This is a genomic window from Paenirhodobacter hankyongi, assembly GCF_003664585.1.
GTDB classification, from domain to species: Bacteria; Pseudomonadota; Alphaproteobacteria; order Rhodobacterales; family Rhodobacteraceae; genus Rhodobacter; species Rhodobacter hankyongi.
Window position 1 is genome coordinate 336,834 of sequence record NZ_RCHI01000001.1, and the last position, 55,343, is coordinate 392,176.

A 55,343-nucleotide genomic window follows, 5' to 3' on the forward strand; every position below is an offset into this window, starting at 1 on the left:
GCCGAGGACTGGGCCGCGGCGCTCACCGATCTCGCGGCGCAGGACCCGGCGCAGGCCTGCGCGCGCCGGCTGGCCGGCCGTGCCGCGGTCGTGGGGGCCGAGGCCGAGTTCCGCGCGGGCTATGACCGGCTGGTGCGCGACCTGAGCGCGGCGCCCGAGCTGGCGCGGGCGGTCTGAGCGCTCAGGGCAGGATCGCGAGCCAGGCCCAGATCGTCAGCACCGACATCGCGGTGGCGACCAGCACCGAGGAGGCGGCGACGCGTTTCGCCGCGCCATACATGTTGGCGAAGATGTAGGTGTTGACGCCCGGCGCCATCGCCGCGCTCATCACCACCGAGCGCAGCCCCGCCGTCGGCAGGTGGAACACCCATTGCGCCAGCGCATATGCCACCGCCGGATGTACGATCAGCGACAGCGTGGTGACCATGGCAATTGCCCGACCGTCGCCCGCGGGCCGGTAGCGCAGCAGCACGCCGCCAAGTGCGAAGAGGGCGGCGGGCAGTGCGGCATCGGCCACCATGTCGATCGCCGCCCAGCCCGGTTCGGGCATCTCGAGCCCGGTGAGCGCGGTGAAGACGCGGATCGCAAAGCCGCACAGGATGCCGATCACCATCGGCGTGGTCAGCACGCCGCGCAGTGCATTGAGCGCCACCGTGCCCAGCCCCGCGCCCCGCGAGCGCGTGGCCTCCATCGTCAGGATGCCGGCGGTGAACAGCAGCGGCGAATGGATCGAGATGATCGCGAAATTGCCGTCGAGCGCGTCGTGGCCATAGGCGCGCTCGGTGATCGGGATGCCGAGCAGCAGCGCGTTCGAGAACAGGCAGCAAAAGCCGATCGCCGCGGCATCGACGGGGGTGCGGTCGAGCCAGAGCCGCGACAGCGCGATGCCGAGGCCGAAGGCGACGAAGGCCCCGACATAGAACGAGATCATCAGCCCCGCGTCATAGCTGGCGCCGAGGTCGAGCTTGGCGATCGAGCGGGCCAGAAGCACCGGGATCGCGAAGGTCTGCGCAAAGCGCATCACCCCGTCGATCGCCGCCTCCGAGATCAGCCGGCGCCAGGCGGCGAGATAGCCGAAGCCAAGCACCAGGAAGACGGGCAGGACGACATTGAAGAGGCCGCTCATTCGGCGGCGAACTCCAGCACCATGCCGTCATAGGCGGCGCGGATGTTCTCGGGCGTTTCGGCCTCGACCGCGTCGTGGTCGAGGTCGATGTGCATGTTGGTCAGCACCCCCGAGGCCGCGCCGGAGCGTTCGATCCATTCGAGCGCGAGGGCCAGGTGGGCATGGGTCGGGTGCGGCGTGCGGCGCAGCGCGTCAAGCACCCAGCAATCGAGCCCGCCGAGATGGCGCCAGGCCTCTTCGGGAATGTCGCTGACGTCGGGCAGATAGGCGAGCCCGCCGATGCGGAAGCCGAGCGCGTCGATATTGCCGTGTTCGACCCGGAACGGGGTGAAGCGGATCGGACCGCCGGCGCCGTCGATCTCGAACGGGCCGTGGATCGCGCGCAAATCGCAGATCGGGTGATAATTGCTGTCCGGCGGCTGCACGAAGGCATAGCCGAAGCGGTTGATCAGCGCCTCCTGCGTGTCGCTGTCGGCCCAGACCGGCAGGCGGCGGCGCATGTTGAAGGTGATCTGGCGCAGGTCATCGAGGCCGTGCACGTGATCGGCGTGGCTGTGGGTATAGACCACCGCATCGAGCTCGCCGACCTCGGCGCGCAGCAGTTGCTCGCGCATGTCGGGCGAGGTGTCGATCAGCACCCGGGTGATGCCGGTGGGCGCCACCCGCTCGACCAGCATCGAGCAGCGGGTGCGGCGGTTCTTCGGGTTCTCCGGGTTGCACTCGCCCCAGATGCCCCCGAGGCGCGGCACGCCGCCGGAGGAGCCGCAGCCGAGGATGGTGAAACGCATGCGGGTCATCGGGCGGCCTTCGTGAAGAGACGGTCGAAATTGGCGGAGGTGGCGGCGGCGAAGGCGGCATAGTCGAGGCCGAAGACCTCGGCGCCGACGGCCGCGGTCATCGCGGTATAGGCGGGTTCGTTGCGCTTGCCGCGCTTGGGCTTGGGCGCAAGATAGGGGCTGTCGGTCTCGACCAGGATCCGGTCGAGCGGCGCGGCGGCGAAGATGTCGCGCACCTCCTGCGATTTCGGGAAGGTCGCGATGCCCGACATCGACAGGTAGAAGCCGAGGTCGATCGCGGTGCGGGCCAGCTCCGGGCCGGACGAGAAGCAATGCATGACGCAGCTGAAGGGTTTCTCCTTCATCCCCGCGGTCAGGATCGCGGCGGTGTCCGCGTCGGCGTCGCGGGTGTGGATGATGAGCGGCAGGCCGGTCTCCTGCGCCGCGGTGATGTGGACGCGCAGCGAGACCTTCTGCACCTCGGCGCTGTCCGGGGTGTAGTGATAATCAAGCCCGGTCTCGCCCAGGCCGACGAATTTCGGGTGGCGGGCAAGGGCGATCAGCTCGTCCACCGTCGCCATCGGTTCCTCGGCCGCGCTCATCGGATGGGTGCCGGCGGCATAGAAGACGCCGTCATAGGCCTCGGCGATCGCCCGCACCGCGGGTTCCGAGCGCAGTCGGGTGCAGATCGTCACCATCCGGGTGACGCCGGCGGCGCGCGCCCGCGCGATCACCTCGGGCAGTTCCTCGGCGAAATCGGGGAAATCGAGGTGGCAGTGGCTGTCGACGATTTCGGAAATGGGGGGGATTTCGGAAATGAGGGTATTGTCAGCCACGGGCCTTGTCCTTTCGGCGCGGTGCCGTCAGGCGGCGGCCGCGGTCATCTCCAGAACCATATCCATCACGAGGGCGGCAGGGTCAAGGTTGACCCCCTTGCCGTGACGGGCGCGGGCGCCGAGGCTTTGGTGAAGTGACGCCCATTTCATCGCCGCCGCCCCGTCGGGGGCAAGGCGCGCCATCAGCTCGGCCTCGCCCGGCGCGCCCTCGGGCATGGGCGGGCCGACCAGCCCGGCGCGGGCAAGGCGGGCAAGGAAGAGCTCGATCAGCCCCAGAAGCAGGTCATAGCGCGGTTCGTTCGCCTTGCCGGTGATGCTGTCGGCCAGCGCAATCGCCCTTGGCCGGTCGAGCCGGGGCAGGGTGGCGAAGAGCGCGACGAGCGCCGAATAGGTTTCCAGCCCGCCGAGGTTCAGAAGCCGGATCGCCTCGCCGACCGAGCCGGAGGCGAGCGCCGCGAGTGCCTCTTCCTCGCCTTCGGTCTCGGCGCCGGCGGCGGCAAGCGCGCGCGCCATGTCGGCAGGGGCAAGGGTGGCGAGCCGCAGCTCGCGGCAGCGCGAACGGATCGTCGGCAGCAGCCGCGCCGGCTGATGCGTGACGAGGAGGAAGGTCACCCGCTCGGGCGGTTCCTCAAGGAGCTTCAGCAGCGCGTTCGCGGCCTGGGTGTTCATCTCGTCGGCGGCATCGACGATCACCACGCGCCGCCCGCCCTCGGCAGCCGAGAGCTGCAGGAAGTTCTTCAGCTTGCGCACCTCGTCGACGCGGATGTCGAGCGAGAGCGCGCTTTCGGTGGCGTTCGGGCCGCGTTTCAGCACGAAGACCCCGGCCTCGGAGCCCGCATGGATGCGCCGGCACACCGGGTCGTCGGGATCGGTGTCAAGGCTCGTGGGTGGTTCGGGCGTGCCGAAAAGGCCCGCGGGCTCGGCCGCGCCGCGGGTCAGCAGGAAGCGGGTGATGCGCCAGGCAAGCGTCGCCTTGCCGGTGCCGCGCGGGCCGGTCAGCATCCAGGCGTGGTGCAGCCGGCCGGTGGTGAAGGCGGTCAGGAAATCGGCCTCGGCGCGCTCCTGCCCGAACAGGGCCAGGGTGTCGCGCGGGTGGGGGGCGCCTTCGACCTGTGTCGGGTCGGGCAGGTCCTCGGCGCTCATGCCCGCGCCTCAAGCGCCGCACGCGCGGTCGCAAGGATCGCGGCCGAGACCTCTTCCTTCGGCGCGGCGCCGTCGAAGATGCGGAAGCGCGGTGCGAATTCGCGGGCAAGCGCCAGGAAGCCCGCGCGCATCCGCACCTGCAGATCGAGACCGAAATCCTCGAAGCGTTCCTCCTTGCCCTGCCGGCCCTTGGCGCGGGCAAGGCCGACTTCGGGCGGCAGGTCGATGAGGAAGGTCAGGTCCGGCTCGCGGCCGATCATCAGGCCGTGCAGCTGATCGACGAGGCCGCGCAGGTCGCCGCGGCTGAGGCCCTGATACATCCGCGTGGAATCGGCGAAGCGGTCGCAGATCACGATCCGGCCGGCAGCGAGCGCGGGGGCGATGGTGCGCTCGAGATGGTCGCGGCGGGCGGCGGTGAAGAGCAGGATCTCGGTCTCGGCCGACCAGCGGTCCGGGTCGCCTTCAAGGACAAGGCGGCGGATCTCCTCGGCGCCGGGCGAGCCGCCGGGCTCGCGCGTCAGCACGACGTCATGGCCCTCGGCCCTCAGCGCCTCGGCCAGCAGCCGCGCCTGCGTGGATTTCCCCGATCCGTCGATGCCTTCGAAGGTGATGAACATCCGGCCTCAGCTGTTCGCGCCGGAGGCGGCCTGGAAGGCGCGGGCCGAAAGCCGGCCGATCGCCGTCTTCATCCGCACGAGAAAGCCGCCCTCGGCGACATCGGCGGTGGCGACAAGCGGCACCGTCGTCGGCTCGTCAAGGCCCGGGATGTGGATCACCAGCTGGCCGAGCGTGTCGCCGGCCTTCACCGGCGCCTGCACCGGGCCGTTGAACACCGCCTCGGCCTTCACGCCTTCCTTGGCGCCCGCGGGCAGCAGCAGCGTCACGTCCTCGGCCGGCGCCAGGCCCACCGTCGGCGCGGCGCCGAGCCAGACCGGCGCCTCGGCGAGCTGCGTGCCCTTCGTCGCCATGGTGTTCAGCACGAACTGACGGAACGCCCAGTTCGCCACCGCCTCGGCCTCCTGCGCGCGCTCGGTGTCCGAGGCCATGCCGGACAGCACGAAGACGATGCGCCGTTCGCCCATCACCGCCGAGCCGACAAGGCCGAAGCCCGCCTCTTCGGTGTGGCCGGTCTTCAGCCCGTCGGCGTGCCAGTCGGCGGCCGAGATCTTCAGCAGCGGGTTGCGGTTATGCGCGTTCGCCGGGGCGCGGTCCTTGTAATTGTAGGTCGTTTCCGAGAACAGCGGGTAGTATTCCGGGAAGGTGGTGATGATGTGGGCGGCGAGCACGCCGAGGTCATGCATCGACATGCGCTGGCCCGGGTCCGGCCAGCCCGAGGCATTGGCGAAGGTCGAGTCGGTCATGCCGAGTGCGCGGGCGCGTTCGGTCATCAGCCGCGCGAAGGCCTCTTCCGAGCCGGCGAGCCCCTCGGCCACCACGACGCAGGCGTCATTGCCCGAGTTGATCGCGATGCCCTGCATCAGCTCGCGCACCGAGGGGCGGTCGAGCTCGTTGAGGAACATCGTCGAGCCGCCCATCTGCTTGGCCCGGGTCGAGACGGCGAAGGTGGTGTCCGGTGTCACCCGGCCGTCGCGCAGCGCGTCGAACAGCAGCTCGAGCGTCATCAGCTTCGACATCGAGGCGGGGGGCAGCGGCACGTCCGCGTTCTTCTCGAGCAGCACTGTGCGGGTCGTCATGTCGTAGACCCAGGCGGAATTGGCCCGGGTCTCGAAGGCGCGCGCGGGAAGCGCTGCAAGCAGCGCGAGGGTCAGGACGGCGGCGAGGCGGAGAAACGGCATCGGGACGGGACTTCCTTATTTCGTGACGGCGTAGGCGTCGGGATAGCCGAGGCCCTGGATCTTCTTGAGCAACGCATCGCGCTCGCCCGCGCCCGAGGCGGGGCCGGCGACGACGCGCCAGAAGGTCTTGCCCTGGCTCTGTTCGGTGCGCACGGCGGCGGGCACGCCCGCCTTCTTGATCTGCTCGGCAGCGCGCTTGGCGTTCGCCTCGACCGAGAAGATGCCGATCTGCACATAGACCTTTCCGGCCGGCGCCTTGGCGGCCGGCGCGGCGGGTTTTGCCGGCGCGGCGGGGGCCGCGGCGGCGGGTTTGCCTGCGGCGGCGGGCGTGGCCGGGGCAGGGGCGGGCTTTTCGCCCGGTTTCGGCGGCTTCGCGCCCTTGTCGGCAAGCGGCTGTGCCGCGATCGGTTCCGGGGCGGCGATCACCGGGTCGGTGACGATCGGGGCGGTGCCCTCGGCCGGGGCCTCCTCGCGGCGCAGCGCGACGACCGAAAGCTTCGCCGGCGCGCCGGCAAGCAGGCCAAGCGCCGCCGCGGCGTCCGAGGACACCTGCAGCTTGGGGCCGGGGTTGTCGCGCTCGCGCCGGAACAGCGCACCGATCACGAACTTGCCGTTCGCGGTGTTGCGGATGATCACCCGTTCGGGGTCCTTCACCGTCGGATGGGCGACCCAGACGCCACCGAGCGAGGGGCGGCCATCCCACAGGCCTTCCTCCTCGACGGAGAAGGCCTGCGGCGCCTCGACGTCACGCTCGACCAGCCGGGCCGAGGTGGCGGGGGCGACGTCGGAGCCGGTGGCGGTGCCATCCGCGGCGGCCTTCGGAGCGGATTTCAGGAAGCCGAAGGGCTGCGTGCCCTCCTGGCAGCCCGCCAGCGCGAGCGCCGCCCCCAGCATCAGACCAAATCGCTTGCCCGGGTGTTTGCCCTGCGTCGTGTCGCCCATCATGCCCCTCTTCGCGCGGGCTGTTCCCGCGTCCGTTGCGGGCCCTTCGGCCCTTGTCCCACCGGCGCGGCCCCCCGCGCAGTCGCGCCGACTGTAGCGTTTCGGGCGTAGCAAGGAAAGCATCCGGGAGCCTCCGGGGCGGAAATCGGCGGCGGGTGGCTTTCAGAATCGCGTGAAGCCCGCTAGGCGGGGCGGGCCGGAAGCGTGGCCGAGTGGTTTAAGGCTCTGGTCTTGAAAACCAGCGTGGGGGAGACCCCACCGTGGGTTCGAATCCCACCGCTTCCGCCAATTAGCATTGAAAACATGTGTAAATATCCGTTTATTAGATAGATACCCGCCCATCAACCCGCCTTCCTGAAAACGCTTGGATGCAACGCGATCCGACGGGTTCTTCGGGCTTGTCGAGAAGATTGACCTAGATGCCGGGTATTCCCTTCCACTGCAGAGGCATGATGAAGATGCGATCTCGGATAGCTATGGCCGGGCAGTTGGAAAGGGTGAAAAGCTGGAAGCAAGACAGGTTCAGGCCACGGGTGTCACTCGAACCGATATTCGCCCTTCGCGTCAGGGGGGGGGCAGGGGGTGCCATCGCGGGCGAAGGTTTCTGCCATTGCTTCGTCCACCGGGTCACCGCCGGACGCAAATGAGGTTTCCTGTGCGACGAGGCGTTGCAGCTCGCCCGCGTCCGATCCGGTATCGCCCATCGGCCAGAGCGCCGAGCTTGCCAGATGGCGCTTGCGCTGCATCAACGATTGCAGCAGGCAGTCGAAGCTCTGGGCGCGGTAGCCCGGGTGGATCGCCATCGGGACATGGATCGTGACCGGACGGGTCTGGCCGATACGGTGCACGCGGTCGTTGCACTGTTCCTCGACTGCCGGGTTCCACCAGCGCGACAGGTGGATCACGTGGGTGGCTGCGGTCAGCGTCAAGCCGGTGCCCGCAGCCTTGGGCCCCAGTACCAGCAGGTCGAATCCCTCGTCATGCTCCAGGTGCCGTTGGAATCGATTGACGATTTCCTGCCGTTGCTTGATCGCCGTGTCTCCGTTGATCAGGTCAATACGGTCGAGGCCGAACTCGGCGCGTGCCAGTTCGATGAAACGGTACTGCATCTGCCGGTGCTCGATGAAGACCAGCGCCCGCTGGCCTGCTGCGCGGATGTCGCGCAGCAGGTCGAAGGTGGCGTTCAGTCGGGCCGAGGCGGCGATGAAATCCTCGTCGCCGGCGGCATCGTGCAACGCCGGATGCACGGAAACTGTCCGGATGTGGTGCAGAAGCTTGAGCGCCGCGCCCTTTGCCCCGGCGGCCAGCTGGATCCGCGCCTGGTCATAGGTTTCGGCCTGAAAGCGTGGCATGGTCCGGGGGGCCAGAAGCCGTGTCTTGCTGGGCAGATCACGGGCGACCGTGTCCTTGATCCGGCGCAACCCGAGCGGCGGCAGGTCCCCCTGGGGCTTGAAGACCCGCGCGTGCAGATCGGCCATGTTGTCGGTGTCGGGGAGCGCGTAACGCTGGCGGAAGTCCTTCAGGGATCCGAGTGCCCCCGGCGCCAACTGGTCCATGATCGCCCAAAGGTCCACTGTCGAGTTTTCGATCGGCGTGCCGGTCAGGCCGATCCGGAAGTCGGCCTTCATTGCCCGGGCAGCGACGGCGCTCAGCGTGGTCGGGTTCTTGATCGCCTGGATTTCGTCGAACACGGCGGCGGAGAAGGGAATGCGGGCCAGCGAATGTTGATAGTTTGTCAACGTGCTGTAGGTCGTAAGAATCCAGGTCAGATGCCCGGCACCGACCTCGGCTGCGCGTTCCAGGTCGGAAAAGTCCAGCTTCGACGCACCGCTTTCGATGTCCCTGCCTTGAGTTGCCGCTTTTTTGCGGTTCCCGATCCCGCTGCCATACAGCCGGATCAGATGACCGAGCCCGGGCGAGGCGACGTGGCGTGCGACCTCCTGTTCCCAGTTCACCAGAAGCGAGGTCGGAGCGACGACCAGGATCGGTCCGCGTTTCGTGCCCTCGTGTTTCATGTGCTCGTTGAGCCAGACCAGGAAGGAGATGGTTTGCAGGGTTTTGCCCAGCCCCTGTTCGTCGGCATTCAGCACGCCGGGCAGACCGGCCTGCCAGGCCTTGACCTGCCAGTCGAAACTTTCGACCTGGTGATCCTTGAGGGGGGTGGTGATGGTCCGCGGCAGGCGCAGCGGGGCCGCTGCCGTGCGGGGCGGAGTGGCGGGGCGCCAGTGCACCTCTTCGAAATTGTCTTCTGTCCGCAGGACGACCGGTCCCGAGGGCGAGTCTTCCGGGGCGGTGTCGTCGTCTGCGGGCTCTTCCTGGGGGGGCGCTGAGCGTTCTTTCAGCCTCAGTTCCACCGCTTGTAGAACTTCGGGGTGCGCCGGAAGCTGAAGATCGCCCTGGGTGACGTGCTCCTGTCCCGTGTCGATCGCCTGGCGTAGGCGCTCACCCAGCTGCGCGAGCGCCTCGTTCGGCAGAGCTTCCAGGCGGCTGCGCACTTCGGCGGAGAACAGTTCCGGCAGCCAGGTGGTGCCGCTGGATTCGACCAGCGAGAGGTCGGGGCGTTCGTAGATCTCGATCCCGGTGACGCGGGCCGAAAACGCCTCGTATTCAGAGGTTTCGACGAAAGCCGGGCCGGCGGCGGCCTCGATGCTTTCCTCGCGCCCGGCGTCATCCAGCCCGGCCAGCGCGCCACGGGCCTCCAGCGCGGTTTCCAGCGCCTCCGTGATCCGTGGGCGCGGGTTGCGGATGAATTCCCGGCGTTCTTCGCGTGGCGCGCGTTGCATCCGGGTCATGACTTCCAGCACCGGCGCGGCGGCCCGGTCGATCACCAGGAATTTTCCGGGGCCCAGCCGGAAGGCGTTCAATGCGCCGCGCTGGCGCAGCTTGCGCTGGAAATCCCCAAGGCTGGCGCCGGCCAGTTCGGCCATCGATTCCGTCACTTCGAGGGCTTCGCCGATTGCGTGGCCGGAGAACGGTACGACCTCGAAATCCGTGCCTTGCGCATCCGGGGTGATCGAGAAACGGTCGGCAAGCCTGACCTCCAGGCCGGACAGGAAATCGGTCATCGAGAACCGCGCGGCCTGACTGTCGCCGCTGTCCACGATCCCCGGGTCCAGGGCACGGCGGAATCGGGCGAGCGCTTCCCAATCGGCGGCATCTCCCTGACCCGAACGGTAGCTCTCCGCGAGCTCCAGCGCATCGAGCATCCAGAGGGGCACCCGTTGTGATCCGCGGTCGGACTGCAGCAACGCGCCCGTTCGAGCCGGCAGCTTGCGTTGGCCGTTACGTCGCCATTCGGTGTGCAGCCGGAAGCTCGGCTCGCCGACAACGCCCTCGACATTGGTGTGCAGGACGAGATCGGTCAGGGGCGGCAATCCCAGCTCGGCGCCGGTCGTTCCATCCAGCGCCGCAGCAAGGCGATGCGACAGGCGGATCGTATCGGACTCGATGGTCAGCGGCTCGCCGGTTTCCGCCGCGGCGCTGCGCAGGTCGGCCAGTGCCAGCGCCAGCTTGCGGTCCTGCGGTGCGAGATGGGTCAAATCTGTGCCCGGTTTCGCGCGCAGCCGGTCCAGCAGACCGCGCTTTTGCGCGAGGAGAGTCAGGGTGATTGCATCGGGGGTATGGGCAAGGGTGAAAGTCATGGTGTCAAAGGCTCATGGATACCCGGCTTTGCCAGTCGCCGAGATGGGGAATCGTTTTGGCTCCATGCCTGCCGCGGGCGCGGATGTGGTCGACGTCGTATTGACGCTGGTACAGCTTCGGCGAGAGCTCGGCATCGGCTGGGAAGATGTGGACCTTGAAGTTGTAGGTGCCCTCGACGACGATCTTGTTGCCGATCCGCATGAACAGAAGGGATTTGTCCTTTTCGCCGGTCTGATGCGCAAAACGATAGGCAGAATGTCGGGTGTCGGGCGGCAGTTTGGACGTCGCTGCGCGGTAGCCCTCGGAGTTGAAGGCGATCCAGACCTCATCCAGCAGCCCCTGCTCGTATTTGGTCCACCAGAAGTCCTCGCGGTCGCGCCACATATGGCCGCGTTCGACCTCGGTCAGGACGCGGAACAGGAAGCGGATATCTGAGCCCATCAGCCAGCGCAGAAGCTGTTTCTCCAGCGAGGGGTCGATGAGGTTCCAGATCGCATTGCGTGAAACCCGTGGGTGGCCGTAAAGCTCGGTCAGCCGGTCGGTCAGCAGGGTCATCGTGTCGGGAGGCGGGGCTTGTTCAGCCCAGGGACGCAGCAGCGCCTCGATCGCTTCCGCGGCGCCGTTGACGCGGGCGGTCTGGCCGGCGGGGCGCAACCAGTCGAGCAATCTCTCGATCTCGGGCCGCTGGTCAAGCCGGGGGGCGATCTGCCGCACGAAGGCAAGGTGTGCGGCATCCATCAGCCCCGGAGCATGGGGGTGGCGCAGCCCGATCCGGCGCAGCCCGGTCCAGGGATCCTCCATCTGCGCCATCCGGGTCGCGATCGCTTCCGGGGCGTGTTGCGGATCCAGAAGCTCGGGGACATGGTCCAGAAGCTGGCGCCATTGCGCGCCGAGGCGGGACTGTGCGCCTTTCAGGTGGCGGGCCAGGTCTGCGCTGTGGACGGCGCCCGGGGCGAAGGTCTCGATGTAGATCCGCAGCATCGGGTTCAGGAAACCTGCACGGGTCGAGGCGGCGATCTCGGCGAGCAGGAAGGCGCGAATGCGGTCATGGGCGGGATCGTCGCGCCAAGGGGCGGAAAACGCCAGCCGCGCCGCGCGTGTCGCGAAGCTCATCGGCACCTTGTGCCAGTCGCGTCGCGCGATCCGGTCTGCCATTTCGGCCAGCAGCCGTTCCGGATCGCGTTCGGGTTTCTCGGGCCTGTCCCAACGATCCAGAACGCGCTTGACCGTCCGGTTCAAGGCGGTGAAATCCGGTGGAACTGGCAGCTGAAGCGGGGTGGCGCGTTCCAGCAGTTCCGACAAGGGGCGGGGGGGGCTCATGGTTCTCCCCCGCGCAGTTTCAGCTCGGCCGAGATCCGTTCTATATCCTCGACCCGGTGCGGGATCAGGTCCTTGCCCGGTGGCACATACATGATGAAGCGCAGATCGATGCGGCGGTTGGCGGCCTTGCCCTGCAGCGTGTCGTTGTCGGTGATCGGCCGCATCTCGCCATAGCCTGCCAGCGCCAGGACCGGTTGATCCAGCAGGTTCTCGAATCCCAGCATCGGCGGATGGTCGTCACGCGCGCTGTCGGGGGCGATCTCGTTGAAGGCGGAAAGCGCCCGCGTCATCGACAGTTGCAGGTTGTAGGCCTGTGAGGCGTCGGCATCGGTATGCCCCTCGACCTGCACGGTCTCGATCAGGACGAGGTCGGGGTTGCAAGACAGGTCTACCTTGCCGCTCGGGCCGGTGCTGAAGCAGGGTAATTGCCGGGCCAGGTGATCCCCCAGGAGCCGGATGATCCGAAGGCTCTGGCCGCTCAACCCGCCCTGGCCCGAGGCGAAAAGCCCCGCCCCCTGGAACCGCAGCGCATCGCCCTGCGCGCTGACGTCAAGCCCCTCGATCTTCTCGCGCAGGATATCGGCCTTGACCGCCTTGGCCAGGGCATCGACGATCGCGGTGCGGCTACGTACGGCTTCGGCGTTGTAAACCTCGAGCGGGTCTTTCTTGGCCAGCTGTCGGCGCAGTTCGGCGATCTCTTTCTCGAGCTCGGCGATGCGGGTGGCTTGATCTCTGTTTTCCTGCTGCAGCCGAGTGACTTCGGCCTCCAGTCTTGCGATTTCGGCTCGCGCATTGTCGCGTTCCTGCACCACGGTGTCGTAGACCGGACGCGAGACGGTGTCGGTGTCATTGTATCGGCTGGCGAAGAAGGCCAGCAGGATCATCAGGATGAACAGGAAGCTGATCGTCATGTCGGTCATCGACACGAAGGCGGATTCGGCCTCTTCTTCCTCGCGGTGACGACGGGGCGCGAACCGCATCAGGCACCTCTTTGCTGCGGCTGGAAGTCTTGCAGGTTGTCGACGACAGTTTGCAGGACCGACACAGCGTCGTTGAGTCCCTTGGACATGTCGACCACATGGCCGCGCACGGATTGCATCGCCGTCTCGGTCTGCGATGCGTAGATGTCGAAGGCATGGCCGAGCTTGTTGTCGATGTCATCAAGCTTGTCTCCCTGGCCCTGCATCCTGCGGACCAGTTCTTCGACGCCCCGCATGGCCGCTTCGATGGCCTGGCGTTGCGTACCAAGGATTTCTTGCGCGCTCTTCAGCGCCTGAGCGGCGGATTGCGCCGTGATTTCGGCGCTGCGGGTGACGGTGGTCGCGACGTTTCGGGTGCTTTCGTTGAGATTGCGCAGGCCGGCCTCGACCTGCTCGGTGCTGGCGCGGATCGGCTGCGCGGCGGCGGTCATGTCCTGAGAGGCTGTGCGGAATCTGCCGGCCGCCTCGGAGGTCGCTTGCGCCCCATCCCGGAGGCTGGTTGCGGTCGCGCGTGCAGCCTCCGTGCTGTCTTCGAGAGAAGAAACCAGGTCGTCCAGCTGTTCACCCAGCGTCGTGAGCGGTGACATCAGTTCCTGTCCGGCCTTGGCAAAGACCTCGTGCGACATCTCGGTGATTTTCTGGCTGCTGGCTTCGAACGCGCTCAGCATCGAGCGGCCTGCACCGTCGATGGCGGCGCCCGCAGCCGTTCCGGCCTCCTGCATCCGTGCCTGCGCCGCCTCCGCGCCGCTTTTCGCCGCGCCTTCCATTTCCTCGCGCATCGCCTGCGCGGCCTTGCTCATGTCCGAGGCTGCCTCGGACATTGCCCGCGCCCCGGCACCGGTATTATCGCGGATCCCTTCCAGCGTGGTGTTCATGACGCCCAGCAACTGTTCCGCGCCGGCCGTGAAAGCACCGCTGGCGGATTGTGCCGTCTGGGTCATCGAGTTGCGAAGGTCTTCGACCGCCTGTGCGACGCGCGCGACGGCCTGGTCCATCTCACTCCCCATCCGGCCCGAGGATTCGTCCATCCGCGAGGCCAGCTGGGCGATCCGGTCACCGGCCTGGGCGATTCGCTCGCTGGCGATGGTCAGCGCCTGCTCGACCCCCGAACTGACCTGTTGCGACAGGTCGGCGGCCATGGTCTGGACGCTGTCCGTCCCCTGTTGTCCGACCCTGTCGAGGATCGGCTGCATACTGTCCGAGATCGATTGCGCGATCGCCTGCGGCACCTCTTCCCGCAGCGGTCGGCCCAGCTCGGCGACCAGCTCGAAACCAAGCTTGCGCTGGGCTTCCTGCGCTTCGACCTGCGCCTTGAGCTGGTTCAGCGCGATCTGTTCGAGACTGGCGAATGTCAATTTCTCTTCGATCAGCCGCACCAGTTGATGCAAGGCTTTCTCGACCTTTCCGCGTTGGCGATGCAGCACTATGGTGAAGACGATCGAGCAGGCCAGGCCGGTCAGTGACATGATGAACTTGGCCGAGGCAATCCGCAGCAGGGTTTGCATCGTTGCCGAGGTGATCTCTTCGCCGGACATAGAGTGCAGCGCCGCGATCAGCCCCAGGAAGGTCAACGCAAGGCCGATCGAGACGAACAACCCGGGCAGCAAGCGCAGAAATCCCGGGCCGTATCCGAGATCGTCGAGGTTGAAAAAGGTCGCCGGGCGCACCGTGTTGCGCAGCACCGGGGGCTCGGTGAGGTCGTCGACAATCGTCGTTTCGCTGAATTCGTCCCAGGCCTCGCGAAGCGTGGCGCCCGTGTTCCCCTTGGCGATCTCGTGCAGTTCGGCGGAGAATCTCTCGCGGCCGCCTTGGGCAAATTCCTCGGGTGAAATACCGACCAGAGCCTTGTTCACGCGCTGCAACAGCTTTGCGCGGTGGCGCATGATACGCCAGGTGAAAAAGCTGAAGCCGAGCAAGCCGAGCACGAGAAGGATGACGACGAGGCCCGGGGCGCTTTCGTTCTTCAGAGCCGCGGCAATGAAAAGCACGGCGTGCACGACGGGAAGGCCAATTGAATCGAAAATCGTCTGAAAAGCCGTCGGCATTGCTGTCTCTGCTCTCGTTTGTACAGTTACAGGGCCGACAAATCCGCTTTCCACGCAGGGCAAAAAAGACGATACGGCTCCAAATCAAATACTACCTATGGGTAATTGGCGGGCAAATACAGCCCGTTTGGGGTGAGGTTTGGGAATTTTGGAGGCGACCTTTGCGGTGGCGCAAGGTCTGCCGGTTGATCTTGTGCATATCCGGGAGGGAGAGCATTGAAAACGCTCGGAGCATGCCTCGGTTGGGGCAAGGTTGGGGCAAGGACGTGAATCTGTTCAGATGGCTTTCGCCCATCAACCCGCCCTCCTGGAAACGCCTGGATGCAACGTGATCCGACCGGGGGGAGCCTCGGTTTGTGGCGGGGGCGTAAACACTGCCGCGTCGGAAACGGTCGCATCGCGTTGCCAAGGCTTGCTGCGGGTGGTCTAGTCCGCCGCGAAACGACCCCGGAGACCCATCGTGAACCAGCAAGCCCTGTCCGCCTTCCTTTGGTCGGTCGCCGACCTTCTGCGCGGTGACTACAAGCAGTCGGATTACGGCAAGGTCATCCTTCCTTTCACGGTGCTGCGCCGGATCGATTGCGTCCTCGCCCCGACCAAGGACGCCGTGCTGCAGGAGCGCAAGCGGCGCGAGGCGCAGGGGATGCCGCCGGACGCCTTCCTGCGTCGGGCCTCGGGGGCGGGGTTCTACAACGCGTCGGACCTGGATCTGAAGAAGCTCCTGGGCGACCAGGACAATGTCGCGGTGAACCTGCGGGCCTACCTTCTGGGCTTCTCGCCCGAGGTGCGCGACATCTTCGAGCATTTCGATTTCGACATCCAGATCGATCGCCTCGGTAAGGCCGGGCTGCTCTACCAGGTGGCGGAGAAATTCGCCCAGGTGGACCTGCACCCGGATGTGGTCAGCAACTACCAGATGGGGCTGGTGTTCGAGGAACTGATCCGCCGCTTCTCGGAACTGTCGAACGAGACCGCCGGCGAACATTTCACCCCGCGCGAGGTGATCCGCCTGATGGTCGCCCTGATCTTCGCCGAGGACGGCGACGCGCTGAGCAAACCGGGCGTGGTACGCGCGATCTATGATCCGACCGCAGGCACGGGCGGCATGCTCTCGGTCGCGGAAGAGGCGTTGACCGCGATGAACCCGGCCGCCTCGGTCTCGCTGTTCGGGCAGGAGCTGAACCCCGAATCCTACGCGATCTGCAAGGCCGACATGCTGATCAAGGGGCAGGACGTCGGCAATATCGTCTTCGGCAACACGCTTTCCGACGACGGCCACCCGGAGCGCAAGTTCGACTACATGCTGTCGAACCCGCCGTTCGGCGTCGAATGGAAGAAGGTCGAGAAATTCGTGCGCGCCGAGGCCGAGCAGAAGGGCTTCGCCGGCCGGTTCGGCCCCGGCCTGCCGCGGGTCTCGGACGGCTCGCTCCTGTTCCTGCTGCACCTGCTGTCGAAGATGCGCCCGGCATCGCAGGGCGGCGCGCGCTTCGGCATCGTGCTCAACGGCTCGCCGCTCTTCACCGGCGGCGCCGGTTCGGGCGAAAGCGAGATCCGGCGCCACCTGCTCGAATCCGACCTCGTCGAGGCAATCGTCGCCCTGCCGACCGACATGTTCTACAACACCGGCATCGCGACCTATGTCTGGATCGTCTCGAACCACAAGCCCGCCGCGCGCAAGGGCCGGGTGCAGCTGATCGACGGCTCGCATTTCTGGCGCAAGATGCGCAAGAGCCTCGGCTCCAAGCGCAAGGAGCTCGGTGAGGACGACATCGCCACCATCACCCGGCTTTACGCCGCGGGGCAGGAGGCGCGGCTGGCGCGGATCACCGACGCCGCGGGCCGTGTCGAAACCCGCGTGCTGATCGGCGACGCGCCCGAACCGGCCGTGCCCGAGGGCGGCAAGATCGGCTTCGTGCCGCTCTCGCGCATCCTGCCCAATGCCGCTTTCGGCTATCATTCGATCACCGTCGAGCGGCCCCTGCGCGACGCGGAGGGCGCGATCGTGCTTGGCCAGCGCGGCAAGGCGAAGGGCCAGCCGCAACCCGACGCAAGCCTGCGCGACACCGAGACCGTGCCGCTCTCCGAGGAGATCGCGGCGTATTTCGCCCGCGAGGTGCTGCCCCACGCCCCCGACGCCTGGATCGACGCGACGAAGACGAAAGTGGGCTACGAGATCCCCTTCAACCGGCAGTTCTACATCTTCGAGCCGCCCCGGCCGCTGGCCGAGATCGACGCCGAGCTGGCCGAGGTAACGGCGCGGATCGAGGCGATGCTGAAGGGCTTGAGCGCATGAAACCCTATCCGGTGTATAAGCATAGCGGGGTGGACTGGCTTGGAGAGGTGCCCGAGGGGTGGGAGGTGGTGCGGCTGAAATTTGTTGTTGAACGCAACGATGGAGGCATATGGGGTGATGATCCTACAGAAGAAAATAACACCATCGTACTTCGATCAACCGAGCAGACAGAGGATGGTGAATGGTGCATCGAAGATCCAGCGTTTCGAAATATCCAGAGTGATGATGCGGTGCGCTACTGCTTGGAAGAGGGGGACATCCTGATCACCAAATCCAGTGGAAGCGCAAGACACATCGGGAAAGCGACTCTCGTTGACGAAACAATTGCGGCGCTTAACGCGTGCTACTCTAATTTTATGCAGCGAATCCGCACTGGCGAGAGCTATTTGCCAAAGCTTGCATGGTATCTTTTCAACAATCCGCTTGCACGCCGCCAGTTCGATCTAATGTCGAGTAGTTCCACTGGGCTAGCCAATCTAACCGCTGGTATGATCGGACAAATTGTTATCCCTCTCCCCCCTCTGCCCGAGCAGCGGGCGATTGCGGGGTTTCTGGATCGGGAGGTGGGCAAGATCGACGCGCTGGTGGCGGAGAGCCGGCGGCTTGTCGCGCTGCTGGCCGAGAAGCGCCAGGCCACCATCAGCCACGCCGTCACCCGCGGCCTGAACCCCGCCGCCCCCCTGCGCCCCTCCGGCATCGACTGGTTGGGCGACATCCCCGAGGGGTGGGAGGTTGTGCAGTTGAAGCGCTACGCTAAACTGCAAGGTGGATACGCATTCTCGTCAGCTCTTTTTAACCCGGATGGGGTGCCAGTTGTTCGTATGACCAATCTTGATCGAGGCGAACTCGATTTTTCGTCGCTGATTTGTGTTCCAGAATGCGCGGTCAATGAGCGCGTTGCGCTTCGCGAGGGTGACTTAATTTGGGGCATGTCCGGTAGTGTCGGTGAAACTGGTAGCCTTGGCAACTATGCGCGCGTCCGAGAGAAAGATTTACCTTGCCAGTTGAACCAGCGGGTCGGCCGTTTCTTGGCGCAGCCAGATCGGCTTGATTTGTCATTTCTGGAACTCATAATTCAGACCCGTTATTTCTACGAGCAGATCCTTCTTTGGGTAACTGGGACCGCTCAATACAATATTAGCTCAGAACAGGTGGAATCCTGCTCGATCGCTGTCCCTCCAATCAGTGAGCAAGCCGAGATCGTTGCTGAAGTTCGATTGGTGCTAGCGCGGTTCGACGCCCTCACCGCCGAGGCCAATTCCGCCATTGCCCTGCTGCTCGAACGGCGCGCCGCGTTGATCTCGGCCGCCGTCACCGGCAAGATCGACGTGCGGGGCGAGGCCCCGGCGGAAGCGGCGGCGGGGGGCGGCTGAGATGGCGACGCACAGGGAAATCGGCTTCGAGGAACAGATCTGCGCCGATCTGGCCGCGCAGGGCTGGCTTTACGCCGAACCGGGGCAGGCGGGCGACGCCCGCTCCTATGACCGCGTGCTTGCGCTTTACCCCGAGGACCTGATCGCCTGGGCCGAGGCGACGCAGCCCAGGGCTTGGGCCGAGGCGCTGGCCCGCCATGGTCTGCCCGCGATCCTTGCCCGGATCCGCAAGCAGCTCGACGCGCGCGGCACGCTCGATCTGTTGCGCCAGGGCGTCGAGATCGTCGGCTTGCGCGCGCCCCTGATGCTGGCGCAGTTCCGCCCGGCGAGCGGCATGAACCCCGAGATCACCGCGCGCTATGACGCCAACCGGCTGCGGGTGCTGCGGCAGGTGCATTACTCGGAGGCCGCGCCCAACCGCAGCATCGACCTCGTGCTGTTCCTGAACGGCATCCCGGTGGCCACGACCGAGCTGAAGACCGATTTCACCCAGAGCGTTCAGGATGCGGTCGATCAATACCGCTTCGACCGCAAGCCGCAGGAAAAGGGCGGCAAGCCCGAGCCGCTGCTGTCCTTCCCCGGCGGTGCGCTGGTGCATTTCGCGGTCTCGGACCGGCTGGTGCGGATGACGACGCAGCTTGCGGGCCCAGCGACCCGGTTCCTGCCCTTCGACCGGGGCGATCACGGCGCGGCCGGCAACCCGGTGAACCCGGACGGCCACCGCACCGCCTATCTGTGGCAGGAGATCTGGGCGCGCGACAGCTGGCTCGAGATCCTCGGGCGCTACATGGTCGGAGTGAAGGACGCCAGGAAGAAGCTCGTGGGGGCGATCTTCCCGCGCTATCACCAGCTTGACGCGACGCGGTGCATCCGGGCCGCGGTGCTGAAGGAAGGGCCGGGCGGCAAATACCTGATCCAGCACTCGGCGGGGTCGGGCAAGACCAACTCGATCGCCTGGACCGCGCATCAGCTAGCCGACCTGCACGACGCCGGGGACCGCAAGATGTTCTCGACGGTGATCGTGGTCTCGGACCGCAACGTGATCGACACCCAGCTGCAGGAGGCCGTCTTCGCCTTCGAGCGCACCACCGGCGTGGTCGAGACGATCACCCGCGAGCACGGCGCCAAGCGCAAGCAGCTGACCGAGGCGCTGAACGGCGAGAAGAAGATCGTGGTCTGCACGATCCAGACCTTCCCGGCGCTGATGGATGCGGCGGAGAAACTGGCCTCGACCGCCGGCAAGAGCTTTGCGGTGATCGCCGACGAGGCGCATTCGAGCCAGACCGGCGGCGCGGCCTCGGCGCTGAAACAGGTGCTGTCCGCCGAGGAGAAGGCCGAGCTGGAAGATGGCGGCGGGTTCTCCAGCGAAGACGTCATGAACGCGACCATGTCGGCCAGGGCCGCGCCCCGGGGCATCAGCTTCGTCGCCTTCACCGCGACGCCCAAGGGCAAGACGCTGGAACTGTTCGGCCGGCGCCCCGATCCGGACGCGCCCGCCGGCCCCGGCAATCTGCCCGCGCCGTTTCACGTCTATTCGATGCGGCAGGCGATCGAGGAGGGCTTCATCCTCGACGTGCTGCAGAACTACACACCTTATGACCTGGCGTTCCGCCTGTCCGCGAACGGCCGCGAGATCGACGACAGGGAGGTCGAGCGCAGCAAGGGCACCAAGGCGCTGATGCAATGGGTGCAGCTGCACCCGACCAACATCGCGCAGAAGGTGGCGATCGTGGTCGAGCATTTCCGCACCACGGTGATGCCGCTGCTGAACGGCCACGCCAAGGCGATGGTGGTCACCGCAAGCCGCAAGGAGGCGGTGCGCTGGCAGATCGCGATGCGCAAGTACATCGAGGAGAGGGGATACGGGCTTGGCACGCTGGTGGCCTTCTCGGGCGAGGTCAGCGATCCCGAAAGCGGTCCCGACCCGTTCTCGGAGACCAGCAAGACGTTGAACCCGGGGTTGCGCGGCGACATCCGCGAGACATTCAAGGGCCCGGCCTTCCACCTGTTGATCGTCGCCAACAAGTTCCAGACCGGCTTCGACCAGCCGCTTCTGTGCGGCATGTATGTCGATCGCCGGCTCGCGGGGATCCAGGCGGTGCAGACGCTGTCGCGGCTCAACCGGGCCTACGAGAAGGACGGGGTGAAGAAGGACACGACCTATATCCTCGATTTCGCCAACAGTGCCGAGGATATCCTGTCGGCCTTCCGCACCTATTACGAAACCGCCGAGCTGGAGGATGTCACCGACCCGAACCAGGTGCTCGACCTGCGCGCGCAGCTGGACGGGCTGGGCTATTACGACGACGGAGAGGTCGACCGGGTGGTGCGAGCCGCGCTCGATCCGAAGGCGTCGCACGGGGCGCTGTCGGCGGCGCTGGAGCCGGTGGCGGATCGGCTGCTGAAGCAGTTCGCCGCGGCGCGCCAGGCCGAGCGCGAGGCCCGCGCCCGGGGGGGCGAGGACGCCGTTCTGGCCGCGAAACAGGTGCAGGAGGCGCTGATCCTGTTTCGTTCGAACATGGGGGCCTATGTGCGGCTCTACGCATTCCTGTCGCAGATCTTCGATTACGGCTCGACCGACATCGAGGCCCGCAGCATCTTCTATCGCCACCTGATCCCGGTGCTGGAGTTCGGGCGCGAACGCGAGGGAGTCGACCTGAGCAAGATCGAGCTGAGCTTCGTCAAATCGAACCGCAAGGACAGCGCGAGGCTGCAGCTGTCCGGCCCGGCCGAGAAGCTGAAACCGATGACCGAGACCGGCTCGGCCTCGGTGCAGGACAAGGAAAAGGCGCGGCTCTCCGAGATCGTCGCCCGGCTCAACGACCTGTTCTCGGGGCTGACCGAGGGCGATGAGGTGTCGGGGCTGAACACCATCCACACCAAGGTCATGGAAAACGAGCAGCTGCGCCAGCAGGCCGCGAGCAACAACAAGGAGCAGTTCGCCAACTCGCCCCTGCTCAAGGCCGCGGTGATGGATGCGATCATCTCCTCCGCCGACGCACAGGACGAGATGACCCGGCAGCTCCTGAGTTCCGACGCAACGCTGGAGGGTTTCCTGGCCGTCATGACCGGGCCCGGCCAGCTTTACGAGGCGCTCAGGGGGCAGGGGTGAGAGGGGGCGAGAGGTCCGGCCAAACCCGAGGGAATGAGGGAACACCATGGTAAACGTGCCGTGATCTTCGGACATGCAGGATCTACCAACGTCCGTGGTGTTCCCGGAGCGGCTGATGACCAGTAAGGAATACGCCGATCGGCAGGTAGGACCGATCAACAGGACGTATCAGGAAGTCCCTCACGCCGGCCGTTGGTCAGCAACGTATCAGGGCGGGACGGTCTGCACTGCGACGGGATAATCCCGGGGCGGGAATGCTTCGGACGGGGGAGAGCGAGACGCGGCAATCGCTGTGATCCGTGCCACTGCTGGAAATATCTGGGATGGCGTTTCGTTTTATCTTGGGAACTAACACCCCATGACGCGCGAGGGGCTCCGATGAACAATTCTAAACAGGCATTTTGAGATCTGACGCCTCGTCCGGATGCGGAAGGCGGGATGGAGCCTTCGTTTCGCTGGGCTCAGTGCCCCCTGTCATGCTCCTCATGATGCTTGGCCCCGCGCCTCTTCTGTGCCGCGCGGATGCGCTCGATGCCCTCGGTGGTCTTGGGACCGGTGGAGAGGCCGCCATGAAGCCTGCAGCGGCGCTTGCCCGGCTCGGGCCACATCTTGCAGGGCGTGCCCTTTCGCGTCCGGGCGCCGCACTTCATCCGGCGGCGTTGGTTGTAAAGCGCGATGATCGCGGCGATGTCGCTGGGGGTCATTGTTCGTTTCTCCGATCTGAATGAGCGGACGTCGGCGAGGCGGCATGCTTCGCCGGCGTGTTTTAGCTGCCACAAGTGCCACAAGTGCCAAGGCTTCCGATCTGCGGTGTTTTGGACGCGTGGCACTTGTGGTGGATGTGGTGATTTGTCAGGGCTTGGAGAGATAGCGCCCAAAGGCATCCTCGAAGTCACGACGCAGGTAGTAGCTCCCGGAGTTGTCCTGCCGCGGCGCGATCTCGTAGGGCTTGAGCAGCTTGACGATACCTTTGCCCGAAATAGGCTTGTCACCCCGCCATTCGCTCCAGGGCGCCTTTTCCAGCGCGCAGAGCGCGTCGACAAGTTCTTGGCTGCCGATCCGCGGTTCCGGTTTGCGGGTGAAGACCTCCTCGATGTCTTCCAGCAGCTTGATGCCGTCAGACTGCGCCTCGTTGCGGTCGCGGTCGGCGTAGGCCTTGATCAGGGCCGAGTGCAGCTTTTCCGGCCACTCCCCCCCGATCACGTCGGCGATCGCGCAAAGGCAGCGAGCGTTGTCCTGGGCGCGATCGTCCAAGGCTGCGGGAATGTCATCGGGATCTGCGCCACGAAGGGTCGGGAGATGATCGGCGGCCCAACGGGCGCAACGGGACTGAAGCGGCCGGAACTGGTCGATGCGGTCGGCACGGAACCGGCAGACCGTCTCGGTCTTGAGCTTCCGACGCAGGCGCACTGGAATCGCACGGTCCTCCAGCGTGTCCGGCAGGCGCCCGATCATGGCGATGCCCTTAGGCCCCCATACATCGAAGACGATCGGTTCGAAATTGTCGCCGGTGCAACGGAGCACGCTGGAACTCAGGCGATTGTGACCACCGTTCAGCATGCCCAGAAGCTCGCCGTTCTTGTCCTTGCTCAGGAAGGTGTCCCCCTCGTCGATCAGCAAGGTTGGGCGCCATTTTTGGATCACGCGGAACATGGCCGCGGGGCTCAGGTTGGCGGTATGAAGCGGGCGCGGGACGAGCACGCTAAGGAGCGACATCAGCGTGGTCTTGCCGCAGCGTTTTTCCGGCGACGTGATGCCGAGCACCGGCGAGATGGTGGCGGCCTCGTGGCACCACGCATGAAGGATCCAGAACGCGATCAGGGTCGCGCTCTCCGGGGGAAGAACACAGTAGCGCAGGATCGTTTCGTACAACTCGCGCGCAAGCTCGGCCCCGTTCACCGGTTCGACCGCGGGAGCGATGTCTCCGAACTTCAAAGCGACGGTGCCCGAGGCTTTGGCGCGCTCCTCTTCGACTAATGCATCGAAAACACTGACGCGCAGGCCCAGCTTTTCGGCCAATTCATTGCGTTCGCATTCGTATTCGACCGTGCTCTTGGCGGCGGAGGCCTCGATGATTTTCTTGGCCCTCTCGGTCTTGGAGGGATGCACCACGAGAGTGGTATCGTTGGTCATTACACGCCCCCCTTCATGCGCAGGAGTTCGTCGTTCCAGTCACGCCCGTCGGCGGCGGGGAACATTTCGACCGTCCAGTCCAGCGCGCTGGCGCGCATGGCCAGCGCGTCGCCGGCTTTGCGCCCAGGGAGGTCGCCATCCGTCGCGATGATGATGTGGCCGGGGCTGGCTGGGAGGTGGAGGGAGGAGAGGCCAGGGGCCGAGAGCGCGCTCCAGAGCGTCATGGAACGCGGCAGGAGTCCGCAGGCGAGGCTCAGGGCCGTTTCAATCCCCTCGGCCACCACCAGGGGGCCGGGGCCGCGGGAGAGCTTCACGGCGCCCCCACGCGTCGGTCCGAGCATGGTTTTCGTCGGGGTCACCGCCGCCTTGGCCGAACCGTCCGGCTTGAGGTAGGTGCGATGCACGGCGAAGCCCCGGGGGGCATCAATGCAGGCGATCATCGCCGGCAGGCGCTGCGCCGTCTGGGCGTGCCAGGCGGCGGGGTGAAAGCGGAGGTTCGCGGGCAGGGCGCAGGTGATGCCGCGCCTGCGCAGGTAGCGTTCGGCCGGGGTGTTGGCGATGGCCTGCGCCTCGTCCCAGCAGATGCGGGCGAGGGCGGAGCGCTTGCGCATCGCTTTTTCGCGCTCGGCTTTCTGACGCGTCCGCTCGTGCTCGGGGAACTGCAGCGTGTCACCGGTCCCGTCGAGGAGACCGCGGTGGCGCAGCACCCCGCAGATTGCGGGGAAGCTGCAGCCGGCATAGCAATACATCAGGAGGCGCCCGTCATCGCCCTGGGCGATCGAGAGGCTGGGGTGGTGGTCGTCATGGGCGGGGCAGATGGCAATGCCTTGGCACCCGGTCCATTTCCCTCCCAGAGCGCGGGTGATGCACTCGGCATCGCTCGTCGTGCCTTGGGCATGCGGATGCCGCGCATGATGGTGCTGGTGATCATAGAGGGAGAATTTCATTTCTCGCTTATCTCCTCGATTGAGGATCGGGGCGCGAAACTGTATCTTCGGAGTTGCTGAGGACCGAAGAAAAGCCGCCGCCCCCGGATCCGAGGGTGGCGGTCTTAGCCGCGGGTAGCGCAGGTCTTTTCCCACGCCTCGATTTCGGACAGCTTCCAGCGCGCGCATTGCGGCCCCAGCTTCACCGGGTGCGGGAAGGCGGGGTCGGTCTTCGCCCAACGCCAGGGCGTCGAGCGGTGGACGTTGTAGCGTTCCGCCAGCTGCAGATCGGAAATATAGGACTCGGCCATTTCAGGGCACTCCATCGTGTTGCGATGGGGTGCAAACTGTCGCCGGCTTATCGGCTTAAATAGGGGGGAGGTTGCAGAAAACCCCACCCCCCATTCGGGCTTTTCCTACCCCCAGTTCCTGCTCTTCGGTTTTGGCTGGGTGGCAGATTTAAGTGAGGAAATCGTCCTCTTTCAATCCGTTAAATGGGGGGTGGGTTGTTCAAGAAGCCGGTCAGGGTTAGCCGGGGGTGGAGCTGGCTCCACCTTTCTTGTTCCAGTTCACAACCATAGAAATCCGCTCCATTGCGTTGTTAGTTTGAGGTCCTAGCCACTCGTCCTTCCAATTGGTCTCCAGCCACGCTTCGATCTCTTTCCGAGTGCCCGTGTTCAATTCCAAGTTCGGGGCGAGTGCACACCATGTTTCCACAGCCATTGCCAATTCGGGAGAGAAATGGGGGTGGGACGGATCCATGTACGGTAGTGTCCTTTCCTGCTTCACCGAGGTAACGAAGAAGCTGTCCGGTATTCCTTTGGATCTGATCCACGCCTTCATGCTCGTGACGTCGAGCTGGGTCTTGTCCCAGTCTGGTTCGCGATCTTTCGTCTGAGATGTATTGGCGCCGGAGGGCGTCGTCGTGTCCTGACCATTGGAGGGGCTTGGCCATGTGCCCAAGGTGTCGTCGGAATAGGACAGCGTTGCTTCTATGTCCCTTCTCATGACGGCTTGCTGCAAGGCGCTGAAAGCCGCATCGAAGCCCAGCCGGTCTGCGCCATTTCCATAAGGTGAAGGGTCGCCGCCGCACATCAATATCGCAGCGTTCTTCACGCTCATCTGGTCGTGCATCCGCCAGAACCTGAGAGGGTCTTCCTCGATCATTTTATCCTCAACACTTTCGTCCCGACCCGGTTCCTTCCGGTCAGGTAATCTGCCCATGCCGCCATCATCTCGCGGCGCTTATCCACCATGTCGCCGCGCCGGTAAGACGCTTCGACGGCGCTCGAAATCTTGTGCGCCAGCGCGACCTCGGCCATCTCGCCCGGATATTTCGTGCGCTCTGCGATCCAGTCTCGGAAGGTCGAGCGGAGGCCGTGCGGCACTGCAGGGCGCTTGCTGGCCCGGTCGACGAAGCCCGGCCCGCCCACGTCTACATCGGCCTTGTGCAGGCGCTTCATGGCGGCGCTCAGGGTCATATCGGACATCTCGCCGCCACGGGGCGCGGGGAACACGAGCGGGTTGTTCTCGAAGCGCGGGAGAACCCGCAACAGCGTTAATGCAGCGTCGGAAAGTGGAACGCGGTGTTCGCGGTCCATCTTCATCCGTTCCGCGGGGATGATCCAAAGCCCTTGCTCGAGGTCGATCTCTTCCCAGAGTGCGCCACGAACCTCTTGCGAACGGGATGCACAGAGGGCGGCGAACTCGAGGGCGCGGCTTCCCATACCGTCACGGGCGCGCAGGGCGGCGAACCAGCGCGGGGCGTCGTCGATCTGCACCGCAGGCTGGTTGTCGCCTTTCTTCACCTTGGAGGCGGCCGGCAGCAGCTCCTTGAGGTTGCCGCGCCAGCGGGCAGGGTTGTCGCCGTTGCGATGCCCGGCGACGGTGGCCCAGGACAGGACGGCTTCGATCCGCCCGCGAAGGCGCGAGGCGGTCTCGGTCTTGTCGCGCCAGATCGGTTCCAGGACGCGCAGCACGTCTTGTACGGTGATGTCCTGAACCATCATGGGCCCTAGCTCGGGCAGGGCGTATTGGGTCAAGGTGTTGCGCCATTGCTGGCGGTGCTTCGGGTTCTTGTGCGCATCGAGCTTCGCGGCGAGGTAGCGATCGACGGCATCATCGAAGCTGAGCCCGCGGCGTTGCGCGGTAACGAGCGCCGCCCGGGCCGCTTTGCGCTCTTCTACCGGATCGATTCCGTTGCGGATCTTGTCCTTGGTTTCGCGGGCGCGGTCCCGGGCCTGTGCCAAGGTTACATCCGGGTAGCCGCCTAGGCCGATCTCGCGGCGCTTGTTGCCGATGCGCACCCGCAGGAGCCACGAACGCGCGCCTGAAGGGGTGATCTGCAGCGAAAGCCCCGAGACCCCGCCGACAGGGAAGGTCACGTTGCGCCCACGTCCCGGGTGGGTGAGACGCTTCACATCTAGCGCTGAAAGCTCCTTGGCGATGAGAGGCACAATACCCTCCTAAGTACCCGCCCAAGAATATGCGACAAGTTGCGACTTGTGGCAATGCCTTGCAAACTGGTTTCTTAGAAAGTTCTGTGAAGTCATAGCATTGCGACGAGTTGCGAAAAGTTCTCCGCCAAAAATGGCGGCCACCGCTTCCGCCAGCCAAGCGTCCGTGCCGATCGCCTTGCCCCGTCCGGGGCGGGTGTGCCGGCTGTTGCCGGTGCTCGGTGCCCAGCCCGGGGCCGTCTCAGCGTGGATCGAGCCGCGCCTTCAGGTCGGCAACCAGCGCATCGGCCACCGCCCGCACCCGCGGTGCGCGGCGCATGTCGGCGTGCAGGATCAGATAGAGCGGCCGGCTGAAGGCGGGCTGGCGCGCCGGATAGGCGCAGAGCGCCGGGTCCGTCGCGCCCAGGAAATGCGGCAGCAGGGCCAGCCCCAGCCCGGCGCGTGCCGCCTGTGCCATCGTCGCCATGTCGTTGCTGCGGATCGCGGGCTCGGCGCCCGCCATCTCGGCCTCGAGCCAGCGTTTCTGCGCCAGCCCCGGCAGGCTGTCGTCAAAGCCGATCCAGCGGCGCGGTGCCGGCCCCTCGGGCAGTCCGGGTGCGCCGTAAAGCCCGTATCCGATCTCGGCGATGCGCCGAGCGATCAGGTCGCCGGTTTCCGGCAGGCCGATGCGCAAGGCAATATCCGCCTCGGCGCGCATCATGTCGGCCTCGCGCCGGCTGCCCTCGAGGTCGATCGTCAGCCCCGGATGCGCCGCGCTCAGCGCCGCGACGGTTGGCATCAGAAGTTCGGCAAGCAGCACCGGCGGCGCCGAGATCCGCACCCGCCCCGCCATCGGGTCCTGCTCGCGCGCGATGCGGGCAAGGCCGAGGATCTGCGCCTCGACCGCGCCGGCCTTCGCCAGCAGCTCCTCGCCCTCGGCGGTCAGGCTCCAGCCGCTCGCGAGCCGGTCGAAAAGCCGCAGCGCCAGTGCCGTTTCAAGGCTGGTGACGCGGCGCGCGACGGTCGAATGCTCGACCCGCAGCGCGCGCGCCGCCCGCGACAGGCTGCCCGCACGCGCGAGCGCCAGAAAGAAGCGGATGTCATCCCATTGCAGCGCGGCAAGCTCGTCCATGTGCCCCTCGGTCGGTGTCGTGGATGACAGAAAGCAGGGATCGGCCGCAAGGCCAACCCCTGCCGGCCCCGTCAGGTGCGGGCCCGGGTCAGCGCGTCGCTGTCCTCGTAGAAGTGATAGAGCGTCAGCTTGCCGCCCTCGACCCGGGTGATGAGCGCCCAGTCACTTGCGAACGGCTTGCCGGTCGCGCGCACGGTGTGGCGGAACTGGCCGTAAAGGGCGGCGTGGTGGTCATCGCCGAAGGCCGCCTCGACGGTGAACTCGCCGGGCTCCAGCAGCGCGCCGAAGCCGCCGAAGAAGGCCTTCGCGCCCTCGGGGCCGACGAAGGTGCCGTGCAGCGGGTTCGCCGCGTTGTCGCGCGGGCTGACCGAGATGAAGCGCGCCTCGGGGGCGGTCAGGGCGAGGGCCTCCTCGAGCTGGCCGGAAAACACCGCGCCGAGGAAGGATTGGGTCAGGTCGACGGCAGACATTCGTATCTCCTTGTCTTGTCGGGAATTTCAGAAACCGGAAAGGACGATCTTGCCGATCGTGCGGCCGCTCTCGATGCGGCGGTGGGCCTCGCGCAGGGTGTCGGCCGAGATCGGCGACAGCGTCTCGGTGCCGGTCGGGCGCAGCCGCCCCTCGGCCGCCATCTGCGCGACACGGGTCAGGATCTCGCCCTGCCGGGCGCGGTCCGGGGTGGCGAACATCGGCCGGGTGAACATGAATTCCCACACCAGCCCCGCGCTCTTGCGCATCAGCGCGCCGATGTCGGGGGGGCTTGTGAAGGGCACGATGCAGCAGATCCGGCCGCCGGGCGCGATCAGCCGGGCGAGGGCGGGGAAATGCCGGTCGGGGTCGTTCGCCAGCAAGACGAGAGCGGGCGGCGCCAGGCCGAGGTCGGCGATCTGCGCCTCGAGGTCGGCGAGATGGTCGATCACCGCATCGGCACCAAACGACAGGCACCAGGCGCGCGATTGCGGCCGCGAGGCGGTGGCGATCACGGTCAGGCCGGGGACCAGCCGCGCGAGCTGGATCGCCATCGACCCGACGCCGCCCGCACCGCCGACGATCAGCAGGCTGCGCGGCTCGGGCGCCGCGCCGGGTGTCAGGCCGAGCCGGTCGAAGAGCGCCTCCCAGGCGGTGAGCGCGGTGAGCGGCAGGGCGGCCGCCGCGGCGGGGGCGAGCGTCTCGGGGCGGCGCCCGACGATCGCGCGTTCGACCAGGTGGTATTCGCTGTTCGCGCCGGGGCGGGACAGGTCGCCCGCATAGAGCACGGGGTCTCCCGGGGCGAAATCGCGCACGCTCGCGCCGGTTGCCACCACCTCGCCCGCCACGTCCCAGCCGAGCACCGCAAAATGGCCGTCGTCGGTCTTGCGCAGCCGGGTGCGGATGTCGGCCGGGTTGACCGAGATCGCCGCGACCCGCACCAGAAGGTCATCGGGGCCGGGCACCGGCACCGGGATCTCGCGCTCGACGAGCGCCTCGGGGTCGTCGGCGGGCAGGGCCTTCCAGATGCCGATCGCTTTCATCTTGCGCCTCCGTTGCTGCGGTGGGGCACAGATACGGCGGGCCGGCGCGCGCGGGCAGGCGCAGAAAATCGCCGGGGGCCGGGCGAAAACGCCCGGGGGCGGCGTGGGGCGCCGGTCATTGCCCCCGCCGGCGCGAGGCGCGATGATGGCCCGGCATCGACGGAAGGACATCATGGACAGGTTGCGCGACTTCTACCCCGAGATCGAGCCCTACGAGACCGGCTTTCTCGACACCGGCGACGGGCATCGGGTCTATTACGAGCGGGTCGGCACGCCCGGGGCAAAGCCCGCGGTCTTCCTGCATGGCGGACCGGGCGGCGGCATCCATCCCGATCACCGGCGCTTTTTCGACCCCGCGCGCTATGACGTGCTGCTTTTCGATCAGCGCGGCTGCGGCCGCTCGACGCCGCATGCTTCGCTCGAGGCGAACACCACCTGGCATCTGGTCGCCGACATTGAGCGGCTACGCGCGCGCGTCGGTTGCGAGCGCTGGCTGGTCTTCGGCGGCTCCTGGGGCTCGACCCTGGCGCTTGCCTATGCGCAGACCCATCCCGAGCGGGTCAGCGCGCTGATCCTGCGCGGCGTCTATACCGTCAGCCGGGCCGAGATCGACTGGTATTACCGTTTCGGCGTCTCCGAGATGTTCCCCGACGCCTGGGAGAACTTCGTCGCGCCGATCCCCGAGGCGGAGCGCGGCGACCTGATCGCCGCCTTCCGCAAGCGGCTGACCTCGGAGGACGAGGCCGAACGGCTTGCGGCGGCGCGGGCCTGGGCGATCTGGGAGGGCACGACGATCACCTTGCTGCCGCAGGGCGAGGTCGAGGCGCACTATGGCGATGCGCAGTTCGCGCTGGCCTTCGCGCGGCTGGAAAACCACTATTTCCTGCATGATTGCTGGCTGCGGCCGGGGCAGTTGCTGGACGACGCGCCGAAGCTGGCCGGCATTCCGGGCGAGATCGTCCATGGCCGCTATGACATGCCCTGTCCCTTGCGCACGGCGTGGGAGCTGAACCGGCGCTGGCCGGGATCCCGGCTGCATATCGTCGAGGGGGCGGGCCATGCCGCGACCGAGCCCGGCATCCGCGACCGGCTGATCCGCGCGACCGACCGCTTCGCCGCCGGCCTCTAGGCGCCGTCCCGGTCGGCGCGGACGAGGGCGCGATACTCGGCGGGCGTGCGGCCGGTCCGGGTGCGGAAGGTGCGGGTCAGGTGGCTCTGGCTCGAAAAGCCACAGGCCGCCGCCACCGTCGCGATCGGCATCGGCCCGCCAAGCAGCGCCTGCGCCCGGGCGATGCGGCGCGCGGTGACCCAGGCATGCGGGGCGCTGCCGCGCGAGAGCTGGAACATGCGGTGGAAGTGATAGCCCGAAAGGCCCGTCAGCGCCGCCAGATCGTCGAGGTGGATCGCCTCCTCGAGATGCGCCTCGATCCAGTCGTCGACCCGGTGCAGCTGCGCCGCGGTCAGCCCGCCGCGCAGCTGCGGGTGCTGGCGCGCAAGCCCGCCGATCAGCCCCGCGACCGCCGTCTCGGCCAGGAGCACATCGCCCGCCGTCGCCGCGGTGGCGAGCGTGCGCAGCCCTGCGGCCAGCCGGGCGTCCTCGGCGAAGGTGCTCTCGCGCAGATCCAGCAGCCGCGCGTCACAGTCGTGGATCGCCGAGAACCCCGCGCGCAGCCGCGCGTCCGACAGGTAGAGATGCACGAAGCGGAAGGGCGCGGTGATCTCCCATTCCGAGCCGCAGCCCTCGGGCATCACGCAGATCGCGCCCGGATGCCCGGAAATGCCCCCGGCATCGAGCCGCCGGGTGCCGGTGCCGCCCTCGAGATAGAGGCTGAAGGTGTGGTTCTGCGGCGTCTCGTACCGAATCCGGTCGTCGTGGTTGTGCCAGATCGCCACCGCGCAGCCCGCCCCGAGATCGAGGCGCGCTGTGCTCTGCGCAACGGCGGAGCGGCCGAGGAAATCATGGACCGTGGGGCGCATGAGACATCGGTAGCGCCGCGCCCCGCGCCGCGAAAGCCCCGCGCGCGATTTCACCGCAAGAACGTGCAAAACAACTCGGGCGCGGATGCGCTAGAGGCAGGGCATGAACACGCTTTTCCTCTTCGCCGCCACCGTCCTGATCTGGGGCACCACATGGATCGCCATCGCCGCGCAGGTCGGGCCGGTGCCGCTGATCGAGTCGATCTTCCTGCGCTTTGCCGTCGCGGGGCTTGTCATGCTGGCCGGGCTGGCGGCGCTTGGCCGGCTGCGGCGGCCGGCGCACTGGCGCTTTGTCGTGGTGCAGGCGCTGTGCCTGTTCTGCTTCAACTTCATCGGGCTCTACAATGCCGCGGCGCTGATCCCCTCGGGGCTGGTGTCGGTGGTGTTCTCGCTTGCCTCGATCTTCAACGCGGTGAACGCGCGGATCTTCTTCGGCGAGCGGATCACCGGGCGCACGCTGCTGGCCGGGGCGATCGGGGCGGCGGGGCTGGGGCTGCTGTTTCGCGACGACCTTGGCGGCGCGGCCATGGGCGACACCCTGCGCGGCATCGGCTGGGCCTGTTTCGGCACGCTGATGTTCTCCTTCGGCAACATGGCCTCGCGCAAGAACGGACAGCTTGGGGTGACGCCGGTGACGGCGAATGCCTGGGGGATGGGGATCGGGGCCCTGGTGCTCGTCGTGCTGATGATGGCGAGCGGGCAGGGCGTGGTCTGGCCCACGGGGGTGCGCTATTGGGCGGCGCTGGCCTATCTGTCGCTGATCGGCTCGGTCGTCGGCTTCACCACCTATCTGCTTCTGGTGGCGCGGATCGGCTCGGCGCGGGCGGGCTATGCGACGGTGGTCTTCCCGGTGGTGGCGTTGCTGCTCTCCACCCTTTACGAGGGCTTCCACTGGACGCCCGGGGCGTTCGCCGGCCTGGCCCTGACGCTGATCGGCAACGTGGTGATGTTCGCGCGGCGCTGAGGCCGCGCGATCTCGTTCAGTCCGTGACCTTCTTCACGAATTGCGACTTCAGGCCGATCTGGCCGATGCCGGGGATCTTGCAGTCGATGTCGTGATCGCCGTCGACCAGACGGATGCCGCGCACCTTGGTGCCGACCTTGATGACGGTCGACGAGCCCTTGAGCTTGAGATCCTTGATCACCGTCACGCTGTCGCCATCGGCGAGCGGGTTGCCGACGCTGTCGCGCACCTGCAGCGCGCCTTCGGGCGCGGCGTCAGGCGACCATTCGTGCCCGCATTCGGGGCAGACCAGCAGGGAATCCGCCTCGTAGGTATAGGCAGAGCGGCATTCGGGGCACGGAGGCAGGGTGTTTGTCATGCCCCGCTATAACCGGGCGCAGGGCGCGCAGGCAAGCGCAACGCCTGCGGCCCGCTTGGGGCCGCAGGCGCGGGGGTCAGGCCAGATCGGCGGGCAGGATCGCCTCGGGCAGGTTCTGGTAGCACACCGGCCGCAGGAAGCGGCGGATCGACAGCGTGCCGACCGAGGTCGCGCCGAAGTTGGTCGAGGCCGGGTAGGGCCCGCCGTGGACCATCGCATCGCAGACCTCGACGCCGGTCGGGAAGCCGTTCGCCAGCACCCGGCCCGCCATCCGCTCGAGCACCGGCAGCAGCCGGCGGGCGAGGGGGGCGTCGTCGTCATCCATGTGCAGCGTGGTGGTCAGCTGCCCCACGAAGCTGCGCGCCACGCGGTCCATCTCGTCGGCATCGCGCGCCACGACGACAAGGCCGAGCGGCCCGAACACCTCTTCGGACAGCGCGTGATTGCCCAGCCAGTCCTCTGCCTCGACGCGGAACAGGAAGGGTTTCGCCTCGCGCCGGTCGCACATCGAGGTGATCAGCGTCTGCACCCCGGCCTGTTCGCCGATCACCGCCGCGCCCTTGATATAGGCCTGCGCGATGCCGTCGGTCAGCATCACCTGCGCGCCGGTCTCGGACAGCGCCGCGCGGGCGGCCTCGACGAAGGCATCGGCCTCGGGTCCGGCGATCACCACCGCGATGCCCGGGTTGGTGCAGAACTGGCCCGCGCCCATGGCAAGCGAACCCGCCCAGCCCCGGCCGAGTTCGGCCCCGCGCCGCGCGATCGCCTGCGGCAGCATGAACATCGGGTTCACCGCGCCGAGCTCGCCGAAGAAGGGGATCGGCTCGGGGCGCTGTGCGCAGAGGTCGAAGAGGGCGCGGCCGCCGCCGAGCGAGCCGGTGAAGCCCACCGCCTTGATGCGGGGATGCTGCACCAGCGCCTCGCCGACGCGACGGTTGCCGCCCTGCACGAGCGAGAACACGCCCTTCGGCATGCCGCATTTCTCCACCGCGGCATGGATCGCCTCGGCGATGATCTCGCCGGTGCCGGGGTGGGCGCCATGGCCCTTCACCACCACCGGGCAACCGGCGGCAAGCGCGGCCGCGGTATCGCCGCCCGCGGTCGAGAAGGCGAGCGGGAAGTTCGAGGCGCCGAAGACCGCGACCGGGCCGATCGGGCGCTGCATCATGCGCAGGTCCGGGCGGGGCAGGGGGGCGCGGTCAGGGAGTGCCACGTCGTGGCGACGGTCGAGATAGGCGCCGTTCTGGATGTGCTCGGCAAACAGCCGCAGCTGGCCGGTGGTGCGGCCGCGCTCGCCCTGAAGGCGGGCGACGGGCAGGCCGGTTTCCGAGGTGCCGATCTCGGTGATCGCCTCGGCGCGGGCCTCGATCTCGTCGGCGATTGCGTTCAGGAAGGCGGCGCGCTCGGCGCGGGTGGTATAGCCATAGCTCCAGAACGCCTCTTCCGCGGCGCGGGCGGCGGCGTCGACCAGCTCGGGCGAGCCGACCGAGAAGGCATGCGCGGTGCCATGGGCGGGGGCCGAGAGGAAGGTCTCCTCGGTGCCGATCCACTCTCCGGCGATCAGGTGCTTGCCATGGGGCGTGAAGGTCATTGCGTGTCCTTTCAGGTGGGCCGTCGGGCGGGGCGGGCCCGCGACGGGGGCGTCACGGCGACAGGTCGGCGCGGAAAACGCCGCAAGCGTCGGGTTCCAAGCGCATGAATTCAGGCGATTACGCTTTGGCCTGCTCATAGCCAGAATTTTCCCGTTACACCAGTATTTTTCTTATATGAAAATTTCTTGCAAGAAAGGGAAAAACGCTTCATCTTGACTCCAGAATCAACAGAGGGGTTTCCAACCAATGAAAATGATCACCCTTGCCGCCGCCCTGGTCGCCGCGACGGGCTTTGCCGGTGTCGCCCAGGCCGACAAGCTCGACGACATCATCGCCTCGGGCACGCTGCGCTGCGCGGTCGTGCTCGACTTCCCGCCGATGGGCATGCGCGACGCCAACAACGAGCCGATCGGCTTCGACGTCGACTATTGCAACGACCTCGCCAAGGCGCTCGGCGTGAAGGCCGAGATCGTCGAGACGCCGTTCCCCGAGCGCATCCCCGCGCTGATGTCGGGCCGCGTCGACGTCGGCGTCGCCTCGACCTCGGACACGCTCGAGCGTGCGAAGACCGTCGGCTTCTCGGTCCCCTACTTCGCCTTCGAGATGGCGGTGACCGCGAATGAAAAGTCGGGCATCAAGTCGTTCGACGACATGAAGGGCCACACCGTCGGCGCCACCGCCGGCACCTTCGAGGCGATCGCGCTCGAGAAGCAGGTGCAGGAATGGGGCACGGGCGAATTCCGTCCCTACCAGACCCAGGCCGACGTCTTCCTCGCGCTGAGCCAGGGCCAGATCGACGCGACCGTCTCGACCTCGACCGTGGCGATGGCGAACGTGAAGACCGGCAACTTCCCGGGGATCTCGGTCGTCGGCAAGGCGCCGTTCGACACCGACTATGTCGCGCTGTTCACCAACCGCGACGAATACGGCCTGATCAACTATCTGAACCTCTTCGTGAACCAGCAGGTCCGCACCGGCCGCTATGCGGAACTCTACGAGAAGTGGGTCGGCGGCGATCTGCCCTCGCTGACCGTTCCGAACGCCTACCGCTGAGCGGACACGGGAAATACCGGCGGCGCGGGCCTTCCGCGCCGTCTTTCCTTTCGCTCCCCAACAGGCAGGACCCTGCAATGTTCGGTTACACCTTCCAATGGAACCAGGCGCTTGCCCGGCTTCCGAAGATGCTGGATGGTGCGGCGGTGACGATGGAAGTGGCGGTGCTGTCGATGCTGATCGGCATCGCGCTCGCCGTCCTTCTCACGCTGCTGCGCCTGTCCGGCTCGCGCCCGCTCAAGGCCATCGCGACCACCTGGGTCGAGATCGCCCGCAACACGCCGGCGCTCTTCCAGATCTACATGGCGCATTTCGGCGTGGCGAGCTTCGGCATCCACTTCAGCCCCTTCACCTCGCTGCTGATCGGCATCACCTTCAACAATGCGGGCTACCTGGCCGAGAACTTCCGCGGCGCGCTCAAGGCCATTCCCGACACGCAGACCCGCGCCGGCCGCTCGCTCGGCATGTCGCAGCTGCAGGCCTTCCGCTACATCATCCTGCCGCAGATGCTGCGCATCGCCTTCCTGCCGATGACCAACCAGATGGTCTGGGCGGTGCTGATGACCTCGCTCGGCGTCACCGTGGGGATGAACACCGACCTCTACGGCGTCACCCAGGATCTGAACGCGCTGACCTTCCGCACCTTCGAGCTCTTCGCGATCGCGGCGGTGATCTTCTACATCATCACCAAGATCATCACGCTCGGCGCGCGCCTGATCGCGTCGCGCCTGTTCCGGTACTGAGGGAGGACCGACCATGTTTCATACCGCCCTCACCTCGGCCGATCTGATCTTCCTCGCCAAGGGCGCGGGGATGACCATCCTCGTCACCGCGATCTCGGTCTTCATCGGCACCCTCCTCGGCATCGTCTTCGGCGTGCTGCGCGGCCAGCTCGGCCCGATCTGGTTCGCGCCGGTGACCTTCGTGCTCGACATCTTCCGTTCGGTGCCGCTGCTGATCCAGCTGGTGCTGGCCAATGCCTTCGTCGGCATGGTGCTGCGGCTGCATATCTCGGGGCTGACCGTCGCCTGCATGGTGCTGTCGCTCTATACCGCGGCCTATTGCACCGAGATCGTGCGCGGCGGCATCCATGCGGTGCCCGCCACCACCCGCCGCGCGGCGCGCTCGCTCGGCATGAGCTGGCTGCAGGACATGCGCTATATCGTGCTGCCGCTTGCCACGCGGATCGCGCTGCCGTCCTGGATCGGCCTCGCGCTCGGGGTGATGAAGGACTCGGCGCTCGTCTATGTCGTGCAGGTCACCGAACTGCTGAAATCGACCCAGATCCTCATCACGCGCCTGCAGGAGCCGCTGTTCCTGCTCCTGATCTGCGGCGCCTTCTACTTCATCATCAGCTTCCCGCTTGCGCGGTTCGGCGGATATCTCGAAAAAAGGTGGTCCAATGATTGAGATCCAGAACGTCCACAAGTCCTTTGGCCAGCTCGAGGTTCTCAAGGGCATCGACCTGACCGTGCAGAAGGGCGAGGTGGTCACCGTGATCGGCGGCTCGGGCTCGGGGAAGTCGACGCTGCTGACCTGCATCAACGGGCTCGAGCCGATCGACAAGGGCCGGATCCTCGTCGACGGCACCGAGGTCCACGCGAAGTCGACCAACCTCAACAAGCTGCGCCAGAAGATCGGCATCGTGTTCCAGCAGTGGAACGCCTTCCCGCATCTGACCGTGCTGGAAAACGTCACCCTCGCGCCGCGCAAGGTGCTGGGCATGGGCAAGGCCGAGGCCGAGGCGATCGCCGAGAAGCAGCTCAAGCACGTCGGTCTGGGCGAGAAGCTCTCGACCTATCCGACGCGGCTGTCGGGTGGCCAGCAGCAGCGCATGGCGATTGCTCGCGCGCTCGCCATGTCGCCCGATTACATGCTGTTCGACGAGGTGACCTCGGCGCTTGACCCGCAGCTGGTGGGCGAGGTGCTCGAGACGCTGAAGATGCTGGCCGAGGAAGGCATGACGATGATCTGCGTCACCCACGAGATGGCCTTCGCGCGCGACGTGTCGGACCGGGTCGCCTATTTCCACAAGGGGATCATGGCCGAGATCGGCGTGCCGGAGCAGCTGTTCAACGACCCGCAGCACCCCGAGACACGCAAGTTCCTGGCGAGCGTGCGCTGAGATCCTGCTCCGGTGGCCTTGGGCCGCCGGGCATCCCGGAATCACAAAAGGCGCGGGCCGAAACCCGCGCCTTTTTCCTGTCTGTCGAACGCCTCAGGCGTCGAGGGCGGCGAGGCCGAGACGCTCGAACCGCTCGAGCTGTGCAAGTTCCGCCGCGCTCAGCGGGATGCCGTCGCGCAACGCCTTCGCGCGGGCGGCAAAGCGGCGCTCGGAGGGCAGGCGGGCGCCCTGTGCGCCGATCGCGGTGAGCAGCTTCTCGCCCTCGGCGATCGGGTCGCGGCCGCTGCGCGCGGCGAAGACCTGCGGATCGAGCGCCAGCACCAGCGCGCCGTGGCGCGGCAGCAGCGCCGCCGAACCGCCCATGAAATCCAGCGCCTCGCGGCTCATGAACTCGCCCAGCATCGCGCCCGAGAGCAGCTCGACCATGGTCGAGATCGCCGAGCCCTTGTGCGCGCCGAAGGTCAGCATCGCACCCGCAAGCGCCGCCTCGGGGTCGGTCGTGGGCTTGCCCTCGCGGTCGACGGCCCAGCCCTCGGGGATCGGCGTGCCGGCGCGGCGGTGCAGCTCGATCTCGCCGCGTGCGGCGACGCTCGTCGCGAAGTCGAAGACATAGGGCGTCGCGCCCGCCCGCGGCCAGCCGAAGGCGATCGGGTTGGTGCCCAGAAGCGGCTCGCGCCCGCCCGCGGGCGCCACGAAGGCATAGCTCGGGCACATCGAGAGCGCGGCAAGCCCGTCGGCGGCCAGCGCCTCGACATCGTGCCACAGCGCCGAGAAATGCAGGCAGTCGCGGATCACCAGCGCCGCAAGGCCCATCTCCTTCGCCCGGGCGGCAAGCAGGTCCTTGGCGGCATAGAAGGCCGGGTTCGAGAAGCCGCCGCCGGCGTCGACCTCGATCACCGCGCGGCCCGCGTCATGGATCTGCGGCACCGCCTGCGGATCGACCTTGCCCGCGGCGAGCACGCGCAGGCAGCCCTCGAGCCGGTAGATGCCGTGCGACTTGCACGCATCGCGCTCGCCCGCGACGATCACCTGCGCGACCGCCGCGGCGCTTTCGGGGCGCACGCCGCAGGTCTCGAGGATGCCCTGCACGCGCGCCAGCAGCGCGTCGAAGGAAATCGGGGTCGGGTCGGTCATCGGGGCAGTCTCCTTGCAGGTCTGGGCAGTCTGGGGCCGGGGGCCGCAGGCTCCCGGGGGCATCAGGGGGGGCCTACTTGTCGACGTCGACGTAGGTGCAGGCCCAGAAGATCTTGGCTTCCTCGTCGGCGACCGAGCGCAGGCCATGCTTCAGCGTGCTGTCGAAATAGGCGCAGTCGCCGGGTTCGAGGATGACGGGCTCGTAATGCTCGACCACCAGCTCGATGCGGCCCGAGATGACGTAGAGCGTCTCCTCGCCGTCATGCGATTCGAGTTCCTCGGGGCGCAGCGGTGCGCGCTGCTCGACGATGGTCACGAGCGGGATGATCTTCTTCTCGGCCAGCGCGTTGCACAGCACCTCGTATTCGAAGTTGCGTGAGCGCACCTTGCGGCCATGGCCGGCGCGGGTGACGGTCATCCGCGTCGTCTGCTGCGCCTCGTGATCCGAGGAGAACAGCCGTTCCATGCCGATGTCGTAGGCGCGGGCGATTCGCACCAGGTTCTCATAGCTCGGCGAGACCCGGCCGTTCTCGATCTTGTGGATGGTCGAGAGCGCAAGCCCGGTGCGTTGCGCCGCGACTTCGAGGGTGAAACCGCAGGCCTGGCGCACCGCCTTCATCCGGCTGCCCAGTTCCGAGCGCAGCTGCAGCCTTTCGGCTTCCCAATCGTCGCCCTCGGCCTCATCTCCGGGGGATTTTTCCATTTGTGCCATATTTTTCTTTTCTTACCAGTTGTGATCGTTTAAGCATATTTTTGCGCTGATTGCAACATTAGCAGTCAGCGAAACGGAAAGGGTATCCAAAAGTCGGCCGTGCCGGTCCGGAATGGAGCAGGGCACTCGACTTGCTGGATTTTTGGTCTGCGGAGGGGTGAGTCATGGCGACCGTGATCGTGTCCGCTTCGGTGGAAGGGCCGATCCTCGTGTGCGACGAGGGGCTGAGCGTCTGGGGCGGTGTGCACCCGCAGAGCAGCCGGATCATCGATGCCCATCACCCGCAGCATGGCCAGTCGCTGGCCGGCCGGATCGTGATGATGCCGACCAGCCGCGGCTCGTGCACCGGCAGCGGCGTGCTGCTCGGCCTTGCCTTCGCCGGCACCGCGCCGCGGGCGCTGATCTTCCGCGAGGGCGAGGATATCCTCACCCTCGGTGCGCTGGTCGCCGGGCGGCTGTTCGACCATGACATCGCCGTGCTGCGGCTCACGGCCGAGGAATATGATGCGCTCGCCCGCGAGCCGGTGGCCGAGATCACCGCGACGCATCTGCGCGCGGGCGATCACCTCTGGCCGCTGGTTCCGGCCGGGGCAGGGGAGATCGCGCTGAGCGATGGCGACCGCGCGATGCTGGCGGGCGAGGCGGGCGAGGCCGCACGTCTGGCGATGGAGATCATCGTCACCATGGCCACGGCGCAGGGCGCGACCCGTCTGACCGACGTCAGCCGCGTGCATATCGACGGCTGCATCTATGCAAGCCCCGCCTTCCTGACCTTCGCGCGCGCGATGGCCGACAAGGGCGCCCGGGTGCGGGTGCCGACGACGATGAACGCGATCTCGGTCGATCATGCGAACTGGCGCAAGCAGGGCGTCGATCCGGCCTTCGGCGCGGGCGCCGCGGGGCTTGCCGATGCCTATGTCGAGATGGGCGCCCGGCCGAGCTTCACCTGCGCGCCCTATCTGCTCGAGGATCGCCCGGCCAAGGGCGAGGACATCGCCTGGGCGGAAAGCAATGCGGTGATCTATGCCAACAGCGTGCTGGGCGCGCGCACGGTGAAACACGCCGATTTCATGGACCTGTGCATCGCGCTCACCGGCCGCACCGCGCACGCCGGGGTCTATCTCTCGGAAAACCGCGCGCCGCGCCGGATCGTCGAGGTGACGATGCCCGCAGGCGCCGACGATGCCTTCTGGCCGATGCTCGGCTGGCTGGTCGGGCAGGCCGCGCCCGACCGGATCCCGCTGATCCGCGGGCTCGAGGCCGCGCAGCCCAGCGAGGATGACCTCAAGGCGCTCTGTGCGGCCTATGGCACCACCTCGGCCGCGCCGATGCTGCATGTGGCGGGCCACACGCCCGAGGCCGATCTGCCGCCCGCACCGGACGCCGATGTGGTCTCGATCGGGCCCGAGGATTTCGTCCGGCTGTGGCGCGAGTTCAACGCGGGCGGCGAGAAGATCGACCTCGTGGCGCTTGGCAGCCCGCATTTCTCGGCCACCGAATGTGCCGCCTTCGCCGCGCTGATGGCGGGCACCTGCGTCGCGCCGGGCGTCACCGCCATCGTCACCCTCGGTCGCGCCACGCTTGCCACCATCACCGCGAACGGGGTGAAGGCGGCGCTCGAGGCGGCGGGGGTGCGGATCGTGCCCGATCTGTGCTGGTGCTCGATCTCCGAGCCGGTGTTCCCGCCCGAGGCGCAGGTGCTGATGACCAACTCGGGCAAATACGCCCATTACGCGCCGGGGCTGAGCAATCGTGCCGTCCGCTTCGGCCCGCTCTCCCATTGCGCCGAGGCCGCCCGAAGCGGCCTTGCCCCCGCAACCCCGCCCGCCTGGATTTCCGGCGGCGCGTCCTGACACCCGGGCGCTGCGCCTGGCGGCGCGACGATCCCGACACCCTCATTCAAAGGAGCTTCCCATGAAGAAAGACGTCTTCCTCGGCACCATCCCGGCGCTGCTCACCCCCTGCACCCCCGACCGCGCGCCCGACTTCGACGCGCTGGTGCGCAAGGGCACCGAAATGATGGAGGCCGGGATGTCCGGCGTGGTCTATTGCGGGTCCTGCGGTGACTGGCCGCTGCTGACCGACGAACAGCGCATGGAAGGCGTCGAGCGGCTGACCAAGGCCGGCGTGCCGGTCGTCGTCGGCACCGGCGCGATCAACACGAAATCGGCCGTGGCGCATGCCGCCCACGCCCAGAAGGTCGGTGCCGCCGGTCTGATGGTGATCCCGCGGGTGCTGTCGCGTGGCCTCTCGGTCGCGGCGCAGCGCAACCACTTCAAGGCGATCCTCGAGGCCGCGCCGGATGTGCCTGCGATCATCTACAACAGCCCCTACTATGGCTACTCGACCAAGGCGGACCTGTTCTTCGCCCTGCGCGCCGAGCACAAGAACCTGATCGGCTTCAAGGAATTCGGCGGCAAGGCCGATCTGAGCTATGCGGCCGAGCACATCACCTCGCAAGATGACGACGTGATCCTGATGGTCGGCGTCGACACCGAGGTCTATCACGGCTTCGCCAAATGCGGCGCGGTCGGCGCGATCACCGGCATCGGCACGATCTTCCCGAAAGAGGCGCTGCTGCAGGTCGCGCTGTCGCGCCGTGCCGCCGAGGGCTGCCCCGAGGCCGATCTGCGCGCCCGTGAGCTGGCCGAGGCCTTCTCGGTTCTGGCGAAGTTCGACGAGGGCGTCGATCTCGTGCTCTACTTCAAGCATCTGATGGTGCTGAAGGGCGAGAAGGAGTACGAACTGAACATCAACGAGACCGACGCGCTGTCGCCGTCGCAGGCGAAATTCTGCGAGGCGCAGTTCCACCAGTTCAACCGCTGGTTCGCGAACTGGTCGAAGCAGGGCGGGGTGATCGCCGAATGCATGTGATCGACAGTCACACCGGGGGCGAGCCCACCCGGGTGATCCTCGACGGCGCTCCGGACCTCGGGTCCGGGCCGCTGGCCGAGCGCGCGCGCCGGCTCGCGACCGAGCACCGCGATTTCTACCGCTCGGTCATCCTCGAGCCGCGCGGGCAGGCGGCGATGGTCTGTGCGCTGCTGGTGCCGCCGGTCGATCCGACCTGCGTCACCGGGGTGATCTACTTCGACGCCGAGGCGGTGCTCGGCATGTGCGGCCACGGCACCATCGGTCTGGCGGTGACGCTGTTCTACATGGGGCGCATCGGCCTTGGCGAAAGCCGGATCGAGACCCCGGTGGGCGTGGTGACCGTCGACGTGCAGGACGCGAACACGGTCAAGGTGACGAACATCGAAAGCCGCCGCGTCGCGGCCGACGTCTCGGTCGAGGTGCCGGGCATCGGCACGGTGACGGGCGATGTCGCCTATGGCGGCAACTGCTTCTTCATCGTCGACCCGAGCCCGATCCCGGTGGCCTCCTCGAACATCCGCCAGCTCACCGAGGTGACGGTGGCGGTGCGCGAGGCGCTGCGCGCGCGCGGCGTCGGCTGCGGCGAGGGGATGCTGATCGACCACGTCATCTTCTACGGCCCGGCCGAAACGCCCGAAGGCCACAGCCGCAACTTCGTGCTGTGCCCCGACGACGATTACGACCGCTCGCCCTGCGGCACCGGCAGCTCGGCGCGGCTGTCGTGCCTTGCGGCGCGCGGCCTGCTCGCCGAGGGCGAGGAGATCGTGCAGGAAAGCACCATCGGCAGCAGCTATCGGCTGTCCTACGCCAAGGGGCCGACGGGAGGGGTGATCCCCTCGATCACCGGTCAGGCCTATGTGATGGCGGAAAGCACGCTGATCTTCCTGCCGAACGATCCATTCCGAAACGGGATCGTCCTGTGATCCCGGCCGCCCGGCACCCCTGTGGTGCCGGGCGGCGTTCCTTTTTGCAGCTGCGAGCATGATCGAGGTCCGAGATGGGGCAGTCCGAAAACACTGAAATTCTGGTCATCGGCGCGGGGATCGTCGGCGTCGCCGCCGCGCTTGCACTGGTGGGCGAGGGGCACAAGGTGTGCCTCCTTGACCGCAAGGGCGTCGCGGCCGAGACCTCGCGCGGCAATGCCGGCGCCTTCGCCTTTGCCGAGGTCGAGCCGCTTGCCACCCCGGGGATCATGCGCAAGGCACCGAAATGGCTGCTCGATCCGCTCGGGCCGCTGTCGCTGCGCCCGGCCTATGCGCTGCAGATCCTGCCCTGGATGCTGCATTTCTGGCGCGCCACCTCGAAGTCGCGCTACGAGGCGGCGGTGGCTGCGCAATCCTCGATGATGGAACTTTCCTCGCAGGCGCTCGAGCGGCTGATCGGGCGCGTCTCGGGCGAGCCGCTGATGCGGCGCGAGGGGCAGCTGCAGGTCTATGAGGGGCGCGGCCAGTTCGAGGCGTCGCTGCCCGCCTGGGAACAGCGCCGCCGCCATGGCATCGAGTTCCGCCTGATTGAAAGCGCCGGCGCGCTGGCCGAGATCCAGCCCGGGCTGAGCCCGCGCTTCACCCATGGCGGTTACACGCCGACCTGGATGAACACGGTTGATCCCGCGCTCTGGACGGAACACCTGGCCCGCGCCTTCACCGCGGCGGGGGGCGTGATCGAGATGGCCGAGGTGCAGTCGGTGACGCCGGGTGCGGCGGGGGTCGAGGTCGCGACCAGTGCGGGTCTGCGGCGCGCGGCGCAGGTGGTGATTGCCGCCGGCGCCTGGTCGCACCGGCTGGCGCGCACGCTCGGCGACCGGATCCCGCTCGATACCGAACGCGGCTACAACACCACCTTCCCGACCGCGAGCTTCGATCTGCGCACCCATCTGACCTTCTCGAACCACGGTTTCGTGGTCAGCAAGATCGGCGAGGGGCTGCGGGTCGGCGGGGCGGTGGAACTCGGCGGGCTGAACCTGCCGCCGAACTATCGCCGCGCCGAGCTGCTGGTGCGCAAGACGGTCGAGTTCCTGCCGGGCTTCGACCCGACCGGCGGCACGCAATGGATGGGCTTCCGTCCCTCGCTGCCCGACAGCCTGCCGGTGATCGGCCGTTCGCCGAAGTCGGACCGGGTGGTCTATGCCTTCGGCCACGGCCATCTCGGCCTGACGCAATCGGCGGGCACGGCGGAACTGGTGGCGGCGCTGGTCGCGCGGCGCGCACCGGCGATCTCGCTTGCCCCGTTCGCGGCCGAGCGGTTCTGAGGCGCTGAAAAGACCGGGCCGGGACGCAGCTGCGCCCCGGCCCGGTGCCTCAGAAGAGGCGCGGCCAGGTGTCCGAGATCCGGTAGCCCTCGGGCCAGGGATCTGCGGGGTCGAGCATGTGCTGATGCGTGCCGGTGATCCAGGCGCGGCCGCTGATCTCGGGCCGGATCGCCGCCACATCGCCCACCTGCGTGGTGCCCAGAATACGCCCCTCTAATTGCGAGCCGATGATCGAGATCCCGGTGAAGCGGTCCTCGGGCCCCATCTCGCCGCGTGCGTGCAGGATCGCCATGCGCGCCGAGACCGCGGTGCCGGTGGGCGAGCGGTCGAGCTTGCCGGGCTGGATTGCCACCACCGATTGCGCGCTCAGCCGGTTGCCCTCGCGGGTGATCGGCCCGGCGAAGAGGCAGAAGGAATGATGCGCCCAGTCGGGCTTTTCCGGATGCTCGAAGCGATAGCGCGCATTGGCGGCATTGGTGATGCGGATGCCGAGTTCCGCGATCTCGCGGGCGTGCTCGACGCTCAGCGTCACGCCAAGCGCCACCGGGTCGACCACCACGAAGCTGTCGCCGCCGAAGGCGGTGTCGACGGTGATCGTGCCCAGCCCCGGCACCTCGAGCGGCACGCCGAGCCGGGTGGCAAACGAGGGCAGGTTCTCGACATGGATGCGCTCGGCCTTGCCGTTCGCGCAATCGGCCCGCACCCGGACGAGCCCGCCCGGCGCCTCGAGCACCATCTCGGTCACCGGCTCCTGCATCGGGATGATGCCGCTGTCGAGCAGCACCGTCGAGACGCAGATCGAGTTCGAGCCCGACATCGGCGGCGTGTCCTCGGGCTCCATGATGATCCAGGCGGCCTGCGCCTCGGGGGCGCGCGGCGGCACCAGCAGGTTGACGTGCCGGAAGACGCCGCCGCGCGGCTCGTTCAGCATGAAATTGCGCAGACCCTGATCCTGCGCGATCCAGGCCCGCTGTTCCCACACGGTGTCGCCGGGCGGCGGGGCGACGCCGCCGACGATGACATCGCCGACCTCACCCTCGGCATGGCACGAGACGACGTGGATGACCTTTGTGCTGCGCATCTTCCTCTCCGCTGCTGGCGTCCGGGGGCGTTGATCCCGCCACGTCCGGCACCTCCCCGAAGTAGCCGGGAACGCAGGGAAACACCATGGGCGCGGCTCAGCCGCCAAGCGCCTCGCGCAGGCTCGAGGGGGCGGCGGTGCGGCTGCGCAGGTCGAGCGAGGAAAGCAGATCGAGCAGGTGGCTCTTCATCAGCTCCTCGGCCAGCGCGCCGTCATGGGCGGCCAGCGCGCGCATCAGCGCGTGATGGGCGTGGCGTTCGCACAGCGCGCCGCGGCGCTGCCAGTAGACCGCGATGATCAGCGACGAGCGGGCGACCAGCTGGGTGATGAACTCGGCGATCGTGTCCTGATCGGCGATGCGGGCGATCTCGATGTGGAACTTGCCCGAGAGGTAGAGCGCGCGACCGGCCTGGCCCGCCGCGAGTGCCTCGTGTTCGGCGTCGATGTGGCGTTGCAGCAGGGCAAGATCGGCCTCGGTGATCCGTTCGGCCGCCGAGCGCGCGGTGCGCGGTTCGAGCAGGGCGCGGGCCTCGAACACCTCGCGCGCCTCGCGCAGGCTCGGCTGCGCGACAAAGGCGCCGCGGTTGCGCCGCAGCTCGACCAGCCGGTCATGCGCCAGCCGTTGCAGCGCCGCACGCACCACGGTGCGCGAGACGCCGAAGATCTCGCCGACCTCGTCTTCCGACAGTTTCGAGCCCGGCGGCAGGCGATGCTCGTGGATCGCCAGGGCGATGTCCTCGGCGATGCTGTCGGAACTGGTGTCTCGGCTCGGCAGGTCCATGCGTGTCTCCTTCCCTGTGATTCTTGGGGGGTGCGGGGCGGAGGAGCAAGGGGCGAGCTTCGAACACAAGATTGTATACGATTTTGTGCCGGATATCGTGCAACGCGTATCCGATGGTGCATAAATTATGCGCAGATCATGTTTTGCCCGTCTGGCCGGATCGAATCCGTTCCCGCTCCGGCAACCGGTCACCGCAGGGTGGGCGCAGTTGAGCCGACAGGAGCGAAGATGAGAACTCAGGGCGATCTCGAACTCGTGCATCTGACGAAGCGCTATGGCGACACCGTCGCCGTCGACGACATCAGCCATATCTTCGCGCCGGCGAGCTATGTGTGCCTGCTCGGTCCCTCGGGCTGCGGCAAGAGCTCGACGCTGCGGATGATCGCGGGGCATGAGAGCGTCAGCTCGGGCGGGATCGTGCTGCACGGCATGGAAATCTCGAACCTGCCGCCGGCGCAGCGCGGCACCGCGATGATGTTCCAGAACTATGCGCTCTTCCCGCATCTGAATGTGCGCGACAACGTCGCCTTCAGTCTGCGGATGAAGGGCGTCGACAAGGCGACGCGGCACAAGAAGGCGATGGCGCTGCTCGAGCTTGTCGACATGGCGCATCTGGCCGACCGGCTGCCGGCGCAGCTCTCGGGCGGGCAGCAGCAGCGCGTGGCGCTGGCGCGTGCGCTGATCACCGAGCCGCGGGTGCTGCTTCTGGACGAGCCGCTCTCGGCGCTTGACCCGTTCCTGCGGATCCGGATGCGGGCCGAGCTGAAGCGGCTGCAGCGCGAGCTGGGCATCACCTTCATCCATGTCACCCATGGCCAGGACGAGGCGCTGGCGCTGGCCGATGAATGCGTGGTGATGAACCGCGCGGTGATCGAGCAGGCGGGCCCGCCGCGCGAGGTCTGGGGCGCGCCGCGCACCGAATTCGTCGCGCGCTTCATGGGCGGGCACAATGTGCTCGACTGGCATGGCGCGCGCGTCGCGATCCGCTCGGACGAGGTGCGCATCGTCGCCAGCGGCGGCATCGCCGCCACCGCGAGCGCCGTCGAATATCAGGGCGACCGCGTCGCGCTGACCGCGAAGACCGAGGGCGGCGAGGAGATCACCGCGCTGGTGTCCGACGCCGCCTTCTTCGCGCAACCGATCAACCCGGGCGAGGCGCTGCGCCTTGGCTGGGACGAGGGGCGGCTGCACCGCCTCGAAGCCTGACACTCCCCAACAGAGAGGAATTTCCCATGTCGAAGATGCGTTACTCGCGCCGCTCCATCCTGAAATCGGGCGCCGCCGTCGCCGCCGCCTCGGCGCTTCCGGCGCCGATGATCTGGGCGCAGGAGATCAAGAACATCACCCTGCGCCAGTTCGGCACCGGGGTGTCGAACCTGAACGAGGTCGGCCAGAAGGTGAAGGAAGAGCTCGGCTTCACGCTCGAGATGACCGCGCTTGACAGCGACAGCGTCACGCAGCGCGCCGCGACCCAGCCCGACAGCTTCGACATCGCCGACATCGAATACTGGATCTGCAAGAAGGTCTGGCCGACCGGCAACCTGCAGGCGATGGATACGACCAAGATCAAGAATTACGACAAGATCGTCGGCATCTTCAAGGATGGCAAGCTGACCCCGGAAAGCGTTGTCGCGCAGGGCACCGCGCCGAACACCGTGGGCTTCGTCGAAGGCCCGGGCTCGACCGCCTTCGCCAAGGAACAGACGCAGTGGATGACGCTGATCCCGACGATCTACAACGCCGACACGCTGGGCATCCGCCCCGACCTGATCGGCCGTCCGATCGAAAGCTGGGCGGAGCTGCTGAACCCCGAGTTCAAGGGCAAGGCCTCGATCCTCGACATCTCCTCGATCGGGATCATGGACATGGCGATGGTCTGCGAGGCCTCGGGCAAGATCAAGTACGGCGACAAGGGCAACATGACCCGTGCCGAGATCGACCAGACCATCGCGATCTTCACCGAGGCGAAGAAGGCCGGCCAGTTCCGCGCGTTCTGGAAGTCGTTCGACGAGTCGGTGAACCTGATGGCCTCGGGCGAGGTGGTGATCCAGTCGATGTGGTCGCCCGCCGTCACCGCGGTGAAGTCGCGCGGCATTCCTTGCGTGTTCCAGCCGCTGAAGGAAGGTTATCGCGCCTGGGGCGGCGGGCTCGGCCTGTCGAAGTCGCTGACCGGCATGCAGCTTGATGCGGCCTATGAATACATCAACTGGTATCTCTCGGGCTGGGTCGGCGCCTTCCTGATGCGTCAGGGCTATTACTCGGCGGTGCCGGCGACCTCGAAGGACTTCATGACGCCGAACGAATGGGGCTACTGGTTCGAAGGCAAGCCCGCGGCCGAGGACATCGCCGACCCGTTCGGCAAGGTCATGGCCAAGGCCGGCGAGAGCCGCGACGGCGGCTCGTTCTACGAGCGCATGGGCCATGTCGCATGCTGGAACTCGGTGATGGACGAGAACCAGTACATGGTCCGCAAGTGGAACGAGTTCATCGCCTCGTGATGAACCGCGCGGGGGGCGCGCGGCCCCCCGCACCCCCCCCGCGAGTATTTGGCCAAGGAAAAGGGCGCGTCATGGCGGTTTCACGCAATCTGCAGGGCTGGCTTCTGGCCGCGCCGCTCACCGCGGTGCTGGCGGGCTTCCTGGTGCTGCCGATCCTCACCATCTTCATCGTGAGCTTCTGGCAGGCCACGGAATTCTCGATCATCCCGGCCTTCAGCCTCGAGAACTACCAGTTCCTGCTGACCTCTCCGGTGACCTATCAGGTGTTCTTCAAGACCTTCGTCTATGCCGCGCTGGTCTGGGGGCTGACGCTCGGCATCGGCTTCACCGTGGCCTATTACCTTGCCTTCCACATCCGGTCCGAGGCGACGCGGATGGTGCTGTTTTTGCTGTGCACCATTCCCTTCCTGACCTCGAACATCATCCGGATGATCTCCTGGATTCCCTTCCTCGGGCGCAACGGGCTGGCGAACCAGGCGCTGATGAGCCTCGGCATCGTCGACGCGCCGGTCGAGTGGCTGCTTTACTCCGATTTCTCGGTGGTGCTGGCCTTCGTGCACCTGAACACGCTGTTCATGATCACGCCCATCTTCAACACGATGATGCGCATCGACCGCAGCCTGGTCGAGGCGGCGCGCGACAATGGCGCCTCGGGGCGGCAGATCCTGACCCATGTCATCATCCCGCTCTCGAAGCCGGGGATCATGATCGGCACGATCTTCGTGCTGGCGCTGGTGATGGGCGATTTCATCACCGTGCGCTTCATGTCGGGCTCGCAATCGGCGAACGTCGGGCGGCTGATCTCGAATGACATCGCGCTGTTGCAATATCCCTCCGCCTCCGCCACCTCGATCGTGCTTCTGGCGGTCGTCCTTCTGATCATCGGTGCGCTGATGCGCTTCGTGAACATCCGCAAGGAGCTTTGACATGGAACCGCGTCCGCGCAGCTTCTACGCGCTCACCGCCTTCTTCGTGCTGTTCGTGATCTTCCTCTATGGCCCGACGATCACCATCGCGATCCTGTCCTTCCAGGGGCCGCAGGGAGGGCTGACCTTCCCGATGAACGGGGTCTCGACCTACTGGTTCCACAACCTGTTCGAGCAGCAGGCGGTGGGCGACATCTGGGGCTCGTTCCGCCGCTCCTTCGCGCTCGGGCTGATGGTGATGGCGGCGACCGTGGTGATCTCGGTGATGGCGGGGCTCGCCTTCCGCAAGCGCTTCCGCGGCTCGGCGGCGCTGTTCTATCTGACCATCGCCTCGCTGGTGATCCCCTCGATCCTCGTCTCGCTGGGCGTCGGGCTGATCTTCGACCGCTTCGGGCTGAAGGTGCACTGGGCGACCTCGGGGTTCGGCGCGCAGCTGACCTGGACGCTGCCCTTCGGCCTGCTGGTGATGTTCGCCGTCTTCAACCGCTTCAACCCCTCCTACGAGGAGGCGGCGCGCGATCAGGGCGCCAGTGCCTGGCAGACCTTCGCCCATGTCGTGCTGCCGATCATCTTCCCCTCGGTGGTGGGGGTGGCGCTGTTCGGCTTCTCGCTCAGCTATGACGAGTTCGCCCGCACGCTGCTGACGGCCGGCAGCTACAACACCCTGCCGCTCGAGATCTTCGGGATGACGACGAACGTGACGAAGCCGGTGATCTATGCGCTCGGCACGCTGACCACGGCCTTCTCGCTGCTGATCATCGGCGTCTTCCTGCTGGCCGTCTGGATCACCGCGCGGCGGCGGGCGCGGCGCATGGCGAGCCTCGCGAAGGCGGGCTGAGGTGCGGGCGCAGAACGGACGATTGAAATGAAACTGATCTTCATGAACCCCAATTCCACCGAGTCGATGACGCGACAGGTGGTCGAGGTGGCGCGTGCCGCCGCGCCCGAGGCCGAGATCCTCGGCTGGACCAACACCGGCGGGCCGCCGGCGATCGAGGGGCCCGAGCACGGGCGCCAGGCGCTGGCGGGGCTGATGGCGATGCTGCCCGCGGCGCGCGCGGCCGGCGCCGATGTGCTGGTGATTGCCTGCTTCGACGACACCGGCCTGGGCGAGTTGCGCGCCGCCGCGCATTGCCCGGTGATCGGCATCGGGCAGGCGGCCTATCACATGGCCGCGCTGGTCGCCGGGCGGTTCTCGGTGGTGACGACGCTTGCCGTCTCGGTGCCGGTGCTCGAGGACAACCTCGGCCGCTACGGGCTTGCGACCGGCTGCGTCTCGGTGCGGCCGAGCGGGCTGCCGGTGCTTGCCGTCGAGAAGGGCGGGGCAGCGGTGATCGCGCGGCTTGCCGAGGAGATGCAGGCCGCCCGCGCCGAGGGGGCGGGGGCGATCGCGCTTGGTTGCGCGGGCATGTGCGGGCTGCGCGGCGCGCTTGCGGCGTTGACCGACCTGCCGGTGATCGACGGCGTCGCCGCCGCGGCGAATCTCGGTCAGGCGATTGCGCGCACGGTCGGGGCCGGCACCGCGGCCTGAGCCCGGTCCTGACTTTCGCTCACTTTGACGCCGGGGCGTTCCTGCGCACCCAGGCGTCTTCGTGTCCGGAACATGCGGCCGACGCGGGAGGATTCGCGCTGGCCCCCTCTGCGCGGGGGCTGGGGCCCTGCTGCGCGGCATTTCGCCGGCGGCGCGAAGGGACAGGCCGCGGTTGGCCTGGGCGCAAACGGCAAAAGCGGCGCAATCGCTTGCGAACAGCGGCGAACCTGGCTGATTTCACGTGGATTTTCAGGAGGAAGATGGTGCTGCAGGAGAGGATTGAACTCTCGACCTCTCCCTTACCAAGGGAGTGCTCTACCACTGAGCTACTGCAGCGCCGTTTCGGTCGGCGTCGACCGTGGGCGGGGATTTAGAGGACATCGCGCGGGGGCGCAAGGGCAAATTTTCACTCTCTCTCGACACATTTTTTCGGGCGGGGTAGAGAGGGCCAATGACAGAAGATACCCCCGAGAAGAAACCCGGCAAGGGCGGCGCGAAAGCTGCGCCCGAAACCCGCGAGGAACGGCTGCGTGCCGCGCTGCGGGCGAATCTCGCGCGGCGCAAGGCGCAGGCGCGCGGGCGGGCGGCGGATGCGGCCGAGACGGAATCGGGTCGGGGCGGGCAGGAGAACGAGTAGATGGATTCGATCATCGTACGCGGCAACGGGCCGCTTCACGGCCAGATCCCGATTGCCGGGGCCAAGAACGCCTGCCTCGCGCTGATGCCGGCGACGCTTCTGAGCGAGGAACCGCTGACGCTGACGAATGCGCCGCGGCTGAGCGACATCCGCACCATGACCGAGCTTCTGGCAAGCCTCGGCGCCGAGGTGACGGGGCTGCAGGACGGCAAGGTGCTGGCCACCTCCTGCCATGGCGAGATCAACCCGGTCGCCGATTACGACATCGTGCGCAAGATGCGCGCCTCGAATCTGGTGCTCGGCCCGCTGCTGGCGCGGCTTGGTCATGCGGTGGTGTCGCTGCCGGGCGGCTGTGCGATCGGCGCGCGGCCGATGGACATCCACATCGATGCGCTTTCGGCGCTCGGCGCCGAGATCGAGCTGAAGGAAGGATATCTGCACGCAAAGGCGCTTGGCGGGCTGCGCGGCGCAGTGCACGAGATGCGATTCGCCTCGGTCGGCGCGACCGAGAACTTCCTGATGGCCGCGGTGCTGGCGAAGGGCAGCTCGGTGCTGAAGAACGCCGCGCGCGAACCCGAGATCGTCGACCTCGCCCGCTGCCTGCGCGCGATGGGGGCCGAGATCGAGGGCGAGGGTAGCTCGACCATCACCATTCAGGGCGTCGACCGGCTGCATGGTGCGACCCACCCGGTGGTCACCGACCGCATCGAGCTTGGCACCTACATGCTCGCCCCGGCGATCTGCGGCGGCGAGGTCGAATGCCTTGGCGGCAAGATCGAGCTGGTCGAGAGCTTCTGCGAGAAGCTCGACGCGGCCGGGGTCTCGGTCGAGGAGACGGCGACGGGGCTGAAGGTGAAGCGCAAGAACGGCCGGATCCGCGCCGTCGACGTGGTGACCGAACCCTTCCCGGGCTTCCCGACCGACCTGCAGGCGCAGATGATGGCGCTTCTGGCCACCGCCGAGGGCACCTCGGTGCTCGAGGAGAAGATCTTCGAGAACCGCTTCATGCACGCCCCCGAGCTGATGCGCATGGGCGCGCGGATCGAGGTGCAGGGCGGCCAGGCGACGGTGCATGGCGTCGAGAAGCTGAAGGGCGCGCGGGTGATGGCGACCGACCTTCGGGCCTCGGTGTCGCTGATCCTCGCCGGGCTTGCCGCCGAGGGCGAGACCGTGGTGAGCCGCGTCTACCACCTCGACCGCGGCTACGAGCGGGTCGAGGAAAAGCTCGGCGCGGTCGGCGCCAAGATCGAGCGGGTGAAGGGCGAGTGATGGCACAGGGCCGGTCGCTTGAACTCTTCTTTGTCGATGGCAACCCCGAGGGGATGCAGACGGCGGAGGTGTTCAACTGGACCGGCCATGTCCTTTACTTCCCGCGCACGCAGGTCGCCGCGGCGCTGAGCCGGTCTGCTGCGCGGCACACCGGCGTCTATGTCCTGCTGGGCGAGGGCGAGACCGGGCCGCTTGCCTATATCGGCGAGAGCGAGGACGTGTCGCAGCGGATCCGCAGCCATGACGTGCAGAAGGATTTCTGGACCCATGCGGCGCTGATCACCACCCAGGCGAACAACCTGCACAAGGCGCATGTGAAATACCTCGAGGCGCGGCTGATCGAGGAGGCGAAGCGGATCGGCCGGATGCCGCTCGAGAACGGCACCGCCCCGGCGCGCCCGGGCCTCTCCGAAGCCGCCCGTGCCAATATGGAAGAGTTCCTCGAGACCCTGTTCATCGTGCTGCCGGCGCTGCGCATCGACATGTTTGTGGAACGGAAACGGCCTGCTGTTGTGCCGCCGGCCGAGCTGGAACAGCGTGCAAGGGGGGAGGCGGTCGAAGGGCCGCTCTTTCGGCTGTCGGCGCCGCGCGCGGGCTTGACGGCGCAGGCGCGCCTTGTGCTTGGTGAGTTCGTGGTGGAAGCTGGCACCCATGCGCGCGGGAACTGGACTGGTGTGGACTATGCCACTTACAAGGGGCTTTACACCGAGTTGAGGCAGTCCGGCGTGCTTGTTCCCGAGGGGGACTTCTGTGTCTTCGCCGAGAATTACGCCTTCGCGAGCCCTTCGGCCGCGGCTTCGGTGATCCTCGGGCGCGCTGCGAACGGCACGCTGGAGTGGAAGACCCCGGAGGGGAAGACCTACAAGGAATGGGAGGCCGAGACGCTCTCGGTGCTGCCGCAGGAGGACGCATGACGACCGACGCGCGATTCGAGGACGGGGCAGAGGGGGCGCTCGCGCTGCGGGCCGAGACGGCGGAGGACCTGAAGGTCATCGCCGCGCTGGTGCAGGACGCGGTCTTCTCCACTGCCGACATCGCCTGGGAGGCGAAGGCGCGCCGGCTGGTGGTGCTCGTCAACCGCTTCCGCTGGGAAGACAAGGCCGCGGCCGAGGCGGAAAAGCGCCCCTACGAGCGGGTGCGGGCGCTTCTGGTGATCTCGGGCGTCACCGGCATCGCCTCGCAGGGGATCGACCGCAAGGATCCCGATCTCGTGCTCTCGCTCCTTGATCTCGGCTGGGAGCCGGGCGAGGACCCCGCCGGTCGCGTGCTGCTGACGCTGGCGGGCGACGGCGCGATTGCGATCTCGACCGAATGCCTCGAGGTCGATCTGCACGACGTGACGCGGCCCTACCGCGCCGTCTCGGGCGCCGCACCGCATCATCCCGAATGATCCGCGCGGCCCGCCCCGAGGATGCCGCACGGATCTCCGAGGTTCTGGTGGCCTCGATCACCGGGCTCTGCGCGGCCGACCACCACGATGACCCGGCGCGGATCGCCCGCTGGCTCGCGGACAAGACCCCCGAGGGCGTCGCGGCGATGATCGCCGCGCCGGGCGGACGGCTCTATGTCGCGGGGCGCGGGCGGATCGAGGCGGTCGGCGCGATCGACTGGGCGGGGCAGGCGCCGGATGCCGGCAAGATCACCTTGCTCTATGTCGATCCCGAGGCCCGCAGGCAGGGGTTGTCGGCGGCGCTGCTGGCGGCGATGGAGGCGGAACTCGTGGCGATGGGGCGCACGAACGGCCTGCTCACCGCCACCGCGACGGCCTTCGCCTTTTACCGCCACCACGGCTGGCACGCCGCGGGCCCGGCCCGCGAGGGGCGCTGGATCCTCGGTCATCCGATGCGCAAGACGCTGGGCTGAGCCGGCGAGCCACAGATCCTTTCCTGGTGGAACTACTCTCGGGGGTCCGGGGGCGAGCCCCCCGGCGGCGTCTCGGGCCGAGCCGTCGCATGCGTATTTGAACCCGGAAAAAGCACGGGGCGCGGGGCAGGGGACACGAGTGCTTGCCCCGCGCGCGGCAAGGCCTTAATCCCTTGGGCAAGAAGGAGCCTCCCCATGC

At 67.2% G+C, this 55,343-nt stretch carries 52 protein-coding genes and 2 tRNA genes (2 of these 54 cut by a window edge); 26 read left to right on the forward strand and 28 right to left on the reverse strand.

The annotated features are described in order from the left end of the window. Window positions 1-177, forward strand: the 3' end of a protein-coding gene (locus tag DYS74_RS01560; protein ID WP_121530395.1) for a glycosyltransferase. 873 nt of this gene lie to the left of the window's left edge; only the last 177 of its 1,050 coding nucleotides appear in the window; its start codon lies off the left edge, out of view; it ends in the stop codon at window positions 175-177. Between the two features lie 4 nt (window positions 178-181). Here DYS74_RS01560 and DYS74_RS01565 read toward each other — a convergent pair whose 3' ends face one another. The 7 genes from DYS74_RS01565 to DYS74_RS01595 are packed head-to-tail and all read right to left on the reverse strand — an operon-like array spanning window position 182 to window position 6,622. Then, complete coding sequence (locus DYS74_RS01565) at window positions 182-1,126, reverse strand: AEC family transporter (protein ID WP_121530396.1); 945 nt, start codon at window positions 1,124-1,126, stop codon at window positions 182-184. After that, on the reverse strand, window positions 1,123-1,923 hold the full coding sequence (locus DYS74_RS01570; RefSeq protein ID WP_121530397.1) for an MBL fold metallo-hydrolase: 801 nt from the start codon (window positions 1,921-1,923) through the stop codon (window positions 1,123-1,125). The genes DYS74_RS01565 and DYS74_RS01570 overlap by 4 nt, the downstream gene beginning before the upstream one ends. Further along, window positions 1,920-2,720: a TatD family hydrolase gene (locus DYS74_RS01575; protein ID WP_121530474.1), complete on the reverse strand. Its 801-nt coding sequence runs from the start codon at window positions 2,718-2,720 to the stop codon at window positions 1,920-1,922. Before DYS74_RS01575 ends, DYS74_RS01570 begins: the two co-directional genes overlap by 4 nt. A gap of 45 nt (window positions 2,721-2,765) precedes the next feature. Continuing rightward, window positions 2,766-3,881, reverse strand: a complete 1,116-nt coding sequence (locus DYS74_RS01580; protein ID WP_121530398.1) for a DNA polymerase III subunit delta' — start codon at window positions 3,879-3,881, stop codon at window positions 2,766-2,768. After that, window positions 3,878-4,498: a dTMP kinase gene (tmk, locus tag DYS74_RS01585; protein WP_121530399.1), complete on the reverse strand. Its 621-nt coding sequence runs from the start codon at window positions 4,496-4,498 to the stop codon at window positions 3,878-3,880. Before tmk ends, DYS74_RS01580 begins: the two co-directional genes overlap by 4 nt. Window positions 4,499-4,504: 6 nt before the next feature. After that, a complete protein-coding gene (locus DYS74_RS01590) occupies window positions 4,505-5,677 on the reverse strand; it encodes a D-alanyl-D-alanine carboxypeptidase family protein (RefSeq protein ID WP_121530400.1) in 1,173 nt (390 codons plus the stop codon). A gap of 15 nt (window positions 5,678-5,692) precedes the next feature. After that, window positions 5,693-6,622, reverse strand: coding sequence for an SPOR domain-containing protein (locus tag DYS74_RS01595; protein WP_394342930.1), 930 nt, complete (start codon window positions 6,620-6,622; stop codon window positions 5,693-5,695). A gap of 195 nt (window positions 6,623-6,817) precedes the next feature. Here DYS74_RS01595 and DYS74_RS01600 point away from each other — a divergent pair. After that, window positions 6,818-6,907: transfer RNA gene (locus DYS74_RS01600), tRNA-Ser, on the forward strand. 248 nt (window positions 6,908-7,155) lie between these two features. Here DYS74_RS01600 and DYS74_RS01605 read toward each other — a convergent pair. From DYS74_RS01605 to DYS74_RS01620, 4 genes are read right to left on the reverse strand one after another with little or no spacing between them, the layout of a single operon-like run. Further along, on the reverse strand, window positions 7,156-10,260 hold the full coding sequence (locus tag DYS74_RS01605; protein WP_121530401.1) for a DEAD/DEAH box helicase: 3,105 nt from the start codon (window positions 10,258-10,260) through the stop codon (window positions 7,156-7,158). Between the two features lie 4 nt (window positions 10,261-10,264). Then, on the reverse strand, window positions 10,265-11,581 hold the full coding sequence (locus tag DYS74_RS01610) for an EH signature domain-containing protein (RefSeq protein WP_121530402.1): 1,317 nt from the start codon (window positions 11,579-11,581) through the stop codon (window positions 10,265-10,267). Beyond that, the gene (locus DYS74_RS01615) at window positions 11,578-12,561 is read right to left on the reverse strand and encodes an OmpA/MotB family protein (RefSeq protein ID WP_220668807.1); all 984 of its coding nucleotides are present in this window, start codon (window positions 12,559-12,561) and stop codon (window positions 11,578-11,580) included. Before DYS74_RS01615 ends, DYS74_RS01610 begins: the two co-directional genes overlap by 4 nt. Then, complete coding sequence (locus DYS74_RS01620; RefSeq protein WP_121530403.1) at window positions 12,561-14,606, reverse strand: MotA/TolQ/ExbB proton channel family protein; 2,046 nt, start codon at window positions 14,604-14,606, stop codon at window positions 12,561-12,563. The genes DYS74_RS01615 and DYS74_RS01620 overlap by 1 nt, the downstream gene beginning before the upstream one ends. A gap of 460 nt (window positions 14,607-15,066) precedes the next feature. Here DYS74_RS01620 and DYS74_RS01625 point away from each other — a divergent pair, with 460 nt between their 5' ends. Genes DYS74_RS01625 through DYS74_RS01635 form a run of 3 tightly spaced genes read left to right on the forward strand, consistent with a single transcriptional unit; the run spans window position 15,067 to window position 21,384 of the window. After that, complete coding sequence (locus DYS74_RS01625) at window positions 15,067-16,899, forward strand: type I restriction-modification system subunit M (protein ID WP_121530404.1); 1,833 nt, start codon at window positions 15,067-15,069, stop codon at window positions 16,897-16,899. Beyond that, window positions 16,896-18,272, forward strand: coding sequence for a restriction endonuclease subunit S (locus tag DYS74_RS01630; protein WP_121530405.1), 1,377 nt, complete (start codon window positions 16,896-16,898; stop codon window positions 18,270-18,272). Before DYS74_RS01625 ends, DYS74_RS01630 begins: the two co-directional genes overlap by 4 nt. A gap of 1 nt (window position 18,273) precedes the next feature. Beyond that, on the forward strand, window positions 18,274-21,384 hold the full coding sequence (locus DYS74_RS01635) for a type I restriction endonuclease subunit R (protein WP_121530406.1): 3,111 nt from the start codon (window positions 18,274-18,276) through the stop codon (window positions 21,382-21,384). A 461-nt stretch (window positions 21,385-21,845) separates the two neighbouring features. Here the strand turns inward: DYS74_RS01635 and DYS74_RS01640 are convergent, their stop codons facing one another. From DYS74_RS01640 to DYS74_RS01680, 9 genes are all read right to left on the reverse strand, one after another. Continuing rightward, window positions 21,846-22,088 carry an HGGxSTG domain-containing protein gene (locus DYS74_RS01640; RefSeq protein WP_121530407.1) on the reverse strand — a complete coding sequence of 81 codons (243 nt, stop codon included), beginning with the start codon at window positions 22,086-22,088 and terminating at the stop codon, window positions 21,846-21,848. A gap of 148 nt (window positions 22,089-22,236) precedes the next feature. Continuing rightward, entirely contained in the window at window positions 22,237-23,517 is a 1,281-nt protein-coding gene (locus tag DYS74_RS01645; RefSeq protein WP_121530408.1) for a DUF3631 domain-containing protein, read from the reverse strand. Further along, window positions 23,517-24,464, reverse strand: a complete 948-nt coding sequence (locus DYS74_RS01650; protein WP_121530409.1) for a DUF7146 domain-containing protein — start codon at window positions 24,462-24,464, stop codon at window positions 23,517-23,519. The genes DYS74_RS01645 and DYS74_RS01650 overlap by 1 nt, the downstream gene beginning before the upstream one ends. A gap of 104 nt (window positions 24,465-24,568) precedes the next feature. Further along, window positions 24,569-24,754, reverse strand: a complete 186-nt coding sequence (locus DYS74_RS01655; protein ID WP_121530410.1) for a helix-turn-helix transcriptional regulator — start codon at window positions 24,752-24,754, stop codon at window positions 24,569-24,571. A 217-nt stretch (window positions 24,755-24,971) separates the two neighbouring features. Then, window positions 24,972-25,610 carry a hypothetical protein gene (locus tag DYS74_RS01660; protein WP_121530411.1) on the reverse strand — a complete coding sequence of 213 codons (639 nt, stop codon included), beginning with the start codon at window positions 25,608-25,610 and terminating at the stop codon, window positions 24,972-24,974. After that, window positions 25,607-26,899, reverse strand: a complete 1,293-nt coding sequence (locus DYS74_RS01665; protein ID WP_121530412.1) for a tyrosine-type recombinase/integrase — start codon at window positions 26,897-26,899, stop codon at window positions 25,607-25,609. The genes DYS74_RS01660 and DYS74_RS01665 overlap by 4 nt, the downstream gene beginning before the upstream one ends. A gap of 241 nt (window positions 26,900-27,140) precedes the next feature. Then, window positions 27,141-28,010 (reverse strand): LysR family transcriptional regulator, encoded by an 870-nt coding sequence (locus DYS74_RS01670; RefSeq protein WP_121530413.1) that lies wholly within the window; start codon window positions 28,008-28,010, stop codon window positions 27,141-27,143. Between the two features lie 71 nt (window positions 28,011-28,081). After that, complete coding sequence (locus DYS74_RS01675; protein ID WP_121530414.1) at window positions 28,082-28,480, reverse strand: nuclear transport factor 2 family protein; 399 nt, start codon at window positions 28,478-28,480, stop codon at window positions 28,082-28,084. A 27-nt stretch (window positions 28,481-28,507) separates the two neighbouring features. Next, window positions 28,508-29,521: a zinc-binding alcohol dehydrogenase family protein gene (locus DYS74_RS01680; protein ID WP_121530415.1), complete on the reverse strand. Its 1,014-nt coding sequence runs from the start codon at window positions 29,519-29,521 to the stop codon at window positions 28,508-28,510. Window positions 29,522-29,693: 172 nt separating this feature from the next. Here DYS74_RS01680 and pip point away from each other — a divergent pair, with 172 nt between their 5' ends. Further along, entirely contained in the window at window positions 29,694-30,650 is a 957-nt protein-coding gene (gene pip, locus DYS74_RS01685; RefSeq protein ID WP_121530416.1) for a prolyl aminopeptidase, read from the forward strand. Here pip and DYS74_RS01690 read toward each other — a convergent pair. Next, on the reverse strand, window positions 30,647-31,498 hold the full coding sequence (locus DYS74_RS01690) for a helix-turn-helix domain-containing protein (protein WP_121530417.1): 852 nt from the start codon (window positions 31,496-31,498) through the stop codon (window positions 30,647-30,649). The genes pip and DYS74_RS01690 overlap by 4 nt on opposite strands. Window positions 31,499-31,601: 103 nt before the next feature. Between DYS74_RS01690 and DYS74_RS01695 the strand changes: the two genes are divergently transcribed. Continuing rightward, on the forward strand, window positions 31,602-32,462 hold the full coding sequence (locus DYS74_RS01695; protein WP_121530418.1) for a DMT family transporter: 861 nt from the start codon (window positions 31,602-31,604) through the stop codon (window positions 32,460-32,462). A 16-nt stretch (window positions 32,463-32,478) separates the two neighbouring features. Here DYS74_RS01695 and DYS74_RS01700 read toward each other — a convergent pair whose 3' ends face one another. Both DYS74_RS01700 and DYS74_RS01705 read right to left on the reverse strand, forming a co-directional pair. Then, entirely contained in the window at window positions 32,479-32,820 is a 342-nt protein-coding gene (locus tag DYS74_RS01700; RefSeq protein WP_121530419.1) for a zinc ribbon domain-containing protein YjdM, read from the reverse strand. Between the two features lie 76 nt (window positions 32,821-32,896). Further along, window positions 32,897-34,411 carry an aldehyde dehydrogenase (NADP(+)) gene (locus tag DYS74_RS01705; RefSeq protein WP_121530420.1) on the reverse strand — a complete coding sequence of 505 codons (1,515 nt, stop codon included), beginning with the start codon at window positions 34,409-34,411 and terminating at the stop codon, window positions 32,897-32,899. 247 nt (window positions 34,412-34,658) lie between these two features. Between DYS74_RS01705 and DYS74_RS01710 the strand changes: the two genes are divergently transcribed. The 4 genes from DYS74_RS01710 to DYS74_RS01725 all read left to right on the forward strand — a co-directional run bounded on the left by DYS74_RS01710 (window position 34,659) and on the right by DYS74_RS01725 (window position 37,590). Beyond that, window positions 34,659-35,465 (forward strand): ABC transporter substrate-binding protein, encoded by an 807-nt coding sequence (locus tag DYS74_RS01710; protein WP_113900411.1) that lies wholly within the window; start codon window positions 34,659-34,661, stop codon window positions 35,463-35,465. A 77-nt stretch (window positions 35,466-35,542) separates the two neighbouring features. Continuing rightward, the gene (locus DYS74_RS01715) at window positions 35,543-36,208 is read left to right on the forward strand and encodes an amino acid ABC transporter permease (protein ID WP_121530421.1); all 666 of its coding nucleotides are present in this window, start codon (window positions 35,543-35,545) and stop codon (window positions 36,206-36,208) included. A gap of 13 nt (window positions 36,209-36,221) precedes the next feature. After that, window positions 36,222-36,875: an amino acid ABC transporter permease gene (locus DYS74_RS01720; RefSeq protein WP_121530422.1), complete on the forward strand. Its 654-nt coding sequence runs from the start codon at window positions 36,222-36,224 to the stop codon at window positions 36,873-36,875. Next, complete coding sequence (locus DYS74_RS01725) at window positions 36,868-37,590, forward strand: amino acid ABC transporter ATP-binding protein (protein ID WP_121530423.1); 723 nt, start codon at window positions 36,868-36,870, stop codon at window positions 37,588-37,590. Before DYS74_RS01720 ends, DYS74_RS01725 begins: the two co-directional genes overlap by 8 nt. 93 nt (window positions 37,591-37,683) lie before the next feature. Here the strand turns inward: DYS74_RS01725 and DYS74_RS01730 are convergent, their stop codons facing one another. Continuing rightward, on the reverse strand, window positions 37,684-38,724 hold the full coding sequence (locus DYS74_RS01730) for an Ldh family oxidoreductase (protein WP_121530424.1): 1,041 nt from the start codon (window positions 38,722-38,724) through the stop codon (window positions 37,684-37,686). A 73-nt stretch (window positions 38,725-38,797) separates the two neighbouring features. Beyond that, window positions 38,798-39,427: a helix-turn-helix domain-containing protein gene (locus tag DYS74_RS01735; RefSeq protein ID WP_240664556.1), complete on the reverse strand. Its 630-nt coding sequence runs from the start codon at window positions 39,425-39,427 to the stop codon at window positions 38,798-38,800. A gap of 173 nt (window positions 39,428-39,600) precedes the next feature. Between DYS74_RS01735 and lhpI the strand changes: the two genes are divergently transcribed. The 4 genes from lhpI (at window position 39,601) to DYS74_RS01755 (ending at window position 44,558) form a co-directional block, all read left to right on the forward strand. Next, window positions 39,601-41,289, forward strand: coding sequence for a cis-3-hydroxy-L-proline dehydratase (gene lhpI, locus DYS74_RS01740; protein ID WP_121530426.1), 1,689 nt, complete (start codon window positions 39,601-39,603; stop codon window positions 41,287-41,289). A gap of 61 nt (window positions 41,290-41,350) precedes the next feature. Continuing rightward, entirely contained in the window at window positions 41,351-42,310 is a 960-nt protein-coding gene (locus DYS74_RS01745; RefSeq protein WP_121530427.1) for a dihydrodipicolinate synthase family protein, read from the forward strand. Next, the gene (locus DYS74_RS01750; protein WP_121530428.1) at window positions 42,301-43,233 is read left to right on the forward strand and encodes a 4-hydroxyproline epimerase; all 933 of its coding nucleotides are present in this window, start codon (window positions 42,301-42,303) and stop codon (window positions 43,231-43,233) included. The genes DYS74_RS01745 and DYS74_RS01750 overlap by 10 nt, the downstream gene beginning before the upstream one ends. 74 nt (window positions 43,234-43,307) lie before the next feature. Further along, entirely contained in the window at window positions 43,308-44,558 is a 1,251-nt protein-coding gene (locus DYS74_RS01755) for an NAD(P)/FAD-dependent oxidoreductase (RefSeq protein ID WP_121530429.1), read from the forward strand. Between the two features lie 49 nt (window positions 44,559-44,607). Here the strand turns inward: DYS74_RS01755 and DYS74_RS01760 are convergent, their stop codons facing one another. Beyond that, window positions 44,608-45,639, reverse strand: a complete 1,032-nt coding sequence (locus tag DYS74_RS01760; RefSeq protein ID WP_121530430.1) for a trans-3-hydroxy-L-proline dehydratase — start codon at window positions 45,637-45,639, stop codon at window positions 44,608-44,610. A gap of 97 nt (window positions 45,640-45,736) precedes the next feature. Then, a complete protein-coding gene (locus DYS74_RS01765; protein ID WP_121530431.1) occupies window positions 45,737-46,420 on the reverse strand; it encodes a GntR family transcriptional regulator in 684 nt (227 codons plus the stop codon). Between the two features lie 228 nt (window positions 46,421-46,648). Between DYS74_RS01765 and DYS74_RS01770 the strand changes: the two genes are divergently transcribed. From DYS74_RS01770 to DYS74_RS01790, 5 genes are all read left to right on the forward strand, one after another. Then, entirely contained in the window at window positions 46,649-47,626 is a 978-nt protein-coding gene (locus DYS74_RS01770) for an ABC transporter ATP-binding protein (protein ID WP_121530432.1), read from the forward strand. A gap of 26 nt (window positions 47,627-47,652) precedes the next feature. Further along, window positions 47,653-48,918: an ABC transporter substrate-binding protein gene (locus DYS74_RS01775; RefSeq protein ID WP_121530433.1), complete on the forward strand. Its 1,266-nt coding sequence runs from the start codon at window positions 47,653-47,655 to the stop codon at window positions 48,916-48,918. Between the two features lie 71 nt (window positions 48,919-48,989). Then, the gene (locus DYS74_RS01780) at window positions 48,990-49,844 is read left to right on the forward strand and encodes an ABC transporter permease (protein ID WP_121530434.1); all 855 of its coding nucleotides are present in this window, start codon (window positions 48,990-48,992) and stop codon (window positions 49,842-49,844) included. A 1-nt stretch (window position 49,845) separates the two neighbouring features. After that, window positions 49,846-50,682: an ABC transporter permease gene (locus tag DYS74_RS01785; protein WP_121530435.1), complete on the forward strand. Its 837-nt coding sequence runs from the start codon at window positions 49,846-49,848 to the stop codon at window positions 50,680-50,682. A gap of 27 nt (window positions 50,683-50,709) precedes the next feature. Further along, window positions 50,710-51,375 (forward strand): aspartate/glutamate racemase family protein, encoded by a 666-nt coding sequence (locus tag DYS74_RS01790; protein ID WP_121530436.1) that lies wholly within the window; start codon window positions 50,710-50,712, stop codon window positions 51,373-51,375. Window positions 51,376-51,636: 261 nt separating this feature from the next. Here DYS74_RS01790 and DYS74_RS01795 read toward each other — a convergent pair. Then, window positions 51,637-51,711, reverse strand: a tRNA-Thr gene (locus tag DYS74_RS01795). Between the two features lie 115 nt (window positions 51,712-51,826). Here DYS74_RS01795 and DYS74_RS01800 point away from each other — a divergent pair. The 6 genes from DYS74_RS01800 to hisD all read left to right on the forward strand — a co-directional run. Then, entirely contained in the window at window positions 51,827-52,012 is a 186-nt protein-coding gene (locus DYS74_RS01800; RefSeq protein WP_113901141.1) for a hypothetical protein, read from the forward strand. Continuing rightward, entirely contained in the window at window positions 52,013-53,281 is a 1,269-nt protein-coding gene (gene murA, locus DYS74_RS01805; protein ID WP_121530437.1) for a UDP-N-acetylglucosamine 1-carboxyvinyltransferase, read from the forward strand. Beyond that, window positions 53,281-54,195, forward strand: a complete 915-nt coding sequence (locus tag DYS74_RS01810) for a GIY-YIG nuclease family protein (protein WP_121530438.1) — start codon at window positions 53,281-53,283, stop codon at window positions 54,193-54,195. Before murA ends, DYS74_RS01810 begins: the two co-directional genes overlap by 1 nt. After that, window positions 54,192-54,671 carry a DUF2948 family protein gene (locus DYS74_RS01815; RefSeq protein WP_121530439.1) on the forward strand — a complete coding sequence of 160 codons (480 nt, stop codon included), beginning with the start codon at window positions 54,192-54,194 and terminating at the stop codon, window positions 54,669-54,671. The genes DYS74_RS01810 and DYS74_RS01815 overlap by 4 nt, the downstream gene beginning before the upstream one ends. Then, complete coding sequence (locus DYS74_RS01820; RefSeq protein ID WP_121530440.1) at window positions 54,668-55,144, forward strand: GNAT family N-acetyltransferase; 477 nt, start codon at window positions 54,668-54,670, stop codon at window positions 55,142-55,144. The genes DYS74_RS01815 and DYS74_RS01820 overlap by 4 nt, the downstream gene beginning before the upstream one ends. Before the next feature lie 195 nt (window positions 55,145-55,339). Beyond that, window positions 55,340-55,343, forward strand: the start of a protein-coding gene (gene hisD, locus DYS74_RS01825; protein WP_121530441.1) for a histidinol dehydrogenase. Its footprint extends 1,328 nt past the window's final position; 4 of the gene's 1,332 nt are visible here — the first part of the coding sequence; its start codon is at window positions 55,340-55,342; the stop codon falls past the right edge of the window.

Excerpts from the sequence above, each read along its gene's own strand:
- tmk (WP_121530399.1), bottom strand. The coding sequence starts at position 4,498 with ATGTTCATCACCTTCGAAGGCATCGACGGATCGGGGAAATCCACGCAG.
- DYS74_RS01650 (WP_121530409.1), bottom strand. The coding sequence starts at position 24,464 with ATGAAATTCTCCCTCTATGATCACCAGCACCATCATGCGCGGCATCCG.
- DYS74_RS01785 (WP_121530435.1), top strand. The coding sequence starts at position 49,846 with ATGGAACCGCGTCCGCGCAGCTTCTACGCGCTCACCGCCTTCTTCGTG.
- DYS74_RS01640 (WP_121530407.1), bottom strand. The coding sequence starts at position 22,088 with ATGACCCCCAGCGACATCGCCGCGATCATCGCGCTTTACAACCAACGC.
- DYS74_RS01720 (WP_121530422.1), top strand. The coding sequence starts at position 36,222 with ATGTTTCATACCGCCCTCACCTCGGCCGATCTGATCTTCCTCGCCAAG.
- DYS74_RS01620 (WP_121530403.1), bottom strand. The coding sequence starts at position 14,606 with ATGCCGACGGCTTTTCAGACGATTTTCGATTCAATTGGCCTTCCCGTC.
- DYS74_RS01765 (WP_121530431.1), bottom strand. The coding sequence starts at position 46,420 with ATGGACCTGCCGAGCCGAGACACCAGTTCCGACAGCATCGCCGAGGAC.
- DYS74_RS01755 (WP_121530429.1), top strand. The coding sequence starts at position 43,308 with ATGGGGCAGTCCGAAAACACTGAAATTCTGGTCATCGGCGCGGGGATC.
- DYS74_RS01790 (WP_121530436.1), top strand. The coding sequence starts at position 50,710 with ATGAAACTGATCTTCATGAACCCCAATTCCACCGAGTCGATGACGCGA.
- DYS74_RS01565 (WP_121530396.1), bottom strand. The coding sequence starts at position 1,126 with ATGAGCGGCCTCTTCAATGTCGTCCTGCCCGTCTTCCTGGTGCTTGGC.
- DYS74_RS01690 (WP_121530417.1), bottom strand. The coding sequence starts at position 31,498 with ATGCGCCCCACGGTCCATGATTTCCTCGGCCGCTCCGCCGTTGCGCAG.
- DYS74_RS01750 (WP_121530428.1), top strand. The coding sequence starts at position 42,301 with ATGCATGTGATCGACAGTCACACCGGGGGCGAGCCCACCCGGGTGATC.
- DYS74_RS01775 (WP_121530433.1), top strand. The coding sequence starts at position 47,653 with ATGTCGAAGATGCGTTACTCGCGCCGCTCCATCCTGAAATCGGGCGCC.
- DYS74_RS01715 (WP_121530421.1), top strand. The coding sequence starts at position 35,543 with ATGTTCGGTTACACCTTCCAATGGAACCAGGCGCTTGCCCGGCTTCCG.
- DYS74_RS01745 (WP_121530427.1), top strand. The coding sequence starts at position 41,351 with ATGAAGAAAGACGTCTTCCTCGGCACCATCCCGGCGCTGCTCACCCCC.
- DYS74_RS01780 (WP_121530434.1), top strand. The coding sequence starts at position 48,990 with ATGGCGGTTTCACGCAATCTGCAGGGCTGGCTTCTGGCCGCGCCGCTC.
- DYS74_RS01735 (WP_240664556.1), bottom strand. The coding sequence starts at position 39,427 with ATGGAAAAATCCCCCGGAGATGAGGCCGAGGGCGACGATTGGGAAGCC.
- DYS74_RS01655 (WP_121530410.1), bottom strand. The coding sequence starts at position 24,754 with ATGGCCGAGTCCTATATTTCCGATCTGCAGCTGGCGGAACGCTACAAC.
- DYS74_RS01680 (WP_121530415.1), bottom strand. The coding sequence starts at position 29,521 with ATGAAAGCGATCGGCATCTGGAAGGCCCTGCCCGCCGACGACCCCGAG.
- DYS74_RS01580 (WP_121530398.1), bottom strand. The coding sequence starts at position 3,881 with ATGAGCGCCGAGGACCTGCCCGACCCGACACAGGTCGAAGGCGCCCCC.
- DYS74_RS01695 (WP_121530418.1), top strand. The coding sequence starts at position 31,602 with ATGAACACGCTTTTCCTCTTCGCCGCCACCGTCCTGATCTGGGGCACC.
- DYS74_RS01670 (WP_121530413.1), bottom strand. The coding sequence starts at position 28,010 with ATGGACGAGCTTGCCGCGCTGCAATGGGATGACATCCGCTTCTTTCTG.
- DYS74_RS01610 (WP_121530402.1), bottom strand. The coding sequence starts at position 11,581 with ATGAGCCCCCCCCGCCCCTTGTCGGAACTGCTGGAACGCGCCACCCCG.
- DYS74_RS01630 (WP_121530405.1), top strand. The coding sequence starts at position 16,896 with ATGAAACCCTATCCGGTGTATAAGCATAGCGGGGTGGACTGGCTTGGA.
- DYS74_RS01635 (WP_121530406.1), top strand. The coding sequence starts at position 18,274 with ATGGCGACGCACAGGGAAATCGGCTTCGAGGAACAGATCTGCGCCGAT.
- DYS74_RS01710 (WP_113900411.1), top strand. The coding sequence starts at position 34,659 with ATGAAAATGATCACCCTTGCCGCCGCCCTGGTCGCCGCGACGGGCTTT.
- lhpI (WP_121530426.1), top strand. The coding sequence starts at position 39,601 with ATGGCGACCGTGATCGTGTCCGCTTCGGTGGAAGGGCCGATCCTCGTG.
- DYS74_RS01770 (WP_121530432.1), top strand. The coding sequence starts at position 46,649 with ATGAGAACTCAGGGCGATCTCGAACTCGTGCATCTGACGAAGCGCTAT.
- DYS74_RS01820 (WP_121530440.1), top strand. The coding sequence starts at position 54,668 with ATGATCCGCGCGGCCCGCCCCGAGGATGCCGCACGGATCTCCGAGGTT.
- DYS74_RS01570 (WP_121530397.1), bottom strand. The coding sequence starts at position 1,923 with ATGACCCGCATGCGTTTCACCATCCTCGGCTGCGGCTCCTCCGGCGGC.
- murA (WP_121530437.1), top strand. The coding sequence starts at position 52,013 with ATGGATTCGATCATCGTACGCGGCAACGGGCCGCTTCACGGCCAGATC.
- DYS74_RS01605 (WP_121530401.1), bottom strand. The coding sequence starts at position 10,260 with ATGACTTTCACCCTTGCCCATACCCCCGATGCAATCACCCTGACTCTC.
- DYS74_RS01730 (WP_121530424.1), bottom strand. The coding sequence starts at position 38,724 with ATGACCGACCCGACCCCGATTTCCTTCGACGCGCTGCTGGCGCGCGTG.
- pip (WP_121530416.1), top strand. The coding sequence starts at position 29,694 with ATGGACAGGTTGCGCGACTTCTACCCCGAGATCGAGCCCTACGAGACC.
- DYS74_RS01800 (WP_113901141.1), top strand. The coding sequence starts at position 51,827 with ATGACAGAAGATACCCCCGAGAAGAAACCCGGCAAGGGCGGCGCGAAA.
- DYS74_RS01645 (WP_121530408.1), bottom strand. The coding sequence starts at position 23,517 with ATGACCAACGATACCACTCTCGTGGTGCATCCCTCCAAGACCGAGAGG.
- DYS74_RS01595 (WP_394342930.1), bottom strand. The coding sequence starts at position 6,622 with ATGATGGGCGACACGACGCAGGGCAAACACCCGGGCAAGCGATTTGGT.
- DYS74_RS01675 (WP_121530414.1), bottom strand. The coding sequence starts at position 28,480 with ATGTCTGCCGTCGACCTGACCCAATCCTTCCTCGGCGCGGTGTTTTCC.
- DYS74_RS01760 (WP_121530430.1), bottom strand. The coding sequence starts at position 45,639 with ATGCGCAGCACAAAGGTCATCCACGTCGTCTCGTGCCATGCCGAGGGT.
- DYS74_RS01725 (WP_121530423.1), top strand. The coding sequence starts at position 36,868 with ATGATTGAGATCCAGAACGTCCACAAGTCCTTTGGCCAGCTCGAGGTT.
- DYS74_RS01590 (WP_121530400.1), bottom strand. The coding sequence starts at position 5,677 with ATGCCGTTTCTCCGCCTCGCCGCCGTCCTGACCCTCGCGCTGCTTGCA.
- DYS74_RS01810 (WP_121530438.1), top strand. The coding sequence starts at position 53,281 with ATGGCACAGGGCCGGTCGCTTGAACTCTTCTTTGTCGATGGCAACCCC.
- DYS74_RS01615 (WP_220668807.1), bottom strand. The coding sequence starts at position 12,561 with ATGCGGTTCGCGCCCCGTCGTCACCGCGAGGAAGAAGAGGCCGAATCC.
- DYS74_RS01705 (WP_121530420.1), bottom strand. The coding sequence starts at position 34,411 with ATGACCTTCACGCCCCATGGCAAGCACCTGATCGCCGGAGAGTGGATC.
- DYS74_RS01660 (WP_121530411.1), bottom strand. The coding sequence starts at position 25,610 with ATGATCGAGGAAGACCCTCTCAGGTTCTGGCGGATGCACGACCAGATG.
- DYS74_RS01700 (WP_121530419.1), bottom strand. The coding sequence starts at position 32,820 with ATGACAAACACCCTGCCTCCGTGCCCCGAATGCCGCTCTGCCTATACC.
- DYS74_RS01815 (WP_121530439.1), top strand. The coding sequence starts at position 54,192 with ATGACGACCGACGCGCGATTCGAGGACGGGGCAGAGGGGGCGCTCGCG.